Source organism: Lachnospira sp. CLA-JM-H23 (assembly GCF_040096425.1).
Classification (GTDB): Bacteria; Bacillota; Clostridia; order Lachnospirales; family Lachnospiraceae; genus Lachnospira; species Lachnospira rogosae.
Window position 1 is genome coordinate 115,343 of record NZ_JBBMET010000004.1, and the last position, 57,671, is coordinate 173,013.

At 36.3% G+C, this 57,671-nt stretch carries 50 protein-coding genes and 1 pseudogene (2 of these 51 running past the window's edge); 3 read left to right on the forward strand and 48 right to left on the reverse strand.

The window, feature by feature from the left end; genetic code table 11:
• The 25 genes from WMO42_RS06610 to WMO42_RS06730 form a co-directional block, all read right to left on the reverse strand.
• Nucleotides 1-1,305, reverse strand: partial view of an FtsX-like permease family protein gene (locus tag WMO42_RS06610; RefSeq protein WP_090140061.1) — the 5' portion only. It extends 978 nt beyond the left edge of the window; the window shows 1,305 of its 2,283 coding nt (coding positions 1-1,305); the start codon lies at nucleotides 1,303-1,305; its stop codon lies beyond the left edge, outside the window.
• A 28-nt stretch (nucleotides 1,306-1,333) separates the two neighbouring features.
• Nucleotides 1,334-2,032 carry an ABC transporter ATP-binding protein gene (locus tag WMO42_RS06615; RefSeq protein ID WP_055176214.1) on the reverse strand — a complete coding sequence of 233 codons (699 nt, stop codon included), beginning with the start codon at nucleotides 2,030-2,032 and terminating at the stop codon, nucleotides 1,334-1,336.
• A 157-nt stretch (nucleotides 2,033-2,189) separates the two neighbouring features.
• The gene (locus WMO42_RS06620) at nucleotides 2,190-4,280 is read right to left on the reverse strand and encodes a heavy metal translocating P-type ATPase (RefSeq protein ID WP_349191828.1); all 2,091 of its coding nucleotides are present in this window, start codon (nucleotides 4,278-4,280) and stop codon (nucleotides 2,190-2,192) included.
• Nucleotides 4,281-4,313: 33 nt separating this feature from the next.
• Complete coding sequence (locus WMO42_RS06625) at nucleotides 4,314-4,625, reverse strand: DUF6110 family protein (RefSeq protein WP_055176219.1); 312 nt, start codon at nucleotides 4,623-4,625, stop codon at nucleotides 4,314-4,316.
• A 142-nt stretch (nucleotides 4,626-4,767) separates the two neighbouring features.
• Complete coding sequence (locus WMO42_RS06630) at nucleotides 4,768-5,229, reverse strand: transcriptional repressor (RefSeq protein WP_055176222.1); 462 nt, start codon at nucleotides 5,227-5,229, stop codon at nucleotides 4,768-4,770.
• A gap of 14 nt (nucleotides 5,230-5,243) precedes the next feature.
• Entirely contained in the window at nucleotides 5,244-5,375 is a 132-nt protein-coding gene (locus WMO42_RS06635; protein WP_349191830.1) for a FeoB-associated Cys-rich membrane protein, read from the reverse strand.
• 123 nt (nucleotides 5,376-5,498) lie between these two features.
• Nucleotides 5,499-7,985 (reverse strand): ferrous iron transporter B, encoded by a 2,487-nt coding sequence (locus tag WMO42_RS06640; RefSeq protein WP_349191832.1) that lies wholly within the window; start codon nucleotides 7,983-7,985, stop codon nucleotides 5,499-5,501.
• Between the two features lie 104 nt (nucleotides 7,986-8,089).
• Nucleotides 8,090-8,308, reverse strand: coding sequence for a ferrous iron transport protein A (locus WMO42_RS06645; protein WP_022502307.1), 219 nt, complete (start codon nucleotides 8,306-8,308; stop codon nucleotides 8,090-8,092).
• Between the two features lie 63 nt (nucleotides 8,309-8,371).
• Nucleotides 8,372-8,581 carry a FeoA family protein gene (locus tag WMO42_RS06650; RefSeq protein WP_022502308.1) on the reverse strand — a complete coding sequence of 70 codons (210 nt, stop codon included), beginning with the start codon at nucleotides 8,579-8,581 and terminating at the stop codon, nucleotides 8,372-8,374.
• Nucleotides 8,582-8,899: 318 nt separating this feature from the next.
• Nucleotides 8,900-9,322, reverse strand: a complete 423-nt coding sequence (locus WMO42_RS06655; protein ID WP_055176228.1) for a flavodoxin — start codon at nucleotides 9,320-9,322, stop codon at nucleotides 8,900-8,902.
• A 57-nt stretch (nucleotides 9,323-9,379) separates the two neighbouring features.
• A complete protein-coding gene (locus WMO42_RS06660) occupies nucleotides 9,380-9,967 on the reverse strand; it encodes a DUF3793 family protein (RefSeq protein WP_242858643.1) in 588 nt (195 codons plus the stop codon).
• A gap of 30 nt (nucleotides 9,968-9,997) precedes the next feature.
• Entirely contained in the window at nucleotides 9,998-10,294 is a 297-nt protein-coding gene (locus WMO42_RS06665) for a DUF2325 domain-containing protein (RefSeq protein WP_022502311.1), read from the reverse strand.
• A 347-nt stretch (nucleotides 10,295-10,641) separates the two neighbouring features.
• Nucleotides 10,642-14,394 carry a phosphoribosylformylglycinamidine synthase gene (locus tag WMO42_RS06670; protein WP_116443893.1) on the reverse strand — a complete coding sequence of 1,251 codons (3,753 nt, stop codon included), beginning with the start codon at nucleotides 14,392-14,394 and terminating at the stop codon, nucleotides 10,642-10,644.
• A 135-nt stretch (nucleotides 14,395-14,529) separates the two neighbouring features.
• Nucleotides 14,530-15,465, reverse strand: coding sequence for a M14 family metallopeptidase (locus WMO42_RS06675; RefSeq protein WP_349191834.1), 936 nt, complete (start codon nucleotides 15,463-15,465; stop codon nucleotides 14,530-14,532).
• Nucleotides 15,465-16,415, reverse strand: a complete 951-nt coding sequence (locus WMO42_RS06680; RefSeq protein ID WP_349191835.1) for a M14 family metallopeptidase — start codon at nucleotides 16,413-16,415, stop codon at nucleotides 15,465-15,467. Before WMO42_RS06680 ends, WMO42_RS06675 begins: the two co-directional genes overlap by 1 nt.
• Before the next feature lie 27 nt (nucleotides 16,416-16,442).
• Nucleotides 16,443-17,858, reverse strand: a complete 1,416-nt coding sequence (locus tag WMO42_RS06685; RefSeq protein WP_349191836.1) for a FapA family protein — start codon at nucleotides 17,856-17,858, stop codon at nucleotides 16,443-16,445.
• Between the two features lie 80 nt (nucleotides 17,859-17,938).
• Entirely contained in the window at nucleotides 17,939-18,868 is a 930-nt protein-coding gene (locus tag WMO42_RS06690) for a hypothetical protein (RefSeq protein ID WP_055306739.1), read from the reverse strand.
• Between the two features lie 147 nt (nucleotides 18,869-19,015).
• Entirely contained in the window at nucleotides 19,016-21,481 is a 2,466-nt protein-coding gene (locus WMO42_RS06695; protein ID WP_055306740.1) for an ATP-dependent DNA helicase, read from the reverse strand.
• 353 nt (nucleotides 21,482-21,834) lie between these two features.
• A complete protein-coding gene (locus tag WMO42_RS06700) occupies nucleotides 21,835-22,611 on the reverse strand; it encodes a hypothetical protein (protein WP_318255836.1) in 777 nt (258 codons plus the stop codon).
• Between the two features lie 178 nt (nucleotides 22,612-22,789).
• Nucleotides 22,790-24,493 carry a methyl-accepting chemotaxis protein gene (locus WMO42_RS06705; protein ID WP_022502319.1) on the reverse strand — a complete coding sequence of 568 codons (1,704 nt, stop codon included), beginning with the start codon at nucleotides 24,491-24,493 and terminating at the stop codon, nucleotides 22,790-22,792.
• Between the two features lie 534 nt (nucleotides 24,494-25,027).
• Entirely contained in the window at nucleotides 25,028-26,704 is a 1,677-nt protein-coding gene (locus WMO42_RS06710; protein WP_349191837.1) for a cadherin-like beta sandwich domain-containing protein, read from the reverse strand.
• Between the two features lie 15 nt (nucleotides 26,705-26,719).
• A complete protein-coding gene (locus WMO42_RS06715; protein ID WP_349191838.1) occupies nucleotides 26,720-28,762 on the reverse strand; it encodes a dockerin type I domain-containing protein in 2,043 nt (680 codons plus the stop codon).
• A 32-nt stretch (nucleotides 28,763-28,794) separates the two neighbouring features.
• Nucleotides 28,795-30,390 carry a peptide chain release factor 3 gene (locus WMO42_RS06720; RefSeq protein ID WP_022502322.1) on the reverse strand — a complete coding sequence of 532 codons (1,596 nt, stop codon included), beginning with the start codon at nucleotides 30,388-30,390 and terminating at the stop codon, nucleotides 28,795-28,797.
• 132 nt (nucleotides 30,391-30,522) lie between these two features.
• A complete protein-coding gene (locus WMO42_RS06725; RefSeq protein ID WP_349191840.1) occupies nucleotides 30,523-34,287 on the reverse strand; it encodes a UvrD-helicase domain-containing protein in 3,765 nt (1,254 codons plus the stop codon).
• A complete protein-coding gene (locus WMO42_RS06730; RefSeq protein ID WP_349191841.1) occupies nucleotides 34,287-37,622 on the reverse strand; it encodes a PD-(D/E)XK nuclease family protein in 3,336 nt (1,111 codons plus the stop codon). Before WMO42_RS06730 ends, WMO42_RS06725 begins: the two co-directional genes overlap by 1 nt.
• Nucleotides 37,623-37,751: 129 nt before the next feature.
• Here WMO42_RS06730 and WMO42_RS06735 point away from each other — a divergent pair, with 129 nt between their 5' ends.
• Nucleotides 37,752-38,225 (forward strand): hypothetical protein, encoded by a 474-nt coding sequence (locus WMO42_RS06735; RefSeq protein ID WP_349172425.1) that lies wholly within the window; start codon nucleotides 37,752-37,754, stop codon nucleotides 38,223-38,225.
• Between the two features lie 147 nt (nucleotides 38,226-38,372).
• On the opposite strand, the gene hisS is transcribed toward WMO42_RS06735, so the two are convergent.
• The 15 genes from hisS to WMO42_RS06810 form a co-directional block, all read right to left on the reverse strand.
• Nucleotides 38,373-39,638 (reverse strand): histidine--tRNA ligase, encoded by a 1,266-nt coding sequence (hisS, locus tag WMO42_RS06740; protein ID WP_349191843.1) that lies wholly within the window; start codon nucleotides 39,636-39,638, stop codon nucleotides 38,373-38,375.
• Nucleotides 39,639-39,725: 87 nt separating this feature from the next.
• Nucleotides 39,726-41,000 carry a phosphoribosylamine--glycine ligase gene (purD, locus tag WMO42_RS06745; protein ID WP_055176277.1) on the reverse strand — a complete coding sequence of 425 codons (1,275 nt, stop codon included), beginning with the start codon at nucleotides 40,998-41,000 and terminating at the stop codon, nucleotides 39,726-39,728.
• A 30-nt stretch (nucleotides 41,001-41,030) separates the two neighbouring features.
• Nucleotides 41,031-41,627 carry a phosphoribosylglycinamide formyltransferase gene (gene purN, locus WMO42_RS06750; protein WP_022502328.1) on the reverse strand — a complete coding sequence of 199 codons (597 nt, stop codon included), beginning with the start codon at nucleotides 41,625-41,627 and terminating at the stop codon, nucleotides 41,031-41,033.
• Nucleotides 41,621-42,646: a phosphoribosylformylglycinamidine cyclo-ligase gene (gene purM, locus WMO42_RS06755; RefSeq protein WP_349191845.1), complete on the reverse strand. Its 1,026-nt coding sequence runs from the start codon at nucleotides 42,644-42,646 to the stop codon at nucleotides 41,621-41,623. The genes purN and purM overlap by 7 nt, the downstream gene beginning before the upstream one ends.
• A 93-nt stretch (nucleotides 42,647-42,739) precedes the next feature.
• A complete protein-coding gene (gene purE, locus WMO42_RS06760; protein WP_022502330.1) occupies nucleotides 42,740-43,246 on the reverse strand; it encodes a 5-(carboxyamino)imidazole ribonucleotide mutase in 507 nt (168 codons plus the stop codon).
• A 202-nt stretch (nucleotides 43,247-43,448) separates the two neighbouring features.
• Nucleotides 43,449-45,524 carry an aminopeptidase gene (locus tag WMO42_RS06765; protein ID WP_022502331.1) on the reverse strand — a complete coding sequence of 692 codons (2,076 nt, stop codon included), beginning with the start codon at nucleotides 45,522-45,524 and terminating at the stop codon, nucleotides 43,449-43,451.
• A 158-nt stretch (nucleotides 45,525-45,682) separates the two neighbouring features.
• Nucleotides 45,683-46,000, reverse strand: coding sequence for a DUF6142 family protein (locus WMO42_RS06770; protein ID WP_022502332.1), 318 nt, complete (start codon nucleotides 45,998-46,000; stop codon nucleotides 45,683-45,685).
• Between the two features lie 2 nt (nucleotides 46,001-46,002).
• Nucleotides 46,003-46,458 (reverse strand): VanZ family protein, encoded by a 456-nt coding sequence (locus tag WMO42_RS06775; RefSeq protein WP_070101494.1) that lies wholly within the window; start codon nucleotides 46,456-46,458, stop codon nucleotides 46,003-46,005.
• An 89-nt stretch (nucleotides 46,459-46,547) separates the two neighbouring features.
• Nucleotides 46,548-46,700, reverse strand: a complete 153-nt coding sequence (locus tag WMO42_RS06780) for a hypothetical protein (RefSeq protein ID WP_022502334.1) — start codon at nucleotides 46,698-46,700, stop codon at nucleotides 46,548-46,550.
• Between the two features lie 44 nt (nucleotides 46,701-46,744).
• On the reverse strand, nucleotides 46,745-47,428 hold the full coding sequence (pyrE, locus tag WMO42_RS06785) for an orotate phosphoribosyltransferase (RefSeq protein WP_022502335.1): 684 nt from the start codon (nucleotides 47,426-47,428) through the stop codon (nucleotides 46,745-46,747).
• A 175-nt stretch (nucleotides 47,429-47,603) separates the two neighbouring features.
• The gene (locus WMO42_RS06790) at nucleotides 47,604-48,413 is read right to left on the reverse strand and encodes a cysteine peptidase family C39 domain-containing protein (protein ID WP_349191847.1); all 810 of its coding nucleotides are present in this window, start codon (nucleotides 48,411-48,413) and stop codon (nucleotides 47,604-47,606) included.
• 265 nt (nucleotides 48,414-48,678) lie between these two features.
• On the reverse strand, nucleotides 48,679-48,873 hold the full coding sequence (locus WMO42_RS06795; RefSeq protein ID WP_022501534.1) for a hypothetical protein: 195 nt from the start codon (nucleotides 48,871-48,873) through the stop codon (nucleotides 48,679-48,681).
• Nucleotides 48,874-49,021: 148 nt separating this feature from the next.
• On the reverse strand, nucleotides 49,022-49,288 hold the full coding sequence (locus tag WMO42_RS06800) for a hypothetical protein (protein WP_022501535.1): 267 nt from the start codon (nucleotides 49,286-49,288) through the stop codon (nucleotides 49,022-49,024).
• 245 nt (nucleotides 49,289-49,533) lie between these two features.
• Nucleotides 49,534-49,668, reverse strand: a complete 135-nt coding sequence (locus tag WMO42_RS06805) for a hypothetical protein (RefSeq protein WP_022501536.1) — start codon at nucleotides 49,666-49,668, stop codon at nucleotides 49,534-49,536.
• Between the two features lie 602 nt (nucleotides 49,669-50,270).
• Complete coding sequence (locus WMO42_RS06810; protein ID WP_349191850.1) at nucleotides 50,271-50,408, reverse strand: hypothetical protein; 138 nt, start codon at nucleotides 50,406-50,408, stop codon at nucleotides 50,271-50,273.
• Between the two features lie 52 nt (nucleotides 50,409-50,460).
• Between WMO42_RS06810 and WMO42_RS06815 the strand changes: the two genes are divergently transcribed.
• Nucleotides 50,461-51,108, forward strand: coding sequence for an ATP-binding protein (locus tag WMO42_RS06815; protein WP_349191852.1), 648 nt, complete (start codon nucleotides 50,461-50,463; stop codon nucleotides 51,106-51,108).
• Between the two features lie 41 nt (nucleotides 51,109-51,149).
• Here WMO42_RS06815 and WMO42_RS06820 read toward each other — a convergent pair whose 3' ends face one another.
• Complete coding sequence (locus tag WMO42_RS06820) at nucleotides 51,150-51,908, reverse strand: LytTR family DNA-binding domain-containing protein (protein WP_349191854.1); 759 nt, start codon at nucleotides 51,906-51,908, stop codon at nucleotides 51,150-51,152.
• A 128-nt stretch (nucleotides 51,909-52,036) separates the two neighbouring features.
• Here WMO42_RS06820 and eno point away from each other — a divergent pair.
• Nucleotides 52,037-53,239, forward strand: a pseudogene (gene eno / locus WMO42_RS06825) (phosphopyruvate hydratase); the annotation flags it as partial.
• Between the two features lie 125 nt (nucleotides 53,240-53,364).
• Here eno and WMO42_RS06830 read toward each other — a convergent pair.
• The 7 genes from WMO42_RS06830 to WMO42_RS06860 all read right to left on the reverse strand — a co-directional run.
• Nucleotides 53,365-53,574: a helix-turn-helix domain-containing protein gene (locus WMO42_RS06830; RefSeq protein WP_055176287.1), complete on the reverse strand. Its 210-nt coding sequence runs from the start codon at nucleotides 53,572-53,574 to the stop codon at nucleotides 53,365-53,367.
• Entirely contained in the window at nucleotides 53,559-53,873 is a 315-nt protein-coding gene (locus tag WMO42_RS06835; protein ID WP_055176291.1) for an ATP-binding protein, read from the reverse strand. The genes WMO42_RS06830 and WMO42_RS06835 overlap by 16 nt, the downstream gene beginning before the upstream one ends.
• Before the next feature lie 94 nt (nucleotides 53,874-53,967).
• The gene (locus WMO42_RS06840) at nucleotides 53,968-54,600 is read right to left on the reverse strand and encodes a flavodoxin family protein (RefSeq protein ID WP_055306748.1); all 633 of its coding nucleotides are present in this window, start codon (nucleotides 54,598-54,600) and stop codon (nucleotides 53,968-53,970) included.
• A gap of 23 nt (nucleotides 54,601-54,623) precedes the next feature.
• Complete coding sequence (locus WMO42_RS06845; RefSeq protein ID WP_055306749.1) at nucleotides 54,624-55,322, reverse strand: flavodoxin; 699 nt, start codon at nucleotides 55,320-55,322, stop codon at nucleotides 54,624-54,626.
• 67 nt (nucleotides 55,323-55,389) lie between these two features.
• Nucleotides 55,390-56,277: an aldo/keto reductase gene (locus WMO42_RS06850; protein ID WP_349191856.1), complete on the reverse strand. Its 888-nt coding sequence runs from the start codon at nucleotides 56,275-56,277 to the stop codon at nucleotides 55,390-55,392.
• A gap of 311 nt (nucleotides 56,278-56,588) precedes the next feature.
• On the reverse strand, nucleotides 56,589-57,536 hold the full coding sequence (locus WMO42_RS06855) for a prolyl oligopeptidase family serine peptidase (RefSeq protein ID WP_055176304.1): 948 nt from the start codon (nucleotides 57,534-57,536) through the stop codon (nucleotides 56,589-56,591).
• Between the two features lie 71 nt (nucleotides 57,537-57,607).
• A protein-coding gene (locus WMO42_RS06860; RefSeq protein ID WP_055176307.1) for an NAD(P)H-dependent oxidoreductase crosses the window boundary here: on the reverse strand, nucleotides 57,608-57,671 show its 3' portion. 386 nt of this gene lie beyond the right edge of the window; 64 of the gene's 450 nt are visible here — the last part of the coding sequence; its start codon lies beyond the right edge, outside the window; the stop codon is at nucleotides 57,608-57,610.

Below are 57,671 nucleotides of genomic sequence, written 5' to 3' on the forward strand. Positions count from 1 at the left end.
CACAAATAATGTAATGTAATTTGGCATATTCTGTATAATTATTCTTAAACGAAATCTGTTAAAGAACTTGAATCCTGGCAAATGCACAGCTTTCTTCTTCTGTCTTACAGCCAAGTCCTTTCTTAAGAACTTAAGTGGTGAAAGACGAAGCCTGTAACCTATGAGCAATACATTTATCACTACCATTATTATAAATGGAACAACTGTTGTTAATACAAATGCTTCACCATTCCAAAGTGTTGTATAAGTTGTAAGCGAATAACTCTGATAATATGTATCTACAAATATATCCTTAAACCATGTATATCCTAATATGTTACCGACAAGTGCACCTGCTAATGTAACAATAATCGGTAGAAGAATATAATGTAACAACAGCTCTCCCCTTGTATATCCCGAAGCTCTTAAAGTACCAATAACATTAGCTTCTTTGAATATTGTATTATTAGTTGTAACTGCAAATACAAATGCCATAATAGCTATAACAACATATAAAAGAACTATCATCATAGCCTTGTCGCTTCCCATATCATCACCGGTAAAATGTATCGCCTGATTAAGATATCCTGGAATATAATTAGTAAGTATAGCATTATTAGATATTACTTTCATAAAATCATCTGCCATCTCTTTTTCTTCTATATCGTCTGCAGGCTTATTATCATATTTCCACGAATATACATAATGAATATGTGTATCATCATACATATCAAAACAGCTCTCTGACACTACACCAACACCGAATTTTAAAGAGTCAAACATTGTATCTGAGTTGTTCGAGAAAAGACAGCTGTAATCAGATAATGCAACATAACCTGTTACTTTAAGTGCCCTTGTGCCAACATTAATTATGTCGCCGATTTTAATATTATTATTGACAGAATACATTCTATCCAATGCAATCTCGTTAATATCCTCTGCGAGTCTGCCTTCCATAACATCAACTTTATCAATATCATCTCTATTAATATAGAAACGTATTGTGCTCTGGTCGTCTTCTCTTAACTTCTCATTATTGTGTACTTTTAAAGTTTCTTCTTTATAGAAGTTCTCATATATAGTAACATTTTCTTCTTCCAGCCTGTCAATCAGCTTATCATCGGCCTTGGAATACAATTCAAAATTACCATCTTCTACATTATATTTATCAAAACTCTTATTATATGTATCAAGCACGCTTCCATCAGCTATAAGAAAACCACTTATAAGCCCTATAACAGCTGTCATAAATATAAATATGACTATATATTTTGCAATTTCACCAGTAAATTCTCTTGGCAATCGTTTAATTAAAGGATTTTTCATATCTAACTCCCATTATATAATATTTAATCTACCATTCAAGGTCAGCGGCAGATACCTTACTGTTATTAACTATATTATCTCTTATCTGTCCATCTCTTAACTTGATAACCCTGTCAGCCATATTCTGGATAGCATCATTATGTGTAACCATTATGACTGTGTTGCCGTATTTCTTGTTGACATCTTCAATAAGCTTTAAGATTTCCTTAGATGTGTGGTAATCAAGTGCTCCTGTTGGCTCATCACATAATAATATGTCGGGATTTTTAACAATAGCCCTGCCTATTGCAGTTCTTTGCTGTTGTCCGCCAGATAACTGGTTAGGAAGCTTATGCCTGTGCTCATACAGCCCTAATGTATTAAGCAGTTCGTTAATATCAAGCGGTGAATCGCTAAGATAAGCACCAACCTCGATATTCTCCTTAACATTAAGGTTAGGTATAAGATTATACATCTGGAATACATAACCAAGGTGCTTTCTTCTGTATCTTGTAAGCTCTTTTTCTTTCATATCTTTAGTCTTTTCACTATCAATGCTTACATATCCCAAATCAGCATCATCAATTCCACCTATTATATTAAGAAGTGTTGATTTTCCCGAACCAGATGGTCCAAGCAGTACGCATATTTCCCCTTTTTCCACTTCAAAATTAATTCCCTTAAGAACTTCTACTTTATTAGAAGTACTGCCATATGATTTTTTTAAATCTTTTACAGTAAGAAACATATAATTTTCTCTCCTTCATATTTAATATAATTAGGTTAGTCTAACCTAACCTTTATTGGTATTATAATATCAATAACGCAAAAAAGGAACACGCCAAATGATAAAATATATCAATTAGTGTGTTCCTTTTTTATATTTTTAGTAATTTATAAGATTATTACTTATGCTCCTCAGCTAAAGTTATATTCTTCATACTATTCATACTGATAAAGAGTGTTGATGTATTATGTAATAATGCTGATGTAGTCGGCTGTATTACACCTAATACACCAAGTGCTATAAATCCTGAATTAAAGGAAACTATAGTTCTGTAATTGCGGTTAATCTTCCTTATAAGATTGTTACTTAAATCTTTAAGATATACAATCTGTCCTAAATCGTCCGCACTTACTGTAATATCCGCAATCTCTCTTGCTATCTGAGCACCATCACTTATTGCAATACCAACATCTGCCGCTGACAATGCTGGTGAATCGTTAATACCATCACCAATCATTATAACCTTACGTCCGGCAGCTTTTTCCTTCTCAACAAATGAAGCCTTATCTTCTGGGAGTACTTCTGAATAATATTCATCTACGCCAACCTTGCCTGCGATTGCCTTAGCTGTACGTTCACTATCTCCTGTCATCATTACAACCTTAGATATTCCAAGCTCTTTAAGTGAACTAATTACCTCCTTAGCCTCTGGTCTTACAGGGTCTTCTATACATATAACCGCCGCAAGCTTATCCTCAATTGCAAGATAAAGGTGTGAATATTCTTCTGGAAGATTATCAAACATTTCCTGTCTGCCTTCAGGCACAGTACAGCCTTCATCTTCAAATACAAAATGATAGCTTCCTATTATAGTCTTCTTATTATTTATAGTAGTTGATATACCATGTGCAACTATATACTCAACCTTTGTATGCATTTCTTCGTGGCGTAAGTTCTTCTTAGCTGCTGCATCAACAACTGCCTTTGCCATAGAATGTGGAAAATGTTCTTCCATACAGGCAGCCATTCTTAAAAGCTCATCTTCACTGTCACCATTAAATGAATACACATACTTTACTGTAGGTGCAGCCTTAGTAAGTGTTCCTGTCTTATCAAATACGATAGTATCTGCATCAGCTACTGCCTCTAAGAACTTACCGCCCTTTACTGTAATATCATTCTGTCCAGCCTGTCTTATAGCTGACAATACTGTTATTGGCATTGCAAGCTTAAGCGCACATGAGAAGTCAACCATAAGTATTGATAATGCCTTTGTTACATTTCTTGTAAGAAGATATGTAAGTGCTGTTCCACCTAATGTGTATGGAACTAACGAATCAGCAAGATGCTCTGCCTTACTCTCAAGACCAGACTTAAGCTTCTCTGATTCCTCAATCATCTTGACAATCTTGTCATACTTACTGTTACCGCCGCTCTGCTTAACCTTTATTGTAAGTTCACCTTCCTCAATAACTGTTCCTGCAAATACAGCGCTTCCTGTATTCTTGCTTACCGGCACTGCTTCACCGGTCAGTGAAGCCTGATTAACCATAGCTTCACCGGTAACTACAACTCCATCAAATGGAATGACATTACTTACATGAACTATAATCTCATCACCATTTTTAATCTCATTAACAGGGACTAATACCTCTGTATCGGCTGTCTTAAGCCATACCTTGCTTACATTAAGTGACATAGTCCTTGCCAGATCTCCTACAGACTTCTTATGTGTCCATTCTTCAATAATCTCACCTATTCCAAGAAGGAACATAACAGAACCTGCGGTATTGAAATCATTTCTTAATATAGAAACACCAATTGCTGTCGCATCAAGCACAGGTACTTCCATCTTTCCTTTAAGCAATGTCTTAACACCGCTACCAATATATTTAACCGACTTTACAGTTGTTACAACATTTCTTACAGATATAGGGAGGAACAGCTTACTTGCTGCTCTTAAGAATACCTTATTAACCAGCTTGTCCTGATAATAAGAATTCATCTCTCTTCCTGAACTATTAAGCACATCTTCAGGAACTGCCACCTGTGAATATGTAAAATGCTTAAGTTCATTAATAATCTTTGTTTTATCACCTTTAAATTCTATAACAGCATCACAAGTCTTTTCATATACTTTGGCAGAAGTCACTGTTTCTATATTTTTAATATAATACTCTAATATATCTGCCTGTTTAAAACTCATATGCTTCATATCCATATGAACTCTTAAACGTCCTGTCATACTGTGTTTAATATAAAATTTCATATTCTGCCTCTTAGCACTTATCCCAGCATATTATTACTGCTCTGTGCTTTCTGTTTCTTCTGATACTTCGTTTAATTCTACTGTATCATCTACAACTTCTTCTGCTGCTTCTCTCTCATCGTTGATAGCCTTAGCCTCCGCATAGATATCACCAGCATTCTCCTGAATTGTTGTTGCTGTCTTCATTACACACTTCTTAGCACGAAGAACTGCTGCTGTACAGTTCGTGTATACCTTCTTAGCATCCTGGCTTGATAATATCTTAATTCCTGCTGTACCAAAAAGTACACCTGCTGCAAATATTCCTGTCTTAACTCCATCGATTTTCTTAAATACGTTTTTCATCTTATCCTCCATTCCCAATTAACATCTGCCTGACGTAATTGACTTTGATTTTTGTTTAGGTATTATCTTATACCATACTTTTTAGTTTTACCACATATTTTTTATTAATTGAGAAACTTTATCAAAAACAGGAGGGGCATTATTATAATGGCCCTCCTGTTATACTCTTAACTGTCTTACTGTCTATGTAACCACAAGCTGTTAAACCCTTCTGCACTATCTGGTTCCATTTGCTGGCTGACAGATTGATTACTGAATTATCGTCAAACTCAACTGTGTATGTGTTGTTCATATTACATTCGCTTCCACATGATACACGATACATATTTCTTCTGTTAATAGCACCAATCTCCTCAAGTGTATTAATCATACGGTATACTGTAGCTGTTCCAATATTAGGATCAAGCTTTGATGCCTTATAATATATTTCTTTGCAGCACGAACATTCTTCATTAAGAATAATGTCTAAAAGCATCATTCTCTGTTTAGTTATTCTGCATCCCCTGTTTCTTAATCTTTGCAGAATTATGTCCTTCTGCATTTCGCTTCTTTCATAGCCAACTACTTCAGAAGCATTTTTATCACATGAATAGTATTTCTGCATTAATGCCTCCTATCCTAGTGGCAGCCTCCACAATGACCACAATCTCCACCGCAGGAGTGTTTGCCATTCTTCTTGCCTTTAACCATTGTATACATAATAGCGGCTACAATTACCACCAATACCACCAATACGATTACTGTACCCATATTAGTCCTCCATTCTTACACCAACTCTAACATCTGCTGCTATATCTGATGAATAAAATATATATCCAATCCGCCACTTAGTGACGGATTGAACACTTATATAATTATGATTAGGAAGTAATCTTAGTTAGCTGCTGCTTTCTTGTATTCTTCCGCTTCCTTTGTTGGTCTGAATAAAAGATAAAGGAAACCAGCTACTAATACAAATGCTACAACTGTCCAGATACTGAATACACCATCAGCGATAAGGCTTCCAATATTGTAGATGCAAAGTGATACTACATATGCAAATCCACACTGGTAACCAATTGCTATCCAAGTCCATTTAGCACTGTTCATCTCTCTCTTAATAGCACCGATTGCTGCGAAACAAGGAGCACAGAGAAGGTTGAATGTAAGGAATGAGAAACCTGCTAACTTAGTAAATGCAAGTGCAAGTGCTGCATATGGAGATACATCTCCACCACCATAAAGGATACCCATAGTACCAACGATATTTTCCTTAGCTACAAGTCCTGTGATTGAAGCAACGGCTGCCTGCCAGTTACCCCATCCAAGTGGAGTGAATATCCAGCCGATTGCATTACCAATCTTAGCTAAAATACTCATATCAATTTCATCTTCTGCTAACATTCTGAATCCGTCATCAGCAAATCCAAAATATGTTGTGAACCATACAACGATTGTAGAAAGAAGGATAATTGTACCAGCCTTCTTGATGAATGACCAGCCACGCTCCCACATACTTCTAAGTACGTTGCCAACTGTTGGAATATGATATGCAGGAAGTTCCATAACGAATGGTGCTGGATCTCCGCTGAATAACTTTGTCTTCTTTAAAATAATACCTGATACGATAATTGCTGCCATACCGATGAAGTAAGCTGATGTTGCAACCCAAGGTGAACCACCGAAGATAGCACCTGCAATCATAGCGATGAATGGTGTCTTAGCACCACAAGGTATAAATGTTGTTGTCATAATTGTCATACGACGGTCTCTTTCGTTCTCGATTGTACGGGAAGCCATAATACCTGGAACACCACAACCTGTACCAATAAGGATAGGTATGAATGACTTACCTGAAAGACCGAATCTTCTAAAGATTCTATCCATAATGAATGCGATACGTGCCATATATCCGCAAGCCTCTAAGATAGCAAGTAATAAGAATAATACTAACATCTGAGGAACGAAACCAAGTACAGCACCAACACCGGCTACAATACCATCAAGGATAAGACCATTTAACCAATCTGCACAACCGATTGCATCGAGTCCGTCACCAATAAGAACTGGGATACCAGGAACCCATATGCCATAATTTGCCGGATCTGGAGCTGTACCATCATATTCGATAGCGAGGTTAATAGCTTCTTTAATATCATCAGCATCTGCTGTGAAATCTTCTGTTGCAAGTGTTTCATCATCTTCTACAGTATAATCAACTGAATCTGATGACTTAACCATAGACTTAAGAGTTGTAAGAGCCTTAACAGCAGCTTCTGAGTCATAGTCTTCTGCTTCTGTATCAATAGCATCTGCTATTGCTTCGCCCTTAGAACCAAGGCTTTCTACATATGCTGCAATGATTTCATCTGAGTCGCCATATTCGTCAGCTACTTCTTCATAAGCTGAAGTACCGATACCGAAAAGGTGGAAACCATCACCAAATAAACCATCGTTAGCCCAGTCTGTAGCTGCTGTACCAACTGTTACCATTGCAATGTAATATACTAAGAACATAACTACTGCGAATATAGGAAGTGCTAATATTCTGTTAGTTACAATTTTATCAATCTTATCAGATGTTGTAAGCTTATCCTTAGAATGAGCCTTCTTTACACACTCTCCAATAATTGATGAAATGTATGTATATCTTTCATTAGTAATAATACTTTCTGTATCATCATCAAAATCTTTCTCAAGTTTATCAATCTCTGCTGTAACATCAGGTACACTAGACATAAGCTGTCCGATTTTGTCATCTTTCTCTAATAACTTGATAGCGAAAAATCTCTTCTGTTCTTCTACTACATCAAGACCAATCTTATCTTCAACTGCTTCGATAACAGATTCAACTTCATCACTGAATTTATGTGCAAGCTTATTAACCTTCTTAGACTCAGCAAGCTTTACAGCCTTTTCTGCCGCTTCCTTAATACCAGTTCCCTTAAGAGCTGATATTTCAACTACTTCACAGCCAAGCTTCTCTGAAAGCTTTGCAATGTTAAGTTCAATACCATTCTTAGCTAAAAGGTCGATCATATTAACAGCCATAATTACCGGAATACCAAGTTCCATAATCTGTGTTGAAAGATATAAGTTTCTTTCAATGTTAGTACCATCAACAATATTGATGATAGCATCTGGTCTTTCATTAATAAGATAATTTCTTGCTACAACTTCCTCTAATGTATATGGAGAAAGTGAGTAAATACCTGGTAAATCCATAATGGCAACATCTTTATGTCCCTTTAATCTACCTTCCTTCTTCTCTACAGTAACACCTGGCCAGTTACCTACGAACTGGTTAGAACCTGTAAGAGCATTAAACAATGTTGTTTTACCGCAGTTAGGGTTACCTGCTAATGCAATCTTAATTGACATTCTTTTACCTCTTTTCTTAATGAGTTAATAATTAGTTGTAACTTTCTTCATTTAGATTATGCTTGCTATAATTAGTTAATGCTAACCTTTTGGTAAAAAAAATATTAATTTACCTCTATCATAGCTGCATCTGCCTTACGAAGTGATAACTCATATCCTCGTACTGTTACTTCTATTGGATCTCCCAATGGTGCAACTTTTCTGACATAGACTTCTACGCCTTTAGTGATTCCCATGTCCATAATCCTTCTCTTAACCGGACCTTCACCATTAAGCTTAGCAACTTTAACAGTCTGACCAACAGCAACTTCCTTTAAAGTCATCTTAATCTCTCCTTCTCATTAAAATATTGTAAATATCTATATAGAGGCTTGAAACTCAAGTCTTTATACCATAATCTTTGAAGCCATATCGCTTCCTATAGCTACTCGTGATTCTTTAATATTAACTATAACATTACCGCCAGTCTTAGAAATGACCGTCACTATAGCTCCAACTACAAAGCCTAGATTCTCAAGAAATCTTCTCGTCTCTTCTTTTCCACCAATCCTTGTGATTGTTGCTGTCTCTCCCTCACCTATCATTGATAATGGCATAACTTATCACTCCTATCTGTATCTATGTTGATAATGTTTTTCATTTGCTACTGTGTTAGTATATACTAACACTTATTAGATGTCAATTACCATTTTAAGAAAATTTTCATATTATTAATTTTCACATAATAACCGCATACATATACAGTAAAATTAATATGTATGCGGTCATTACTCACTTATTAATATTATATTGGGAAGTGTCCAGAATAAATATGTCACTTATTAATATATTCATTATATTACTTTATATTATGCACATATCTGATTATACACATACATTAACTATGCATATTCTTAATTGTACATACACTCTGATTATGCAAGAGAAGCACCAAGATCCTTGCAATTACTTACAGCTTCATCATCAGGAGCTTCATTACAGATTACCGGGTCACAGCTAAGGTCAGCACCAGCATTCCTGCTTCTTTCTGCCCAGTCATCCATCCATTCTCCGCTTCCCCAGCCGTAAGAACCAAAGAGTGCTATCTTCTTTCCTGAAAGTGCCGCTTCACAGTCTGTAAACATCGGCTCAAATTCTGACTCTTCAAGATTTTCTGCTCCCATAGCAGGGCATCCGAAAGCTATTCCGTCGAATTCTGCAACCTTTGCTGATGAGAATTCTGAAGCAGTGAATAATGTTACTTCTGCTCCTTTTTCCTTTGCTCCCTCAGCAACAGCATTGGCCATAGCCTCTGTATTACCTGTTCCGCTCCAATATACAACTGCAACTTTACTCATTATCATTCCTCCATTATTGCTTTAATTTAATGCTTGTGCACATATATGTTGAGTGAATCATATATTCACGGTCAACTGATTTAATGTTCGTCCTCCTATAAAGACCTTCTGATATACCTCAGAACATTTCTTAAATCTTGCAAATGTTCTGACACTTTCCTGTTCATTGTAATATACCTTCCACACACCACAACATTTGCAGTTCTGTCCTTTATTAAAAATGAACTCCTTTACATCTTCTACAGGATATCCAAGAAATAAACCTATCTCGTGTGGAAAACAGGGCTGTGTCATAAGACGTTCCTTAAGTGTATTAATACATGCCTGTATACTTCGTTCTATGTATCCATAGCTGGATAATATATTCCATACATCATCATTATTGACTGCCTTAAATAACATACTTGGTCTGTATACATATATCAATGAACTCATATCTGTCTTTCTTAAGACTTCTATATATACGCCCTTCTCATTAAGGTTCATATTGGCAGTCTTAATCTCAGAATCGAATTCATCTTCTGATACAAATCTATAATTAAAAAGATTAGCCATCTTAATTCCAGCCAATGTGGGTGCACATTCTTTTACAATCTCATTCTCCAGCTTTCTAAGCATATAATCTCCATTCCTTATATTACGCATTACTCTGCCTGCTGTCTGTGTCAGTTACAATTAACAAGCCTTTCCGTCTGCTACATATTCCTGAAGAACTGCATTAAGTGATGAAGCACTGCTTGAATGTGAACGCACAATCCGAATGTCCTTGCTCTTTGCTTCTGTAACAGCACTATGTACCATTTTGTGTGATACTGTGTTAGTAAAAAGTATCATAAGGTCAGGGTTGCCAATCTTCTTGCCAAAGCCACTCTTCTCCTTAACAAATACCTTAGCCTTACAGCCGTGCTGTTTACATATCTTCTCATATTGACATACCATACATTCGTTACCACCAATTATAACTACACTCATATTATTCCTCCTTATCCTGCGAAATAGATATATAGTATACATCTCACTGTTAGTTTTATTCTAACTTATGTTAGTTGTTACTAACCTATGATTTTTAAATAAACGGGTCTGGGACCCGTTAAATAAATATAAAGGCATATATGTTAGCTGTTACTAACTATCATTATAATAATCTAACTTAATTATTTTGTCAACAGCTTTTTATTACTTTTTATTATCCTGATTCTACATAAAAAACTCCTGATGTATACTATACAAACCTTTGTCAGTCAAGGCTTACCCGTATAATATACATCAGGATTTTATAATTTAGATATTCTGTTCTTACGCACAGATAGTTATTCTATTTACTTAAAGTACTTAACACCTGACTCGAATATCTTAATATCCTGTTCTCCATAGATATTAATAGCTACAGAATCACCACGTCTTTCAGAATGTGCCATCTTACCTAAGCATCTTCCGTCCGGGCTTGTAATACCCTCAATAGCCATATATGAGCCATTGACATTCCATTCTTCGTCCATAGATACATTGCCTTCTGGGTCACAGTACTGTGTTGCTACCTGACCATTTTCAAAGAGCTTATCAAGCCATTCCTTAGGTGCAACAAATCTTCCTTCACCATGTGAAGCTGGATTGCAGTATACTCCGCCAAGCTTTGCTTCTGCAAGCCAAGGACTCTTATTAGTAACAACCTTTGTATATACCATCTTAGAGATGTGACGGTTAATTGTGTTAAATGTAAGTGTAGGTGAATTAGAATCCTGTCCTGTTATCTTGCCATTAGGTACTAAACCGAGCTTGATAAGAGCCTGGAAACCATTACATATACCAAGTGCAAGACCATCTCTTTCATTAAGGAGCTTCTCAACTGCTTCCTTCATCTTAGCATTACGGAAGGCTGTTGCAAAGAACTTAGCAGAACCATCTGGTTCATCACCTGCTGAAAATCCACCTGGGAACATAATAATCTGTGACTGGTTAATTGCTTTTTCAAATTCATCAACAGATTCTCTTATGCTTGCAGCATCAAGGTTCTTGAATACTTTGACAATAGTATCTGCACCAGCTCTCTCAAACGCCCTGGCACTGTCATATTCACAGTTAGTACCTGGGAATACTGGTATAAATACTGTTGGCTTCGCAACCTTATTCTTGCATACATATACATTGCCCTTTGAATATACAGGTGACTCAACCCTATCAGTTTCCTTAGAAACCTTTGTTGGGAATACACCCTCTAATGTATCTTTCCATACACTTAATGCTTCTTCAATATTGATTGAAACATCTTCATATGTAAACTTAGCTTCCTCTGTTACTGTACCAACCTTAGTATAAGCTGCCTTAATCTCTAAAAGCTTAGAGCTGTCTACTTCTGCTACTATACAGCCATATGCTGGTGCGAATAATTCTTCCTTTGATACAGATGGCTCAACAGCAACACCAAGCATATTACCAAATGCCATCTTGCTTATTGCTGGAACTAAGCCGTTAGCATCAAGAACATATGCAGACACAATTGCCTTGCTCTTAATAGCTTCGTGGATAGATGAATATAATTCCTTAATCTGTGAGAATACAGGAAGGTCATATTTATCTCTTTCAATGTCAAATCTTACAAGTATATTGCCAGCTTTCTTTAATTCAGGTGTGATAATATCCTGCTCTTTAGCTACATCAATAGCAAATGAGCATAATGTAGGTGGTACATCTATATGTTCAAATGTTCCTGACATAGAATCCTTACCACCGATTGATGGAAGTCCTAAGCCAATCTGTGCCTCATATGCACCAAGAAGTGCTGCAAATGGCTGGCTCCATCTTGAAGGATCTTCTGTCATTCTTCTGAAATATTCCTGATATGTAAATCTAATCTTGCTGTAATCGCCACCAGCCGCAACAATCTTAGCAACCGAGTCTGTTACTGCATACATAGCTCCGTGATATGGACTCCACTTAGAAAGATATGGATCAAATCCATAAGCCATCATAGTTACTGTATCGCACTTGCCCTTAAGCACTGGAAGCTTGGCAACCATAGCCTGTGTCTCTGTAAGCTGGTACTTTCCACCAAATGGCATAAGTACTGAACCAGCACCGATTGAACCATCAAATCTTTCAACAAGTCCCTTCTGTGAACACTCGTTAAGGTCTGCAAGTGTCTTAAGCCATCTGCCCTTAACATCATCTACTGGCTTAGCTTCAAGGTAATTAGCCTTGTCATCTGGGATATCTACAAGTACTGATGTCTCCTGATGTGCACCGTTAGTATCAAGGAAAGCTCTTGAAATATTAACGATATCCTTGCCTCTCCAGTTAAGTACAAGTCTTGGTTCTTCTGTTACAACAGCAACTTCAACCGCTTCAAGGTTCTCCTCTGTGGCATACTCTAAAAATGCTTTAACATCTGCTGGGTCAACAACAACTGCCATTCTTTCCTGTGACTCTGATATAGCAAGTTCTGTTCCGTCAAGACCTTCATACTTCTTAGGGACTTTATCTAAATCTACTGTAAGACCTGCTGCAAGTTCACCGATTGCAACTGATACACCGCCTGCACCAAAGTCATTACATTTCTTAATAAGCTTAGTTACTTCCGGACGTCTGAAAAGTCTCTGCATCTTACGCTCTGTAGGTGCATTACCTTTCTGAACCTCTGCTCCACAAGTCTCTATAGACTCCTCTGTGTGAACCTTAGATGAACCTGTAGCACCACCACAGCCATCACGTCCTGTACGTCCACCAAGTAGGATAATAATATCTCCTGGATCAGAATTCTCTCTCTTAACTGCGCTTCTTGGAGCTGCCGCTATAACCGCACCAATCTCCATACGCTTAGCAACATAATCTGGGTGGTATATTTCTTTAACATAACCTGTAGCAAGACCAATCTGGTTACCATATGAGCTATAGCCGTGAGCTGCTTCTGTAACAATCTTTCTCTGTGGAAGCTTGCCGTGAAGTGTATCTGCTACCGGAACTGTAGGGTCTGCCGCACCTGTGATACGCATAGCCTGATATACATATGTACGTCCTGAAAGTGGATCTCTTATAGCTCCACCAAGGCAGGTAGCAGCACCACCAAATGGCTCTATCTCTGTTGGGTGGTTATGAGTTTCGTTCTTGAAGTTTACAAGCCACTCCTCTGTCTTTCCGTCAATCTCAACAGGAACAACTATAGAGCAGGCATTAATCTCATCAGACTCTTCCTGATCTTCAAGCTTGCCTTCTGCCTTTAACTTCTTCATACCCATAAGGGCTAAATCCATAAGACATACGAACTTATCTTTTCTGTCTTTATATATAACAGCTCTGTCAGCAAGATACTTATTGTAAGTTTCTTCCATAGGAGCTCTGTAATATCCGTCCTTAAATTCTACATTCTTTAATTCTGTAGCAAATGTTGTATGGCGGCAGTGATCAGACCAGTATGTATCAAGAACCCTGATTTCTGTCATAGATGGATCTCTGTTCTCTTCATTCTTGAAGTAATCCTGAATAAACTTGAAATCCTTAAATGTCATAGCAAGACCAAGTGAATCATATAATTCCTTAAGCTTGTCCCCGCTCATATCCTTGAAGCCATCAAATACAACAACATCTGCTGGTGTATCAAACTTAGTAACAAGTGTATCTGGAAGCTTCTCATCAGCTACTCTTGAATCTACCGGATTGATACAATGGTTTTTAATCTTAGCCTTATCATCATCTGTAAGCTTGCCTGATATAATATAAGTAGTTGCAGTCTTAATTACAGGAGTTTCATTCTCATTAAGGAACTTAACACATTGCTCTGCCGAATCAGCTCTCTGGTCGAACTGTCCCGGAAGATATTCTACAGAAAATACAAAATCATCATCTGAAGCCTTAAATTCATTCTCATACACATCATCAACAGGTGGTTCTGCAAATACTGTTGTAAGTGCCTTCTTATATGTCTCATCAGAAAGATTCTCAATATCATATCTGATAAGCACCCTTACATCTGTAATTGTCTTAATACCGAGATAACCTGTGATTTCATCGTGTAACTCCTTTGCATTAACAGCAAAAGGTTTCTTTTTCTCAACAAAAACTCTTTTAACGCCACTCATTTTAATTATTTCCTTTCTTAATCAGCTGTACTCCTGTCACTACTATTTCAACAAGAATGTAAAATATTTTATCATATCATTACTAAAGAAACAAGACACAAGAACAATGTTGTGTATATTTCTATATTGTATACACTATTCATGCATACGTCTTATAATCTTGTATACAACTTCATTACCCATAACAAGAGGGGCTGTATGTGCAAAGAATACTATGCCGTCTGTCGGTGATAATATCTCACTCTTGACATATCCCTCACACGGATCAATAACCTGACCTATTACCTCATTATGGACAACCGGATCCCCCGGTTCTTTAAACCTTTTGTAAAAACCTGCATCATATGTCTTAACGGCTGATAAATCATACTCGTTAATGACACTTGCTATGTAACCGCTGTGATTGTTATATTTTAATATTCCCATTCTCGTAAGAAATCTTAACACTGACGATACTGCCTGTCTTGCAGACTTTTCATCAACAATATCTGTGCTGTTCGTATATATCGAAAAAGCATTTGTTCCATTCATCTGCCAGCTATAATTAAGCGTTGCCGTATCCATAGGCTTTGGCTTTCTTATAACAACATACTGCAGTCCAAAAAGATTGGCAAGGCTCGCACTCTGATAACCCGTTTCCATCATACGTACATGAGGTATGAAATCTCCAGGCATATAAAAGCTTGCAAACTGTATTCCATAGCTGTAGCCCTTACTGCTTTCAAATATTGCAGCAGCTATCTGCTTGGTAGTATCTCCCTCTTCATCACCAGGGAACATTCTGTTAATATCTGTATTATCTACAGGCCAGAACCTTTTTTCAACATTCATAGAAAATCTGTTAGCTGACGGAATTACTAAAATCTCGTGGTTATGCGATATTGCACCTCTCATTTCAAGGTCTTTTAACACCTTTATAAGCTGTGAGCATATATATAACTGCTGTATCTCATTACCCCTCATAGCCCCGACTATGCAGGCTGATTTCTCGCCATGTCCAAATCTGTAGCCTTCTATCTCAAAATTCTCTCTGTATATTCCCTTAAGACTATATAAAACTTCTTTTTTCATTACACTCTTCCTCCGTGTACTCTCGCAAGAAGTGCCCCCTTGTATACAACTGGATTTTCCCTCAATGTGAATACAATACCATCTACCGGAGATTCAATATGCTGGATTATCCTTCCATCTATTGGCTCTATTATGTCGCCTATGGCATCTCCCATATGGATATTGCCACATGAATTAATAGATGGAACAAATATTCCGCTTTCCTTCGCTGTCAGGAAATTAACTTCCCCCTCTGTTGAGATAATAGGCTCTCTGACAGCTATTTTATTATCAGCCTCTGGTATTTCCCATATTCCAAGATTACTCATAAGGTTAAATATTCCATCAATAAGCTGCTGGCTGTATTCCCTGTTAATTCTGTTACCAACGCCCATCTCTGCTACAAGCGTAGGTACACCAAGATGATTAAGGCTGTATGCCAGTGTCGCATCAAGCACTGTTATTGATGAAAATATCCATACAAAATCCGCATTTAACATCTTTGCAAATGGAAGCAGTCTTTCCGCATTTTCTTCATTTAGTCTTACCTGCGGCATCTCTCTTACAAATATATTGCTTGAATGAATATCAAGACAGAAATCACTTCCAATTATATCGTTGACAATTCCTGCCGCAACACTCTCTGCCACAGCTCCATTATTATCACCTGGAAATACTCTGTTCATATCAAGCTCAAACATAGGAATTCCCCTTGAACCTGTATCTATTCCAAGGGGATTTACATCTGGATATATATCTATAATTCCTTTTAATCTTTCCAGATTATTATTAACACGTCTTATGACTTCGTAGCACACATACTGCCCATCAAGCTCATCACCATGTATTCCTGTAACAATAGATATTCTTGGAACAGGCTCGCCAGCATAATCTTTCGGTGTGAGCCTGTTCTTCTTAATAACCATTCTCTCATGCACGGGAAGCTCTATTGAAACAACCTCTTCTATCATAAACTAACCTCTGTAAATATATTCTCACTACATAGAATCATAATTTCTTATCAATACACCCTGTGAAGTCTTCTTTAAAGCAATATGCGTAAATACGGTACTAGGAACATATGTCTTATCGCCCATAAATACACGGCTTCCTGGATATATATTCTTATCAATCCTTACAACTGCCCTGTCTGACTCCCTTACAAGTGTATAAAGATTACGGCTTTTTTCTTCATATTTGGCTTTCTCTGCTGTCTTAACAATCTTTGACTGCAACAGCTTTCTGTTAAGTGTTTCATCAAACTTATCAGAACCTGCCTTCTTTAATATATCAAGCTTCTGTAAAGCCTGATTAAATCTGTCTATCTGCGTATCTATATCCTTAAGCACCATAAGCACCTTGGCATATTCACTGCTTATCTCCTTAGTTACACCAACTCTTAATACAGTCTTAGAATAAGACTCACTTCCACAAGCTTTAATACATATGCCCCTTACGCCTGTGACATCTCCGCCTATTACAGAACCTCTCTTGCCCTCAAGATATATTCCGCCATATGCCAAAGCTGTTGTATTAAGCATATAATCACACTTTATATCACTATGGCTTATAATATGTGCATTCTCGAAAAACCTTGCTGATATATTGCCCATAGCTTCAATTCTTCCGTTCTCACCTGCATTAACACCATCCTGTATAATGATATCCTGTCCTGACCATATATCTGCATCTTCAACATATCCACCTATGTATATATTACCCATAGCGTGTATCTTGACACTGCCTCTGACACTTCCGTTAATCTCTACGTCACCATTAAAATCTATGCTTCCTGTTCCAACATCAACATCACCGCTGACATTATATACATTACTTACATTAAGGTCGTAGTTACGATATTCTACTTTACCGCTTAACTGGGCATAATAAGACTTGCCGTCCTCTGACACTGTAAAGCCCTTGCCTCTTAACTTAGGTCCTGGTCTTCCTGGCTTTGGAACTAAAAGCTTTCCAAATACGTCATATCCAAATTCACCCTTGGTAGGTTCTATATACTCTGCAAGCTTATCATCTTTATTAACCTTCTCAAAAAGCTTTACATTAAAATAATCAACAGAACCATCTTCTCTTAATGTAGGCTTATTATCTCTTTCATACTCTGAATCAAAGAAGAAGTTGTAATAACCATCAGTACCGTTAACTGCACTTTTGCCTTCTGCTACCACGATTTCAATATCGTACAGCTTATTAAGAATAACTTCGCGTATTCTCGCTTCATTAATTCCTGTACGCACACCTGCCTGTGAAAGCTTGTCTGCAATCTCCTCATATGTATAAGCTTCATCACTGCCTATGCCATTAAGGACTATACTTGCTTTCATATGATCATTATCAACATTGACAACTACTTCTTTGGTATTTAACTGTATCTGTTCTCTAAGTACATCATTCAATTCTGACTCCTCCAATCAACCATAGCACATTGTCTTATGTCATCTTTATAATCGAATTCCCCTTATATGTATGTCCTTAATTACTGGTCTTTATATACTAATAATTCCGAAGGATCAAGACCCCTCTCAAGCATTATTCTTATCTGCTCCATCTGTCTGCAAGTATATCTTGCATCGGCGTATACGCTTACATCTACACCACTCTGAAGTCCAAGCAATATCTCCTGACTTTGAAGTTCATTAAGCTGTGGTTCTTCCTGAACCTTGCCATCATTCTCAATCTGTTCTCTCATCTCTTTCATCTGGACAGCATTGATAAATGGATCTGCATATGGACTTACATCTATCCCTTCTTCTTCTCCTAACCTTATCTGTTCCATCTGTCCTGAGGAGAAACCTATCATATTATACTTGGTAATATCTATTCCAGCCTCAAGTCCTAACCTTAACTGTTTCATCTGGTCTGCTGTATATTCATGAAGCATATACTTCGATACATCTACACATTTTAACAAGCCTATTCTAATCTCGTTAAGCTGGTGTGCATCGAAATTCTCATCAACGAAAAATGTTAAATCAACATCATCTCTCTTAGCCAGTCTTATCTGTCTTAACACCTCACCAGAATATCCAAGCTTTGCATATCTTGTAAGATCAAATCTGTACTTTAATGCAAGACGAATCTCTCTCATAACAGAATAATCGTACTTCGGATTGCATATAAGCGATAAATCAATACCCTCTTTTATACCTTCTTTAATCTGCTCCATCTGCATATAATTATACTCCGGATCTGCCATAGCACTTACATCAATTCCTTCCTCAAGTGCCATTCTTATAACCTTCATCTGCCTTGAATTATATTCGGGACTGGCATATATAGAAATATCAACGCCATTATCATTACCTTTAGTAATCTCAAGCACCTGAAGTTCGTTAAATCCAGCTTTCTTCCATTCATCTATTCCCGCATGGGAATCCGCTAAATTCCTGATTTCATTCTCTCCCATAGTTCTCTCCAATATAAATAATCATATAATTAATTGTCACAGTCCGTATTTATACTAGAATAATAGCATATGTCTGACAATTTCTCAACATATTACTTGCCAAATCTCACCACAATTGACAAATTCCCTCATAATTCCCCATATGCCTTATAATCTCCAGAAATCCTCAATACATTTTCCTGTATTATTAATATCTACAGGATACACTTTATCCCATTCCCTTGGATACTGCATCTGGTATTCCTGTGTCATAAAACGGTCATCTAACAGAAGTATTATACCCTTGTCATCTGCAGTTCTTATAACTCTTCCAGCCGCCTGCAGCACCTTGTTCATTCCCGGAAATACATACGCATACTGATAGCCATTCTTACCTATACTGTCAAAATAATTTCTTAATATATTACGCTGTCTGCATATCATAGGTATGCCTGTTCCTACAATACACGCCCCTATAAGTGACTTATCCCTTAGGTCAATTCCCTCAGAAAATATACCGCCAAGCACACAAAAGCCCGTGACATTTCCACTTGTATTATCCATAAATACTGACAAGAAATTCTCTTTATCGGCTTCCGTCATATTATTATCCTGTATCAATACATTTTCTCCCTCAGAGAGATGATAAATGTAGCTTCCATCCTCAACATCGTGCAGATCTATAACATTGCAGGCATATTTTTGTATATATATATCATACACCTCTCTCATATAGCTGTAAGAAGGAAAGAATATCATATATTTGCCTTGCTTCGACTGCGTAAGTGTGTGGATATAACCTGCAATCTTGGTGTACTCATTATAATTACGCCTCGTATACCTGCTTGTAACATCACGTCCAATAAGCACTCTCTTATTATCAGTATCAAACGGCGAATGTGCATACACAGCATAGTCATCTGCATTTCCTGAAAGCATTTCCTTAAAATAATTCACTGGAAGAAGTGTCGCCGAGAACATTATTGTCGATATTCCCTGACTTAATCTCTGCGATAACTGTCCTGACGGGTCAACACAGTACAGATGAAGTGCAAAGTCACCGTCATCGATATGCTCAGCATATATAACATACTTCTCATCTATGCAGTCATACATATTAATAAAATGTCTTATCTTAAAGAAGAATTCTATTATCTCATCGCACACCGGCTTTCCTTTATTCTTATCCAAGAACTTCTGCATATACGAATAACACGATTGCAGATTAGCTAAAAATGTGCCACAGTAATCATCTATTATTATATATTCTTTATCACAGGCTCTCTTTAATTCAAGAAGATATTTGTTGCATTTTTCAAGGTATGAAGCCAGCCTTTTGTCCATATCCTTAACTACTCTTTTGCAGGCAAGAAAATCTTCCTTGACAAGCGTTGCACTATACATCTCCCTTGCCCTGTCAACAAGATTATGTGCCTCATCTACAAGAAATACATAATTGCCTTTGCCGCCATCACCAAAATATCTTTTTAATGAAGAATCTGGATCAAAAGCATAATTGTAATCGCATATTATTCCATCACACCAGTATGAAACATCAAGCGACATTTCATACGGACACACCTTATGCTTCACTGAATACTGCAATATCGTATCCCTGTTAATTACCGCTTCATTAGTGATTATATCGTAAACAGCTTCATTTACCCTGTCAAAATGCCCCCTTGCATACTCGCACACCTCTGGATTACAGTTGTGCTCATCAAGATGACATATTTTATCCTTCGCCGTCAGTGTCACTGTGCGAAAATGCAGTCCTGCATCTCTTAGTATCGCATATGTTTCCTCGGCTACCGTTCTCGTTATTGTCTTGGAGGTAAGATAGAATATCTTGTCAGTTAAGCCATTACTGCACGACTGCACGGCTGGATATACTGTTGATATAGTCTTTCCTACTCCTGTCGGTGCCTGTATATATAACACCTTCTGTTCTTTTACCGTGTGGTATACACTCGCAACCAGCTTCTTCTGCCCCTCACGGTACTCAAATGGAAAATGCAGTTTCTGAATTGAAGCATTCCTTTCTGCCCTTTCATCAAATACATAATCCATCCACTTTTTAAAGCCAGCTACAAGTTCTCTGTACCATTTTATAATTGACTCACTGTCATATTGCTCTTTAAATCTTACTATTTTCTCAGTTTCTGTATTACAGTAAGTAAGCTGTACATTAATGCTCTCCAGATTATACCTTGTTAAATATATATAAGCGTACACCATAGCCTGTGCCTTATGCACATACACCGGCTCTTTAAGCTTTCCTACATCTGACTGCATAGTCTTAATCTCATCAATTGTAACCTCACCTATCGGCAGCTTATTGCCATCCTCATCTTCCTCAATGTCAGCTATTATTCCGTCTGCCCTGCCCTCTATTCTAAGCTCGTATTCAATTCCACCCTCTGATGTCAGCTCCTCTTTATTCCTAAGAAGCACCTCTGCCCTGTAATTAGAACCCATAGAGTGCTGGATTTTCCTGTGAAGCCTCGCACCCTCCTGCATAACCTTAACATCAGCAACACCTGTATCCCTGTTATCAATATCCCCACCAAGGCACATAAATTCAACCAGATTTCTTACTGATATATTAAATGTATTATCTTTAATTACATACATATCTGTGCCTCCTTATATATCATATTTCTGCGTATTTTTTTGTGCTAATTATATCATAATTTTCTTTTTATCTACCCTATACTCACGAACCCGTGCTTATCGCACTCTTTCGTCCTGCTTCGCACGACTGTTCGTTCGTTAATGGCGCAAGAAAAGTAAATGTCTGCTTCGCAGCCGCTTCCTTTTCTTTTGCGCTCATTATATCATAATTTTCTTTTTATCTACCCTATACTCACGAACCCGTGCTTATCGCACTCTTTCGTCCTGCTTCGCACGACTGTTCGTTCGTTAATGGCGCAAGAAAAGTAAATGTCTGCTTCGCAGCCGCTTCCTTTTCTTTTGCGCTCATTATATTAAAATTCTTCTGTGACGTTATAGACATACCCATTCTTTACTCTGCCAGTACGCTTTACTATCTCAAGATAATTAAGAATATTAAGCGTATATCTTGACGCTTCAACACTGACCCCAGCCGCCATGGCAAAGTCTTTCACCGTAAAATCTTCCTTCAAATCCGCTGGAACTAACTGCATATAATCCTCTATCCTGTCAAACTTTACTATTCTTCTTATCCCAACCGGTACTCTGTCATATCTTGTTGAACCTCTTTTCTTATCATAACTCCAGCCGTTAAGAAGCTTATATTCTTCCATATCCATAAGCACAAGATTGATTGAAAGATTAGGATTTTTCAGATAGCTTTTTATCTTATATAACTCGTAAAATGCATCATATTCCGTAAAATGTCTTGGCGACTTTCTCCTACCCTGAACCTCTCCATTATCAGGATTAACCCAGCTTAACCACTTGTTAAATGGAAGCGGATACACCACAGTAACGTGGTAATCTTGTAGAAATACCGAAAGCTTATCCCTCAGTTTATTAAGCTGGCGTGTCTGTATCTCTATTATTCCTTTGTCATTATATATATCAGCATAATAACCGCTCATAGCGACCTCGTGCTTGTCCTCATCAGGCTCATAATACAGCTTAAGGACAGCGTGAAGTGTCTTTTCTGACAATGTCCCTATCCCTTTGTTATTATGTGCCTTGCCAATTATCTTATCTTTAGCATTAACAAATGCCTCGTAATCTTCATATTCCGATGTTTCATATAATATATTGTTCAATGTTCTGTCCATAACCTGTCTAGTAATGTTATACTTTTTTTAATTCATTATAAATCAGAACATATATTCTTACAACAAAAAGCAGTAAAAGCTTTTAATATATATTCTCATTACATATCTACTATGTATAGAGAATATATTTTACTCTGTTACTTATGCTTTTACTGCCTTTTATTTATTATTTATTATTATTTTTCTTAAAATGTGCTATTTTAAGTGTTGCAATAAGTCCCCTTAATGTGTCTGCCTGTGTACTCATATCCTGACTTGCAGCGGCACACTCTTGTGATGTGGCAGAATTAGTCTGTACAACATCATTGATAGCTTCTACACCATCATCAACCTGCTTAATTGCCTCTGTCTGTGTATTAAGAACATCTGCAATATTATTAACTTCATCAACTATATGTCTTGAATTGTCCACTACTGCACCAAGCTGGGAAGCTGTATCATTGGCAATAACCATGCCCTTCTCGACTGCTGCAACAGATGTATCTATTAATGAAGCTGACTCCTTGGCAGCTTCTGCACTCTGTGCCGCAAGTGCTGATACCTGATCTGCAACTACCGCAAAACCTTTTCCTGCATCGCCAGCTCTTGCCGCCTCTATAGACGCATTCAGTGCCAGAAGATTAGTCTGTGAAGCTATCTGGTTGATAGTTTCTATTATCTTGCTGATTTCCTTGGAAGCCTTTTCAATTTCACTCATTGATGTAACCATCTCGCTCATCTTACCATTGCTCTCATAAAGCTGTGTTCCAAGTTCATCTACCCTGCCACTTATTGCTCTGGCGTTCTGTGAATTCTGTGCAACTCTTTCTGATACACTTGCAAGGGAAGCTGTAAGCTCCTCAACAGAAGCTGCCTGATTAGTTGCTCCTTCTGCAAGCTCTGTTGAGCTTGCGGCTATCTGTTCTGAACCTTCTGCCACCTGGTCAGCTACTCTTTGAAGGTTCTTTACAAGATCTGCCATACTTGCTTCAAAGCTCATAAATGCATGTAATATTTCCTCAAAATCACCCTTCCACTCAACTTCTGGCTTAACATCAAAGTTACCATGTGAGAATTCCTGCATTGACCTTTTAATATCATCAACATATGAACTTAATGTTCTTATTGACTTACGCAGACTGTGGGCTAATGTTCCTAATTCATCATCTGAATGGTATGTAAGCTCACTGTGCAGGTTACCATTAGCAAGGTCTTTAGCTACATTGTCTATATCCCTTAATGGTTCTATTATCATCTCTGTAATCTTAGCACCTATTTTCTTTGATATAAGGCTCGCTATTACAATAAATAACACAATAGCCACACCGCCTATGACTGCCACAACATTACTTAACAATATTGCCTGATCCGCCTCTTTGTTGGTTTCATCCTCCATTTTATCCGCAATACTCATAAGATTGTTAAGTGCAGGTGTACATACTGTGTGGATTTTATTCTTGGCACTTGCAAGGTCGCCCTTTTCAATCTGGTTAATTATATCGTAACCGATATTGCCCCATTCATTAAGTGCTTTAACATACTGGTTATACAAATCATCATCTATTATATTGGTATTCTTTATAATATCAAGCTGTGTCTGGGAGTCTGTAAGAACTGTCTTAACATTATTCTTATAATTCTCATAAGTTGAACTGTCGTCATTTAATGCCATCTCTCTTATATTGCGGGCAGCAGAACTAATATCTATAATACTTTCTTTAGCAGCATTATTTGCTTTCTGAGCCCCTTTTACATAAGAATTAAATCTTATATCCAGAAGAGATAAACCAATTATGCTTACGATTCCTGATAAAATCATAAATTTAATTACAGTAGCGTAAATGTATTTTATTTTGTCGTGTAAATTTAGTTGGTGTAATTTAGATATCATTCTTGTACATCTCCTTCTTTAAATTGATGGGGGTGGAAGATAGACGGACCCCGGACGCGTTGTTAAAGCGAATAGAAGCAACAAAGACACGTTTGCACTGCGTGTCGCTCGCAGCGGTACTAAGCTGCCAGTTGGAACTGCCAGCTAAGGACCGGCGGCTCCCCAGCGTCTTCTTATGCTTCTATCAGCTTTAGCATCGCTGGCTGTCTTTCAACCATTGGTATATTTTGTTTTATTTATTAAGTAGATTTTATAGCATAGTAAAATATATTTGTCAATATATTATATTTGAATAGCTTTAAAATATATTTCAGTGGATTAGGAATGAAATAGAGATGGGGGATTTTTGCGTAAAAAAACAGCCGGACAATAGATTTACGAAAAGGGGATGTCCCCTGTTACTGGACAAGCCAGTAAAGCGGGGACTGGGGATTGAGGCTCTATTGTCAGACTGTTGTGGTTATTGTCACCTATTTATTATCTGATTATGATTTAACTATTTGCTGTCTGTTTATGGTGGACGATAGATATTTATTATTTATCGTCTATTTCTTCTAGTTCCAGTTCTTCAGACTCATTGTATTCTTCGGGGAGATCTTTTGTGGTTGATGACTGATATGGGACGGCATCATCAGATACTTCTTCATCTATATCTTCTTCTAAGTCATCATATAAGATATCTTCTTCATCATCTTCAAGTTCCATATCGTCTAAGTCTTCCTCGTCTATATCTTCGTCTTCGTAGCCGTCCATTGCTCCTACGAAGGCTTTTTTGCTCTTTGAAAGCTTAATGCTTAAGGCTATAACTATAACTATTAATGCTATTATTACAACAGCAAGGACTGCTAATATAACGAATATATAACTGCTGACTGTATTAAATGCCTTATCACTGTCAGCTGTCTTTGTGTTGGTGTTGATTACCTGTTCATCTGCCATATTGTAACCGGCGTAGCCTTGTATTGTGCCATCATTGACATTGTATCTGAACCAGCCTGTTTCTCCTGTAGAGCTTACGCCGTAGAATAATGCGTAGTTGCCTGTTCTGTCAAGAAGGGCATCGACTTCTTCTCCACTAATAGTTAATTTAACCATATCATATCCATCCGGCAGTTCCATTGATGAAACATCAATAGGAAGTATGCAATATGATAAATCCGGCTGATATATTTGTATATACTTTGAAAATGTCCTATTCACAGTATCATATACATAAAATCCACTCTCGCCTTGACCATTATCACTTTCAAGATACACTAAAGTTATATTAGTATCTATGCCCATTCCAACTGCAATTTTAATACCATTATAATCCGTTTCTGATTGTACATAGCCATCTGGAAGTGGATGTTCATCAAATGAGGATATAATACTATACTCGTATCCATTTACACTTACTGTTGGTTGTTGAACTGCGTTAGCACCATTATCATTATTATCAACAGTGTTGTCTATTTGTGAATTATCATCATTTTTGTTATCATTATCAGATGTTTTTATATCATCTGCTTTCGTTGTTTTTATTGTATATACTTTTTTACTTCCATTTTCTGCTGTTACAGTAATTGTTGTTGTATTAAGACCTATGTCCATCCTTGTTCCTGTAACACTAACAGTGGCTTTAGAGTCATTTGCTACTGCACTTACTGTAAGTTTTTGACAATCGCTTCCCACAGATGTCGTATAAGTTGTAACATTTGGTGAAAATGCCGGAGAAAGCACTCCAGGGCTAATTTCAAGTGAACTTAATGTATTATCTGTAGAATAACTTTGCGGAGCTGTTATAGTGATACTTCCTGAGGATGTAACAACATTCATATAGTCTTCCGTCATTGAACCTATCTGTGCCGTTGATTTAGCAACTGATATACTTGCCGTACCTGGTTTTATGGCTTTAAATGTGACTTTAAAACTAGTTGCATCTGTAGATATAAACCTTAATACACCATTTCCTCCAGCATCATAACTACCACTTACTGGTGTAATCATACTTGCATCATAATTAACAATAAAATCACACAGCATAATATTTGAACCACTTACAGATATAGTAATATCTACAGTATCTCCAACTTCACAATTACCTGAACTTACCGATATCCTTGCTGTTTCTGCCGCTGATACATCTTTTTTTTCTACTAAATTCATTATTATTCCACATACAAAAATAAGTGATAAAAAAAATATTGTAATCTTCTTAGTTAGCTTCATTATATTTCTCCATTTTTATTGTTGTATATATTTAATATCCAAAATATGTCTTTTTATATATAACATATCTACACTTGTAACTTTATTATCTCTGTTAGCATCTGCCGCAAGCAAATATGATCCTGATAATATTTTAATATCTAAAATATGTCTTTTTATATATAACATATCAAGACTTGTAATTCTACCATCACCATTAACGTCGCCATATATAACAACATCATATTGTGCATATATACTTCCATCACTTTTGTATGTAATAAGCTTATCTCCTGTTGCAATAACAGACTCTTTTGATTTTTCGCTTCCATTACTATCCAAAACTTTTCCATAGCATCCGTTCATATAAGTATTTCCGTTAATTATGTTTTCAACGCTACTTCCAACACCTATTCCAGTAACTATATTTTGCTCATTATCAATATTAAGGTTTGTTTTAAAACCATCACTATCACCTGTATTACCTGAGTCTTTCTCTTTTCTAACAATATTTATTGTATATGTCTTTGTTCCACCATCTTCTGCTGTAACTACTATATTAATAACATTATCTCCTACTGATAACTGATGACTCCCCCTTCCGCTTATACTTGCACTTGTATCTGCTGCTAAAGCAGCTACATTTATACTTGTAACATCATTTTCTACAATAAGACTATATGATGTTGTATCCGCTGAAAATGTTGGAGTAAGTGAATATCCATCAATTGATAATGACTTTAACCAATTATTCGCACTCTGGTTGCCATCTGGTATTATACATCTTGACGATGGCATATTATCATATACCGGAATGTTAAACTTAAATGTTGTATTATTAAGCGTGTATGAACTATATGCCTTCTTAGCCCTTGTCGCTTCTGACCTTGGTGCAAGCACATTAGTCATATACTGGTGTGAGAAGTTCTTAACATCAAACTTCTCATAATATATAGTATCCTGACCCTTGTTAATGTACCATTTTCCAAGATTGACAGCACCACCTACAACAGCCCTGTAACGCGAATTCCAAGGCCTCATATTAGAGCTGTCGGTCTGTCTGGCATATTTCAAACCATTCTGGACTGCTGACAGACCGCCGCTTGCATATGCGTTCTGGCTGTAATAATTATAATAGCCCTCGTATCCGCTTACATTTCCAGATATCTGGTTGCCTCGTCCGTCTGCACCCTGTTCCTGAATAATTCTTGTTGCAAGGTGATATGGGCTTACCTTGGATACTTCACCTGCATACATAAGCAGTGAAGCATAGTCATAGCCGTCAAGATTGTGGCTTGAATTCTCCATAAATGTTCCGCTTATAATATTGCGCACACCGTCTATATTATGTACTGATGAGTCATAAGAAAGACTTTCAAACATAAATATGTATGTATCATCAAGAAAGTTTCTTGGGTCAAGTGCATATTTCACAAGTCCCTCAGATGCCTGAACCCAGCCACCACTGTCAAGCTCTGTATACTCACCTGTATTCCAGTCATAACAGCCATCAGCCGTAGACTTCCACGAAGCATCTGCCGAACTGTATATAAGGCTTCGTCCTAATACATTCTGGGCATTAACCATAGTATCCCAGTCCCTTCCATTATGGTCTGCTACAAATACCCATAATGGATATGCACTGTGAAGCTGCCTTAAGCTTTCCCTGTAGGAAGCCGGGAAATTCTGTGCCTCAAGATAATCTTCAAAATTATTATCTGGTGTATAATCTGACTTTGCTTCCCTGGTAGTATACTCTGATGTTATATATCCTCTTGTGTATTCACCATTGAGATAAAAACCTATGCTGTACCACTTATATGTCGCACTCGTATTCACTTCTTCGTATATATCGAACTTAAATCCACCATCTACTTTAGTAATTACACTTCCATTAACAGGTGCTGTCCTTATTCTAAGGCTTGTTACATCATAATTAACATAACCTGTAGCAATAATTGTATCATCTGCTTTAGCGGTAAATGTATACGAAAATCCTGTCACCATACATACAAGAATGACTGCCATAAGTACTATGGCTACTGCTTTTTTTATAATCTCTCTGTAGCTTACGTTCATCTAATCACCTTGTTCCTTATTAAATCTGCAATTTAGTTGTTCTTTCCAAACTCAGATAACTTAAGTCCCTCATTACGTTCAAGCACCATATTAACTGACCAGCTGTTAGCAAATACCAATAACGGATTGCCCTTAAGGTCTTTAATCTTCTTCATATCAGAAGTACCGACAATTCTGTTCACATCAACTTCTTCTGGATTTTCAATCCATCTGATATGTTCATATGGAAGCGGCTCTAACTTTATATCTACATTGTACTCATTCTTAAGTCTGTATTCAAGAACTTCAAACTGAAGTACACCGACAACACCGACAATAATTTCTTCCATTCCAGTGTTATATTCCTGAAATATCTGAATAGCACCTTCCTGTGCAATCTGGCTTATTCCCTTAATGAACTGCTTACGCTTCATTGTATCAATCTGCCTTACTCTTGCAAAATGTTCCGGTGCGAATGTAGGAATTCCATCAAACTGGAACTTCTTATTAGAAGTACATATAGTATCACCTATTGAGAATATACCCGGATCGAATACACCTATTATATCTCCTGCATAAGCTTCTTCTACAATGTGTCTTTCCTGTGCCATCATCTGCTGTGGCTGTGAAAGCCTTATCTTCTTGCCACCCTGAACGTGGTTAGCTTCCATACCGGCAGTGAACTTTCCTGAACATATACGCATAAATGCAATTCTATCTCTATGTGCCTTATTCATATTAGCCTGTATCTTAAATACAAAAGCAGAGAAATCTTCCTTAAATGGGTCTATAAGACCTACTGACGAATTACGTGGAAGTGGTGATGTAGTCATATCAAGGAAATGCTGTAAAAATGTCTCTACACCAAAGTTAGTAAGTGCTGAACCAAAGAATACAGGTGTTAAATCTCCTGCCTGAACCTTGGCAAGATCAAATTCTGCACTTGCACCATCTAAGAGTTCCACATCTTCTTCAAGCTTAGCCCAGTAATCATCACCAATCTCTGCCTTAAGCTCATCATCATCTATTGATATATTCTTAGTATCTACTTCCTTCTGTCCATTCATTGCCGCCTTAAAGAGTGATACCTCTTTCTGCTTTCTGTCATATACACCCTTAAATGCCTTACCACAGCCTATAGGCCAGTTGATAGGACAAGTAGCAATTCCAAGTACATTTTCTATCTCATCAAGAAGCTCGAATGGGTCGTTGGCTTCTCTATCCATTTTATTAATAAATGTAAAGATCGGAATATGTCTCATAACACATACTTTAAAAAGCTTAATAGTCTGTTTCTCAACACCCTTTGAAGCATCTATAACCATTACGGCTGAGTCAGCAGCCATAAGAGTTCTATAAGTATCCTCTGAGAAATCTTCGTGTCCAGGTGTATCAAGAATATTAATGCAATATCCATCATAATTAAACTGAAGTACTGAAGATGTTACAGAGATACCTCTTTCCTTCTCAATCTCCATCCAGTCTGATACTGCGTGTTTCGCTGTCTTCTTACCCTTTACAGAACCAGCAAGATTAATAGCACCACCATATAACAAGAACTTCTCAGTAAGTGTTGTCTTACCAGCATCCGGGTGGGATATGATTGCAAATGTCCTTCTTTTCTTAATTTCACTTGTAATATCTGACATAATTTCTCCATTTCTTAAATCATTTTACACTTTAACTAATCTAGTATATAGTATCCATCAATTTAATTCAACTACTTAGTGCCGGACTATTTTATAAACTACTCAGTTTATTCTATTACCTATTCCAGATAATTACTCTACAGTTAAGCTTCTTCCCAGTGCAAAGGAATATATTACTTTTTCTTTAACCTTTAAGCCTGTTATCTGTGACAGTGCCATAGCATAGTAATCAATCTGGATAGAATATCTTCTTCTAAGCTCGTCCTCTCCTGCCCTGCCTCTTAACACCCGGTCAGTCTTATAATCAACTATGACAAGCTGTCCGTCCTCAATAAAATACAGGTCAATGACCCCCTGTACAAGCTGTCTGTCATATTCAAATACAAATGGCTGTTCCCTTTTCACCCCGCCGTAAGCATATGCACGCTTAATTCTTTCACCTATTGATGAACCTGCAAATGTATCTATATCCTTAAGCTTTATGCATTCAGCTTGTTTTAATGACAGCTTTTCTTCTCTTACCATTCTGTCAATTTCATTCTTTATATCCTCAGTGCTTCCAGCTTTTGAATAATTCAGACATTCCATAACCCTGTGGTATGCCGTTCCACGTTCATTACTTACAAGCTCTTTTTCTTCACTGCTTATAAACTTAGGAACTGTTGGAATATATTCGTCTGCAGCTTCAGGTTCTGTCCCGCCGTCTGCTTCTTTAACACCGCCAGCCGCTTCTTTAATTCTTTCTGCCTCCATAATGCCCACAGCCTTTTTGATACTGTCTTCCGCAAAAGCATTTTGCTCGTAATCTGCTTCATTCTGCATTTTCTTTAACTCACTGACAGTTACTTTTACTTTTCTGTCTGCATCAGGGTCTTTAATATATGGCGGAAGCTCCTTTAAAGGCGAAGTTCCATAGGCTGTTTTTTCGCCTACCTGACTTTCATCTGCCGCTTGGATTCCGGTCTGGTCAATGTCCGATTTGTTCAATAAAGAATTAATTTCTTCCACACCAATAAGCTTTATATTGAATTCTCCTTTATTGTATTCCTTTCCAGTAAGTACAACTGGAATTACCATATCTGCGAACTTGTCTATCTTCTCGCAGTCAGCATAAGAATATATTCCAGACATTCTAATCTCATCAGCAATTGAATTCCAGCCTGTCATTGCCTTGTCTGTGTCAGTGACATTTCCCATCATAATAAGCTTTTCCCTTGCTCGTGTCATTGCAACATACAGAACTCTTTCTTCCTCGGATATTCCATCTCTTACAATCTTTCTTGCAATCGCCCCTTTTATAATAGTAGATGTCTTGGTCTTGCGGTCAAGATTAACATAATCAGCACCTATGCCCAGCTCTTTATCAATAACAATCCTGCTTCTTGCATCCATTTTATTAATCTGCTTGTTAAGTCCGGCTACAATTACAACCGGAAACTCAAGACCTTTGCTCTTATGTATGCTCATTACCCTTACAGAGTCGCCGTTATCTCCCATACCCTGTGAGTCGGTTATATCTATGTCGTATTTCTGCAATCTTTCTATATATCTTAAGAAATTAAAAAGTCCGCTGTAGCTTGTTCCCTCAAATGAAGATGCCCTGTCCAGAAGCACATCTATATTAGATTGTCTTTTAGCTCCTGCCGGCATAGTTCCTGCGTAATCATAATAACCTGTGTTGTATACAATCTCCCACAGCAAATCATAGATAGTCATTATTCTGGATTTATCTCTTAAGGCATTAAGCTTATCAATAAATGCACTGCATTTCTTATAATCGCAATCCTCGTCCTCATTCTCTGCTATGCTCTTCATCTGCCTGATAAGAAACTTCTGTGAATATTTCTTTCCTGATATTCTTATCTTGCATAATTCATCTTCCGTAAAACCTCCAAAGTATGACAGAAGCACAGAAGCCATAGGTATATCCTGCAATGGATTGTCTATGCAGGTAAGCAGGCTTATAAGTACCTTTATCTCCCTTAATTTAAAATACTGCTGTGCAGTATCTGCCATAGCCGGCACTCCGCAGTCAAGCAGTTCATTGACAAGCACATCTGCCCAGCCTGTAAGCGTTCTTGTGAGAATAACAATATCACCATATTTTATTCTCCTGTAATCTTCAAGGTCAGCATCATACACGTAATAAGCATTATCTTCTGACATAAGTTCTCTTATTCTTAATGCGGCATATCTTGCCTCTGCCCTTATTCCATCGCCGTCCTCATCACCCGACATATCAACAAGCACAATATCTGTGCTTTTCTCACTGTCCTGCCCGAAGTTTCTTTTATCCTCACACGCTGGATAATCTAACCCACAGTTAAGCTGCTGCCTATCATCATACTGTATGCCGCAGAAATTCTTATTCATAACACGGAAGAACACATCATTGGTACTATCAAGAACATTACTTCTGCTTCGGAAATTCTTCTGTAATTCTATCTTACAAGAACTTATATTCTGCTCACCACCGCCAAATGATGTATCTTCGCAGTCATTATACTGTGCTGTATCTTTGCAGTTATCATTCTGCGATGAATAATTATCATACTTGCTCATAAATAACTCAGGACACGCAAGTCTGAACTTATATATACTCTGCTTAACATCTCCAACCATATATACATTATTGAAATAATCGGACATTCTCTGCCTTGATACAGCAGTAAGTATTTCTTCCTGTAACTGGTTGGAATCCTGATACTCGTCTATTAATATCTCATCAAAGCTCTCTGCAAGTTCATCTGCTGTCCTGGTATACTCAATAATACCAGCATTATTCTTTACAAGAATATCAAGTGCAAGATGTTCCATATCATTAAAATCTATTATTCCACGGTCTTTTTTCTGTTCTGACATTCTTTGTGCAAAATCATTAGCAAGCTTTACCATCATAGCAATCATTGGTGCATTAGCTTTCACATCTTCCATTAATGTATCAATATCTGCTGTGAACACACCACTGATAAGGGAATTAATATATTTCTTGAAATTATTTCTTTCATTCTTGACATATTCTTTTAAATCTTCCCTCGCATCAGGCATTTTCTTATTGCTTAATCTGTCAAATACCGTCTTTCTTATTCTTACCGAAAGGTCATCAAAGTCTGGTGCTTCAAGTATTCTTTTAATATTCATATAATCTGAATTGATTGCATCAAGATATGACACCGGACCGTCTACGTGCTGGCAAAGTTCAATCATATATTCATATTTGCGGCAGTAATCACTCAGCGAATTGATAATGCTTTCATACAGGTCAGCTATCGCCCTGTTGTTAGAATTATCTGGTGCTTCATACATATCAAGCGTTTCCTTATACCATTCAGAAGGCCATGGATTGCTTCGTGCAAGATTATATATTTTCTTAATAAGTTCTTCTATATTCTGGTCATTACGTCCTGTTCCATAAGCCTCTACAAGATTAATAAAATCCTCATCTGCGTCTGTATAATAGTCCTCAAGAAGCTCCTGCATTACATCATTCTCAAGAAGTGTAATCTCTCCATTATCTGCCGCCCTGAAACCGGGGTCTAATTCAATCTCTGAAAAATGATTTTTTATTATCCACAGACAGAAACTATCTATTGTTGTTATATGTGCATTGTTAATAAGTGCAATCTGCTTTAAAAGATTGGTATCTGCCTCATTATTGTCAAGCATATCATCAAGCCTGTTTCTTATTCTTGCTTTCATCTCTGCCGCGGCGGCCTTGGTAAATGTAACAACAACAAGTCTGTCTATATCTGTGCTGTTCTCACCTGTAATCATATTGATAATTCGTTCAACAAGAACCGCTGTCTTTCCTGAACCTGCGGCGGCTGACACAAGTATATTCCTGTTCTTAGTATCTATTGCCTTAAGCTGTTCATCAGTCCATTTCTTTGCCATCATTACACCTCTGAATTACTGTCAGTTTCTTTGTTATATTCTTCACTATCGTTATACTTTTCTGTACTGTTATGCTCTTTACTACTGCTGTACGCTTCACCGCTGTTATTCTCATCTATTAATTTCCATATATCTTCTTTGCTTAAATTGGAAAGTCTTCGATAACTTGTACCCGGCATATCTGTGCTAAATCCACACACACTGTTATACTGACAATAAGTACAACTGTTCTCATTACCCTTAATATACGGATTGATATTAATGCTTCCATTAAGTATCTTTCCTGCGTTATTGACATTTTCTTTATCAACATATTCACCAAGCTTATCGAACTCATCAGTTGTCATAACCCTGCTGTATCGCATATCAAGTTCACCAGATTTATTATAACTGACAGGAATATTAACAGATGAACCCTCTGTTGAATCCATCATACTTATAATATTCTTATTAGAATTAACAACGCCTTTCATTCTTAATTCTTTTCTTATAAGTGCCTCGACCTCGTCATCATCTTTCTTCGCCTCAACTATCGGGTCCTGAATATTATAATATAAAAGCCCTGCTGGAATTATATTCTTGTCACCATATTTCTTCTTTTCATATATCATTGCTTCCCTCATATATGTAAGGAGCTGGATTTTCAAGCCATAATATGTCTTTAAAAGATTAAAATCTGACTGTCCTGTCTTGTAATCCACGACTTTGACATATAAATTTTCGTCATCCTCGCACACATCTATACGGTCTATCTTGCCCTTCATATAAAATAGTACATCGTGCGGAAGTTCTTCTATCTGTGTAAGAAATCCCTTCTCAAATGCATCTGGCCTGAATATTCCGTCAGCAAGCTGCTTTCCAATTGCCCACAGTGTCCTGTCAGCGTAATTCTTCATTCTCTGTATAAGATACTCATTACGGCTTGAGTCCTTAAGTATCGTATTGCCATAATTCTCAGCTATTGCATTGATACTCTCTGATACCATCTGGCTTCTTTCCTCATCACTTAAAAGCACGAAGGATTTATTGTTCTGCTTTATATTTTTTGACACATCTTCAATTACAGCGTGAAGAATTGTACCAAAGTCATTAACCGCAAACTGATATTCTTCCCTCTCTTTAAGCCCAAGTCCATACTGGCAGAAATATGCGAACTGGCACGAAGCGAACTGTTCAAATGATGTTACGCTTCCTGTAAGCTCCCTTCCATATAATTCAAGTGCAATTCCCTCTGCAAGCACTTTATTAAGATTGACCTCGCTCCATACAATGTCTGCTTTTGGAATTCGTATATATGCGTGTTCTGCAAATGTATCCTCTCTTGCGTACTCTTTAACAAGCGGAAACATTTTCTTAATCATTCTTATTATGTAAGAAGGAAGAACCGCTTTCATATCCATGCCATTGCGTGCATAAGTTATATAAAGCTTTTCTGATGTCTTTGTCATAATAAGGTATAAATAAAATCTCTGAATAAACGCTTTTTCCCTGACTGACATTGATAATGATACGTCCATACCCTTAAGCCTGTCCCTGTCTGTTTCTGAAAGAACGCTTCTGTTGTCGCTTTTTTTGGGAACATACCCATCATTAACGCCCGCAAAGAACATTACCTTTATATTATCAAGTCTTGTTCTCTCAATATCACCTATTACAACGCAGTCGTTAGCCGGAGGTATAAGTCCTATCTTAATCTCCTCCAATCCAGATGCTATAATGCTGTTGTATTCTTTTAATGTAACCTTCTCACTGCCTAATAATTCAACTATCTTATCTAATAGTTCTATTATCTTCTTATATATCTGTCCATATTCTTCACTATCCACATCTATAGATGACAGCTTCCTTTCACAATCAAGTCCGGCTATGAATTCATATAAAGCCCTGGTAATGGCATCTACATTTCCATCTGCCTCCTTAATATCTTTGTGAAGAACATCTATTGGAGTAATGACTTCGCGTCTTAATCTGTTAAGAAGTCCAAGGTCTGTATCTTCCCTTCCTGTCCTGAACTTTCTTATCCATTCATTGTTCCACTGCTTCCTGCCCTTTATGCCAACCGCAAGACAATAATTATCAAGAATATCTATCTCATCTCTTGTAAGTTGTGTAAATCCTGTTCTTAGATATCTGAACATACTGTCATAGGCATAATTCTTCTCGATAATATCAAGTACTGCGGTAATCATTTCCACTAAGCAGTTATCTGTTATATGACGTTTCTGGTCTAAGAAAAATGGTATTTCATTCTGGGAAAATATATTAGCGGCAAGCTTTCCATACACACCAATATCACCTGTAACAACCGCTATATCACTGTATCTGTAGCCTGACAGACGTGTAAGCTCAAGTATCTTTCCTGTTATATACTGCAATTCGTCCTTCGGCGTTGTCCCTGCATACAAAGCTATATCATTTACTTGACCATTATAATGCCTGCTTCCAGCCCTGAATATATTCTTTTCAAGAAATGCAAGCTCCTTTGACGACTTAAAACGTGATATATTATCATCATCAATCATCACAGCATTTTCTATATTAATATGCTGTTCATCACATATCTTATACAAATGTGCCACTGTATCCTTAGTCATATAGAAAAGGTTCTCAATGCCCTCATTGACATTAACCTTCTCACTTGTATCTATAGTCAGTGCCACCTTAATATCCGTGCATATATCAAGAAGCAGACCAATAAGCCTGTACTGTACAGGCGTAAAGCCAGTAAAACCATCAAGTGCTATCACACTGTCTTTAAGCTTTTCTGACTCCTGCACTTTCCTGCACAGAAGATCAAGTATCTCCTCTGATGTAATGTAATTATCTTTTATAAAATTCCTAAATCCACTATAAACAACATTAATGTCACTTAATTTCATTCCAAGCAGACTGTTATTATCAACAGTTTTATTAATTTCATCTATCTTATCAACAGTTATATCATACTGTAACATCTCTGATATGACTGATTTCATCTCAGCCACAAATCCGGTATTGGATATATTACCACTAAAGAATCGAAGTTCTTTCTTGTGCTGTTCTAATATTCTTCTTACTATAAGATTCTTTCCTGTATCATCAAGAACCGGATAGTCAGAAGCCCCGACCTCCTCAAATACTCTATAAGCAAGCCTTTCAAAGCTTATGACATCTATATTAAGAATTCCCTTTCGTGGGTGAAGCTCAACTACACGCTTCTGTGTTGCCATAGTGTACTGCTCTGGCACGATAATTATATAATCTGTGTCTGGATTGTTAATCGACTCCTCTATTATTGAACTATATAAATATGTTGACTTGCCAGCACCCGATCCTCCAAGTATAAGTTGTAATGACATAATAATCCTCATTTCCGTGCACATTTTTATTCAATGAAACTCATTTAAGTATACCATATATAAGTTCTATTTATATATGAATGCTCATATATTTTATCAAAATAAATGTGTGTTATATGAGGGGGATATATGAGCGGTTCAACCAGGATTGTGGTAATTCCACTTAAGAAACTGATAATTATGGTATGCGTAATTGCTGCTCTTATTATATTAGCGGCAATATTTATATTTGGCGGAAGCAGTTCAGATGCTGCCAAAAGTACAGGTGTTAATATAAGCACCAGCACTGACACAGTAAAAAAGAATACATCTTGTCCTACATATTCACCAGGTGTATACACTTCCTCAATACTTCTTAATGGTACTCCTATAGATATTCAGGTTACAGTTGACTCCGACAATATCAACAATATCGAAATGGTTAATCTTTCAGAGTCCGTGCAGACTATGTATCCTATGCTTAATTCTTCATTTGATGAGATAAAGACCGCCGTTATCAACAACGGCTCAACAGATAATATCACCTACAATGCAGGTAGTAAATATACAGCAACTATGCTGTTATCAGCTATAGACAGTGCACTTGCCAAGGCAAGGAACTAACTGTGTAAAGCATTTAAGTCTTGCAGATAAAACTTTCTACATCAGACACAGCTGTCTGTAACACACTTTCTATACAGACGTATGCAAAAACTTCGGGTAATCTATATCCAGTTTGTTCATAGATTACCCGAAGTTCTATTTTAATTATTAGTTCTCAAAATAACTTATCCCGTCATCATTACTCACATTAATAAAGCCTGCATAGCCTCTTTCTTCAAGCTTTCCTAAGAACTTGCCCATCTTCTTTGGCTTAACATAAAGTGAACATATCTTACCTTCTGCCCTGTACTTTTCTGCAAGCTTATACGCTGCTGTAAGCTCACCATCATCGTACATTACCGCTATCTTATTACCCTTATTAGGAAGGTCAATTCCGTGTTCCATAAGTATAGAGAATATTCTCTCAAATCCGATAGAAAATCCTACTGCACTTACCTGCTGTCCTAAGAACTTGCCAATAAGGTTATCATATCTTCCCCCACCAGCAATTGCGCCCTTAAAATCAATGCTTTCAACCTCAAATACAGTTCCTGTGTAGTATCCCTGTCCTCTTACTAATGAAAGGTCGAATACAACATTGAACTCACCATTACAAAGCTCATTAACTGACTTCATAATATATTCGAGGCTTTCTGCTGGTGCTTTATCTACAAGAATATCTTTAACTGACTCTAAAGAAATCTCCTGTGGATTGCTTACATTTGCAAGAAATCCTGTAAACTTGGCTATAGCTGCTTCTGCGAATTCCTTCTCCTCAAGTTCCTTCTTAACGCCCTCAAGACCAACTTTATCCATCTTATCAAATGTTATACATACACTGTCAAGCTGGCTTTCTTCAAATCCGCAGTCCATAAGAAATGCTCTTAAAAGTCGTCTGTCATTAACTTTAACCTTAAAGTTCTTCATTCCTATAGCCTTAAGTGCTTTAGTTGTTATAAGTATAAGCTCAACCTCTGAATCTCTTGAATCAGAACCTATAATATCTATATCACACTGTACGAATTCTCTTAATCTGCCCTTCTGTGGACGTTCTGCCCTGTACACTCTGTCCATCTGTATACACTTCATTGGAAGTGTAAGCTTGTCCTTATTATTAGCAAAATATCTGCTTAAAGGAAGTGTAAGGTCATATCTTAAGCCCATATCCGCAAGAACATTTTCATTCTGTGAAGTAACTCCGCTTGCAAGTGCCTTGTCAAGCTTGTCGCCTCTCTTCATAATCTTAAATATAAGATTAAGGTTTTCTCCACCATCACTCTTATCAAGATTTTCAATATCTTCAATAACCGGAGTTGTTATATGTTCAAAACCATTCTCTACATATACTTTTAATATTTCATTCTGGAGATAATCTCTTATCTCTACTTCATTAGGAAGATAATCATTAGTACCTTTTACAGATGTAATCTTCATTCCATTGTCCTCCATTATTACAATTATTACACAATAACTCCCACCATTATATGTGGCGGGAGTTACTTAAACACATTCAATTAACAATTATGCTTCGTCTATAGCTTTACCTATATCGTGACGCATATATTTATTATCAAAATTAACCCATTCTGTCGCTTCATAAGCATTAGCACGGGCTTTCTTTAAATCCTCACCTAATGCTGTTACGCCAAGAACTCGTCCACCATTAGTAACAACCTTGCCTTCTTCGTTGAACTTAGTACCAGCGTGGAATAAAAAGTATGAATCTTTACCCTTGAAATTCTCCATACCTGTTATCTCAAAGCCCTTCTTGTACTCAAGTGGGTAACCGTCTGATGCAAGAACTACGCATACACACGCATTATCAGTAAACTTAAGATCTATCTTATCTAATGTTCCGTCTATGCACGCTTCAAATACATCAATTATATCATTCTCCATTCTTGGAAGAACAACCTGTGCTTCAGGATCACCAAATCTTGCATTATATTCAAGTACCTTAGGACCTTCTGGTGTAAGCATAAGTCCAAAGAATATAACACCCTTAAATGGTCTTCCCTCTGCCTTCATCGCATCAACTGTTGCCTGATATATGTGTGCCTTGCAGAAATCATCAACTTCCTTAGTATAAAATGGTGATGGTGAGAAGTTACCCATACCACCTGTATTAAGCCCCTGATCTCCGTCCTTGGCTCTCTTATGATCCTGTGCAGAAGACATTATCTTTATCGTATTACCGTCAACAAATGAAAGAACTGAAACTTCACGTCCTGTCATAAATTCTTCTACTACAATTGTATTACCTGCTGAACCGAACTTCTTGTCAAGCATAAGCTCGTCTACACCGTCAAGTGCCATCTGCTTGTCTTCACATATAAGAACGCCCTTTCCAAGTGCAAGACCATCAGCCTTAAGAACGATAGGATACTTAGCTGTTTCAAGATACTTCTTAGCTTCATCAGCAGATGTAAATGTCTCATATGCTGCTGTTGGTATATTGTATTTCTTCATAAGGTCCTTAGAAAATGCCTTTGAACCCTCAAGTATAGCTGCATTCTTTCTAGGTCCGAATACCCTTAAACCTTCTGCCTCAAATGCATCAACAATACCGCCAACAAGTGGATCATCCATACCAATTACAGTAAGGTCGATTGCATTTTCCTTAGCAAATGCAACAAGCTTATCAAATTCCATAGCTTTAATATCAACACATTCCGCAACCTCAGCAATACCTGCATTACCAGGTGCACAATATATCTTATCAACCTTAGGGCTCTGGCTTATCTTCCAGCATATGGCGTGCTCACGTCCACCGCTGCCTACAACTAAAACCTTCATCTGTTCTTCCTCCAATATAATCTAGTCTTTCTAGTTATCATGTTCATTAGCTATCTTGTTAATAGCGGCAGGCAGTAACTTCCATTCTGCCTGTTCCATAACTCTCTTTTGAAGAATTTCTGGCGTGTCACCATCTTTAACTTCAACAGCTTTCTGGAATATAATCTCTCCTGTATCCATTCCTTCATCTACATAATGCACTGTTGCACCTGTAACCTTAACACCTTTGGCAAGTGCAGCTTCGTGAACGTGAAGTCCGTAAAAGCCTACACCGCAAAAAGATGGGATGAGTGATGGGTGGATATTAATAATTCTATGGCTGTATTCGTGTACCATTTCTTCTGGAATTTTAACAAGGAAGCCCGCAAGCACAACAAGGTCTACATTAAGCGAATTAACCTTTTCAAGAAGTGCTTTATTAAATTCATCTCTTGTAGCATAATCCTTAGGTGATACACAATAAGCTGGTATTCCATTCTCTTTAGCTCTTGTAAGAGCATAAGCATTAGCATTATTACTTATAACAGCAGCAATCTGTGTATTAGTAATTGTCTTGTCCTTTACACCATCAATTATAGCCTGAAGATTAGTTCCACCTCCAGATACCATAACAGCTATTCTTAGCATAAAGTTACTCCCTTCTCACCTGCTTCAATATTACCGATAACATAAGGTGTCTCACCAGCAGCTTTAATAGCTCCCATAGTTGTATCTACGTCCTCAGGGGCTACTGCAAGTACAAGACCAATACCCATATTAAATGTGTTATACATCATATCTTCTTCAACCTCGCCATCTGTCTGTAACATCTTAAAGATTGGAGGAACTTCATAGCTGTCTTTCTTTACAACAGCTCTTACACCATCTGGTAACATTCTTGGAATGTTCTCATAGAAACCGCCACCTGTGATATGGCTGCATCCCTTAACACGAACTCCTGCGTTCTTAATAGACTTCATAGTCTTAACATATATCTTAGTTGGAGCAAGTAAAGCCTCTCCAAGTGTCTTGCCAAGTGAATCGTAATATGTATTAAGTGACTCTTCTGTTATTGTGAATACACTTCTTACAAGTGAAAATCCATTAGAATGAACACCACTTGAAGCAATACCGATAAGTGTATCGCCCGGCTTAATATTCTCACCTGTTATAAGGTCTTTTCTATCTACAACACCTACAGCAAATCCAGCAACATCATATTCATCTACTGGCATAAGTCCTGGGTGTTCTGCTGTTTCACCTCCGATAAGTGCACATTCTGACTGACGGCAGCCCTCTGCTACACCACCTACGATTGTTGCAATCTTTTCTGGATAGTTCTTTCCACATGCAATATAGTCAAGGAAGAAAAGAGGTTCTCCACCTGCACATACAACATCATTAACACACATTGCAACTGCATCAATACCGATTGTATCGTGCTTATCCATAATAAAAGCAAGCTTAACCTTTGTTCCACAGCCATCTGTTCCTGAAAGAAGAACCGGGTCTTCCATCTGCTTAATCTTCTCAAGTGAAAATGCACCTGAAAATCCACCGATACCACCTAACACTTCTGGTCTGAATGTAGACTTGACCGCATCTTTCATTAATTCAACTGACTTGTAACCTGCTTCGATATCAACACCAGCATTCTTGTAATCCATTGTAATCCTCCATTCTTACGCAGCTTATCTGCGAATAACTATGTATGCTTTATAAGCACCATTTTATAATTTAACGACAATCTGATATTTTAATTACTTTGCGTAATTCTTGTATCCAACTTCCTGAAGTCTTGCATCTTTAGCCTGAACACTTTCCTTTAATTCCTTAGTATAATTCTTAAGCCTTTCAAGAAGCTGTTCATCTGATGTCGCAAGAATCTTAGCTGCAAGAATACCTGCATTAGCACCACCATTAATAGCAACTGTTGCAACAGGAATTCCTGTTGGCATCTGTACTATTGAATATAACGAATCTCTACCACCTAAAGAAGTTGTGTGCATTGGAATACCAATAACTGGCATAGGGAATATTGCCGCACACATTCCTGGCAGATGTGCTGCCATTCCTGCTCCTGCAATGATAACCTTGAATCCTTTCTGTTCTGCTGTCTTCGCATATTCAAAGAATACATCTGGTTCTCTGTGAGCAGAGATAATTGTCATCTCATATGAGATACCTAACTTGTCTAATATGTCTGCTGCCTTTGCCATAACAGGCATATCAGAATCACTACCCATAACTATTCCTACTAAAGCCATGTTTAACTTCCTCCATTCTGATAGAAATACAACTATCATCTTAAAATAATATTAAATCACTTATCATTTCATATTATCTGATAAATCATCCATCTGGATAATTAAACAGATAATATAATACAATACCTATAATATTTTACTTTGTTTTAGATATATCGTCAAGGAATTTAACATAAACCGTGTTATTGAACAAATGTCTGTTTTAATCTTCAAACGGTTCGTTAAGCATATCAGTTCCTGAAAGCACAAATCTTCCATTTTCTATTATGCTTGTTTCTTTTCCTGAATAGTCTACAACTGATATTCTTCCAATTTCATCATATGGAATTGTAATATCTGTATGACAATTGTAATATGCCTTGTCAGGCTCACTCTTTCTTAATAAAGACACCTCATTATCCCTTGAGATTATCTCCTTGCCATCAGGATTGAACACTGCAACATCCTCTGACCTTGAATAGCACGTATCACCAAGTGCAAAATGTGGTCCCATTTTCTCAACAATAAGAATTGGAAGTAGATACACAATATCATATCTGTTCGCTGACACATATGCTGTAGTATTAGTTCCTATTGCAAATTCACCGATTGGAAGTGTATTGTGGTTAAACAGGACATTTTCTTTAAATAAATCCTTGCAACGCTTCTCATCCTCATAATTATCACACATATAATCCGTGACAAAACCATCTTTAAAATGCACCTTAAGATTCTTGAAATTAATGTCGTTAAGATATACCTTGCTTACATTAAGCACGCCCTCTGTTCCCTTAAGGACTGGCGATGTAAATACTTCACCAAGCGGTATATTAACATCTGCAAGACAATTCTCAAATACTGTCTGCTTACTGCCATCATTAACCTTCATTATAGATACTTTCATATCCGTTTCATTGCCGTTACAGCCTTTGACCCTGACATACTCTGCTGTATCAAGCACATCTATAATTCTCTGCTGGACAACCTTGTACTTGTCATAATCAAGAGTATTTATCTTGACAATCTCATCAAAAATCTCAGTGAACTTATCGCCTGCCTCTGGTGATGGATAAGCTATTATAGTAAAGCTTCTCTCCTCGCCTTTAATATATGAATTAACTATAGCTCCTGATTCATTATTATATTTGACTATAAGCTTCTGCTGTTTATCATCAAGATGATAACATTCTTTAGCATCATCTGGCTCAAATGGCTTCTCACCAAATACTTCCATAACAGCAGGACCGCCGTGTACATCGGCAAGCTCTTTATGCTTTTCATACGCATTTTTTAATGCACCAAGCTTTCTCTCAACAAAATCTCCGTCAAGATATAGTGCATTATCAAATCTATGGTCAAATTCCATCTGTTTATTAGGACTTGCGCCATAATAGCCTATCTTAATATGCATACGCTTGTTAATTGAATTAACTGCCGCCCTGTATATAGTAGGCTTAAGCCCCATTGCCTCAAACTGCTTTATCTCTTCTCTTACAAGTCTTTCAAAGCCTACGCAGTATCTGATATTGACAGTCTGCTTCTTCTCTAACGGCTTATTGCCAAGAATAAATCCCTTTCGGTATCCTTCTGTAAATGTTGCCGCCATATCTTTTATCTGCTGTTCAGATAATGAGTTCAAATGCTGTGCCATTTTAATTTCATTATCAGTAATATATTCCCCATATCTGTACAGATATCTTAAATCATTCAAATCGCTGTCCATAATAATTCTTACAGCAAAATCCAGTGATGGGTCTATAAGTTCCCTTATCCTGTATTCAATATGGTCATCACTGTAATCACTTACATACCAGTAGACTGCTTCCTTAAGATGCTTATAATCAGCCTCTGTATTATCAGCCGCACAGTCCTTAACTATGCAGTAAAGCTCAATAAACAGCTCAATAAGTGCTGTTGCATCTGCTAATCTTCGCTCATACATATATACAATCAGACCCCTGATTTCCATATATACCATTGAGAATAATCTTCCGCACTGCTCTCCAAAGCACCTAACACTAACTCTTGGATTAGCATAACTTGTATTATAGGCTTCTCCTGTCACATCTTTATATAAAGCCCTGTTATATTCGCCAAGCTCCTCTAATGAAGCGTTATCAAATGCTTTGCCAGCTATATCATTCTTGAGCTTATCCATAAGCAGTATAAACGCCGATACATTTTTAAAATAATCAGCATAACTGCCAGCACCATAATCTGACAGCTCATCATCTTTATTAATCTCTGATATTCTTTCTATTGCAAGCGAATATCTTTCTTCTATATTATCATCAAACATATTAATCTCCATTTCTATAATAAATATATATATTAATATCCATTACTATATATATAACAATCCTATTATTTTACATTGTCACACAACAAATGTACTAATCTCTAATACTGCACAACTATTATATTATTCTTTATTGTTACACAAAAATATATTAGCAATTACACTATACCCATAAGGAATACCGCTGCCATAAATACTGCGAGTATTCCACATAACAGTGAGCCCACCTTTGATAAAGTATAGAATTTATCATCTTCCTTAAAGCTAAGAAGCCCGATTACTGAACCTATTATTGAAAATAACAGACTTAACAGTCCAAGACTTCCTACCTTTAAACCTGCATATCCTTCAGCTTTGTAGGATAAATACACGCCATATATTAAGGAAGCCAATGCAAGCAGACCCATTATGGTAGATATTATTCCACCAAGCGACTGCCTTTTATCCGAAAACTTGTATTTATTAAATAATTTCACGCTTAATCCTCTCTTCTAATAATTTTGTACCAGACTGCATATATGATGTATCCTGTCAGTCCTCCCAGACAATTTAATATCAAATCATCTACATCGCAGCTTCCAACCATAGTTATAAGCTGTGTAAGCTCTATTGCCAAAGAAAGACTAAATGAATATAAAGTTGTTGCTATTAATTTAATTCTTCTGTGAGATAGCACTGGAAGAAATATTCCAAAAGGAATAAACGCAACAACATTTCCTATAATATTAAGTCTTGCTATTCTTCCAAGTGAATCATTATCTAATATATATTTCCAGAACCTTTTTATTTCTTTAAAAGGTTCCAGATTGTATATATGTCTTGTCTGCGATGTCCTTCCCATTGACTCAGCAAAGAATACAACGTATATAAGCAGACACATATATATAACAAAAATTATCCATTTCATAACATTATGAAACTTCTGCTTATTCATAATCTCTCTCCACACAATATAATATGCCTGACATACCATTGCAACACTCCGTTAAAGCATTGCAATAATATATCAGGCAGTATATACATTTAAAATAATATATCTGATTTATGTGCAAGAAGTCTTGCTCCATTAACTATCATCATAACACCAGCGCCGATACCAAAAGCGATTGTTACAATTCCAAACACAAGATTTGATACGCCAACTGACTTCATTTTTTTATATAATTTTTCTTCCACAACAATCCTCCATTCCTGCTGGCTTGATAAACCAAACTGACTAATTAATTACGCACCCCATACTGTTCATAATAAGTATCTATGGCTGCCTTTAACTTATCGTCAATGACAACTCTGCCTTCACATTCTTTATTATAAAGATGTTCTACAACGTCTGCCATTGAAACAATTGCACTTGTCTCAAAGCCATATCTTTCCTTAATCTCATCTAACGCGCTCACCTTGCCGCCAAGACCTACTTCCATACGGTTAAGTGATACCATAAGACCGATAATTGTAACATCAGCTGCTCCTCTTACCTTAGGAACTGTCTCTTCCATTGACTTACCTGATGTTGTAACATCTTCTATCATAATAACTCTGTCGCCATCTTTTAACTTGCTTCCAAGGAAACTTCCCTTATCTGCACCATGGTCCTTCTCTTCCTTACGGTCTGAACAATAACGCACTTCCTTACCATAAAGCTTAGCATAAGCAACGGCTGTAACTACGCTGATTGGAATTCCCTTATATGCTGGTCCAAAAAGCACATCAAAATCATCACCATATGTCTCGTGAATTGCCTTAGCATAATACTCGCCAAGACGCATAAGCTGTGTACCTGTTACATATGCACCTGCATTCATAAAAAATGGGGACTTTCTTCCACTCTTTAATGTGAAATCTCCAAACTTTAACACATCACTCTCAACCATAAAATCTATAAATTCCTGCTTGTATGCTTCCATTGTATCTAAAACCTCCTGTATATGCGGCTTCGCACTGTTATTGTTATATTGGGTCTATTCTAACATAAAACTTTATTGGTTTCAATGTGTATTTGCATTATCAACAGGCTCTGCGTTGCTTAGTGAAAATTATTTTAAATCTGTAAAATATTACAGACCATTTGTTTGTTTTGTGTTATTCTCCTACTTTTCTTGTTCCAAAAAAATTCATCGGAAGTTCCAAAACGTGTCTGTAATATCCTAATAATAATGCTATATCAAGTTTCTGACTTAAATATAATAAAAGATGTGTTCTAAAAGCATTTAAAATAACTTTAAAAATATTCAATACAATTATTCCAATTGACAATGTTGTGAGTGTCTTCATCAAACTGTCTGGTAAAATATCATCTACTAAAACTTTAAAATAAAATGCTGCTAATATGCCTAATATTGTATATATAAGTGAAGCTATAAATATATGAATTATCAATTTTTTCTGTGGTAATAATAAATGTATAAATCTCTGAAATAAACCTTTAGTTTCATCTCCTGTTTGAAAACTTTCTGATTTCACAAGAAGTATTAGTACTCCACTCCACTGATATTTTGGTGGTTTTCCCTCCTTATGAACATCTCCAAAGAACTTCTCTGGTGTAAGTTTTACAATGCCTGCTCCTGGATCAGCAATAACAACTTGTTTTTTTGTTATTTTATGTATAACTACATAGTGCAATAAATTGCCATCAATTATTACATGTGCAATGCAAGGTAATGGAAACTCTGAAAAAAATGCTTCTTTATCTCCTTTTACACCTTTAGCACTAAAACCTAATGTTTCTGCGGCTTTTATTATTCCATAGACATTCGTTCCTTGCTTATCTGTTCCGGCAACTTCACGAATTCTGGTAATACCAATTTTATAATCATTTTGCTTGCAAATTGTTGCAAGACAGGCTGCCCCACAGTCTGTTATGTCGTGTTGTTTTACACAATAATATCTCATTTGTCTAGCACTCCAATCGCTGATACAATTTTAACCTTAATTGGTAATATTCATCAGTAAACATTTTATCAAAACCTATTTTTCTATAAATATATATGCAACTATTTAATCAAATTCAAGTTTTTATTTTTTTAATAAATAAACATTAACCACAAATAATACTAATATAATTAATATTATAAGAATTCTATTATAATCTACTAACAACATAATACTAAGCACGCCACAAAATGCATTTATACTACTCAAGCAATATTTGTATCTTTTATTCATTTTTATTATCCTCTAACCATAAATCTATATGTCCACATTCTTCACATAAATATGCATTTATTCCTTTTTCAGATTTTTTATCATACTTATTTTTCTTAATCTCATTAACAACTTTTATCTTCCAAATCTGATTTGCTATAAGAGCCATTTTAACCATTTGTTGACTTTGACAGTTTGTACATCTCATTTAAAGTATCCTCCATATAATTACTTTATATATATGCAATAAATTTAAAATACAATACTGTGGGTTGTTTTGATAATTAATCAAATAACAATTTTTACAATCCACAGTATTGCAAAAAATTTAATAACTAATTAGATATAACTTAATATTATCCAAATAATCCTTTCCAAAGCTGTCCTACTGAATAGCTTCCTGCTCCCCATACAGCTCCTCCAAGAGCTCCAACTCCTACAGCAGGCCAAAATGTTCCTCCTGTGCATACCGCTGTGACTCCTCCTGCCGCTGCACCTCCTACACAATTACCTGCTGTTGAAGCTCCAAAATCACTCCAACTCCAACTCCATTCTCCTCCATCAAGTAACAGAATTTCATTTACACTCATTTCACATAACCCATTGCTCATTGTTAATTCCATTTTAATAAATCTCCTTTGTTATATATTTTTTACACTTATATAAAAAGTGATAATCTCTACCTAGGTACTTTTTATAAGCATTAACCATTAAAAAATTTGATATTTTGCGCAATTTATCAAAATTTCCCTTTATATATAAAACAGTTTGCTTTTTGCAAATCTGATTTATAACTATCTTACAAATTCTTTAGACTTATACCCCTATATGTATCTATAAATGGGATTATAATTTTTAAGAACTATTTTTACTTCATTCCAAACAAATCTAACAATACATCATAAACATTTTTCCAATATGTTACTTTTCCTTTTGAACTTCCACCAACTATGTTTATTTGTTCCAATTCTGACATTTCTTTTAATTGTTTTTTATAATTCATATATATCATCTCCTTTCTCAGCAAACATATCACTTCTATATTTCTAATGCAATAAACATGTGCTATTTGGTATTTAAACTGTGCTATTTGGTAAAAATTGACTTAATTTTTATATTCTGTATAATAATATTGTTACTACAGGGGGGATTTATGAATTTTTACAATATATTTTTTGACACAATTGAGAATTTCTTTGATTTTCTAATTATTGATTTGTTTATTAAAAATCACGGTTATAAATCATATTATAAACACATACTCAGACCTATTTTTTTAACATTTAGAATATTCTATGCAATAATAACTTTTCCTAACTGGTTCGTATATATATTAAATATTATTATACTTGCCTATATTTTAGTAAGCTGCAACGGAGCACTTATCAAACGCCTCATTACTGCCATTAAATATTTTATGTATGATTATATTTCCACATTTATAATTATATTACTGCATGCATTATTTTTTAGAGATTTATTGCAAATTGCTTCAAATCAACTTTACACACATTATAATTCGACTTCTGGTATTATCATTTCTTATATCATAGCCTGTATATATTTTAATACTAAAAAAATCAAATTATTAAACACAGCAAAACCCTACATATTTCTATATGATTTTATATCAATTGCAACTATCATCACTTTATCAATAGCACCTATTCTCACTGAACCAACAATACTTAATTCACAGATGCTTATTCCTATGTTTTTTATATTAATCGCACTAATAATCATATTTTGTCTTACCACTTATAGTAGAATTGCAATTACTCTTGAAGAAAATGCTATGAATAAAATTCAAATTGAAAAAGCTGCTATTGAATCTGAATATAATTCTCAGATTGACGATAAATTACAACAGCTCCACACATTAAGACACGATATGAAAAATCACCTTCTTATTATTGACAGTTTGTCTGCTGATGGTAAAAATAAACAAATTCACGATTACATACATAAGATAACTGATGAACTTAACCAGACTCAGACTATATCTTCCACATCATCTACCATATCAGCACTTCTTAACTCTAAAAAGCTCATATGTGATGATAATAAAATAGCATTTGATACACAGTTAGATTTTAACAACATCTATATAAATGACTTTACTCTCATAACAGTGCTTGGAAATATATTAGATAATGCTATAACTGCCGCTTCAAAACTCGATAACGGATATATTAATCTTGCTATTAAACAGGCAGATACATATCTGGCAATACATTGTGAAAATAATCACCACGAAAAAATCAAAAAAAGAGAAGGCCGCTTTATCTCCAGCAAACCTTCTTCTGGCTCTAAGGCTAATCCTTTGCACGGATTAGGTCTTATTAGTGTTACGAATAATGTTAATAAATACGGTGGCACAATTGATATTAACTACAATGATACTACCTTCATTGTTGATATACTTATTCCTAATTACAGATAATAGTATTTAATTATTATCTGTAATTAACAATATTGTTATCTCTACATTTTTCTTTCTTCAAGCAGCTTTCTTATTTTACTCATATGCCTATTCTTCACTTCTTTATAATGACTTCTGCTTAGTGGCACTTCAACGCCATCCCCAAGACATACCACATTTTCTTTAACTTCTTTTATTGCATCAAAATTGACTATATACCCTTGATGCACATATATAAATATATTTTGATCTAACTTACAACAAATCTTCTTTAATGTTTCATAACACGTTATCTCTGCATCTGTACAATGTAAAACGCATTTATTTCTTCGTTTTTCAATATACTGTATAGTCCTTACGTCTACTATTCGGGTATTTCTCGAAACAGGAACCTCTATGTATCGTTCCTCTGCTTCCTTATAATCAAATGTATATTGCACCAATACAACAGCTCTTGACAGCACTCTTTTCAATTCAGCATATGCAACTGGTTTTACAACATATGCTAATGCTTCAACACCATAAGCTTGTATTGCGTATTTATCAAAACTCGTCACAAAACATATTATTACATCTTGTGTAATTTTATGTATCTGCCTTGCCATATCTACTCCATTAATTTCTGGCATTTCAACATCAAGAAATATAATATCATACTTTAAATCATCATTTTCTATATCCTTCAACAATGCCATTCCTGAATTATATGATGTTATATTAATATTTATTTCAGATTCTTCCGAATATACATCTATATATTTAACAATTCTGTCTATATGCACTTGTTCATCATCACATACTGCTATCTCTACTGTTTTCATACTAATCCTCATTTCTTTATTCATAAATAAAATGTATCACAATGACTATACACTTTCAATTGAGATGTGTTATTTGGTATTTAATCAGTGCTATTCAGAATAAATTCTGTATCTAAACACCCATATGAACTGTTGGTCGTGGTACTGCTCCATCTGGTGCTTCAACTGGTGAATTTGAGGCTCTTGAGTTAAGGGATGGTGATAAGTCAAGATATTTAGGCAAAGGAGTTACAAAGGCTGTTGATAATATTAATACAATTATCAATGATACACTTGTAGGTCTTGATGCGTCTGATATATATGCTGTTGATGCTGCTATGATAAAGGCTGACGGAACTAAGGATAAATCTAAGCTTGGTGCTAATGCAATACTTGCTGTATCAATCGCCTGCTGTAGAGCTGCAAGCATTGCTCTTGATATTCCTCTTTATAAATTCTTAGGTGGAATTTCAGGCAACAGACTTCCAGTTCCTATGATGAACATTATTAATGGTGGCTGTCACGCTTTATCATCTGGACTTGATGTTCAGGAATTTATGATTATGCCTGTTGGCGCACCTTCATTTAAAGAATGTTTAAGATGGTGCTCAGAAGTATTCCACGCACTTGCTTCTATATTAAAGGAACGCGGACTTGCAACTTCTGTTGGTGATGAAGGTGGTTTTGCTCCTGCATTAAAGTCTGATGAAGAAGCTATCGAAACTATTCTTGAAGCCGTTAAGAAGGCTGGATATGAACCAGGCAAAGATTTCAGGATTGCTATGGATGCAGCTTCTTCTGAATGGAAATCTGAAAAAGGAAAAGGTTACTACAAGCTTCCTAAGGCTGGTACAGAATATACTGCTGAACAGCTTATCGAGCATTGGGCAGCTCTCTGCGAAAAATATCCTATCATTTCTATCGAAGATGGTCTTGATGAAGAGGACTGGGAAGGCTGGCAGAAACTTACAACAAGACTTGGCGACAAGGTTCAGCTCGTTGGTGATGACCTTTTCGTAACTAATACTGAAAGACTTTCTAAGGGTATAAGCCTTGGTGCTGGTAATGCTATTCTTATAAAGCTTAACCAGATTGGTTCTGTATCTGAAACACTTGAGGCTATTAAGATGGCTCATAAGGCTGGCTACACAGCTATCAGCTCACACCGTTCAGGTGAAACAGCCGATACAACAATCGCTGACCTTGCAGTAGCTCTTAATACCTGCCAGATAAAGACTGGTGCACCTTCTCGTTCAGAACGTGTTGCTAAGTATAACCAGTTACTTAGAATTGAAGAAGAACTCGGTGACTCAGCCGTATATCCTGGAATTAAAGCATTTAATGTTCATTAATTAAATGTATACATAACAATAAGCTGTAAGTGCTAAGATGATTGGCATTTACAGCTTATATTTTTATCTTCTAACCCGATTACATATATTTAACTATTACGTTATATACACAAAATACAAATAAATTATTTATTATTTATCACATATACTGGTGTCTTATAAGCTCCCTGTTTTTCTAACAATCCATTATTTACCATTTCTACAAGAACTATCCTTGCACGTCTTTGCTTTACCTCAAGTAATTCTTCCGCCTGACGTGAAGTTATTTTACCGTTTTCTTTTATATACTCAAGTATTTTTTTCTGCTGTTTTTTAATAATTACATCTTTTTCCAATACTTTTTTATCGGCACTTTTTTGCTATTTATTTCTTCATTCTTTATTACATAGTCATATGAATAATCATCGTCCAATGGAACAATTATTTTAAAAATATCTCCTTCTACAAACCTTGGTTCTTGTCTGGAATAATATTTGCTATATTTAAACAGATTGCGAACTCCTGAGCCAAGCTGGTCGGCGTAACCAATATTTCTAAAAAATGCTGCTATAATTGGATTTTTAGGATTAGGTTCAAGATTATCAACTGTAATAAATCCTCCTCCCATTGCTCGGCTTGCATTTTCTACATACATTCGTTCTTTTTCTATAACAAATTTAGCTGTATAACTGCTTAAAAAAGCAGAACAAAGAGCTCCGCTCTAAATTCCGCTTTTTAACCATTACATATTATCTTATAAAATTCGTAAACACAAATTCAGGTTCTTCTGGCATATTAATTCCCATCTTCATAGCCACATTCTTACAATTTATAAAGAACGCCATATTGTTGCCAAGTACCTGCATAACCTGCATACCTTCTTTATCCTGCTTTACTTCATCAGGAGTTGCTCCGTGTACCATATTCCAGTATCGCGAAGTCACAATAGGCATCTGCATAAGTCCAAAATATTTATTCATCTGATCCCAGGTAGCTGTTGTACCAGCTCTTCTTGCTGATATCACTGCTGCTGCCGGCTTTAGTCTGAAACGTCCGCCTTTACCATTGAGGTCTGCATAGAACACTCTATCCATAAATGATGTAATTGTGCCACAAGCTCCTCCCCAATGTACAGGAGAACCAAATATGAAACCATCATAATCACCAGCAATATCAAGGAATTCATTTACTGAGTCATTAAATACACATCTGTTATTGTCTTTACATTTTTTGCAGGCTATACATCCTGAAAGAGGTTTATTTTCTATCCAGAAAATGTCTGTATCAACTCCATTTTCATTTAATGCCTTTGACACTTCACATAATGCCGTATATGTACAGCCCTCTTTATGTGGGCTGCCATTAACCAATAACACTTTCATCTTAATCCTCTTTTCCAGATTATTTATTTGCTAAGATTAAGTGACTTAACCCATTTAGAAATCTCTGATTCTGATGCTCCGGAACTAAATCTCTGTCCAGCTTTCCAGTTACCTGTACCAGCCATTTTCTGTAACAAATTACCACTATCACCTATTCCTGATGATGCAGATGTACAGAATGGAATAACTGTCTTGCCTGTAAAGTCATTGCCCTTTACAAAGTTATTAACAGGCCATGCAGCAATATACCACCAGATTGGGTAACCTATTAATACTGTATCATAAGAAGCCCAGTTATCTGGTGTAATCTTAGTAAGTGCTACATCCCTGAGGCTCTCATTATTATGTTCCTTAGAAACTCTGCTGTTATTATTCTGCCAGTTAAGGTCGTCATTAGTGTATGCCTGAACTGGTGTTATTTCAAATGTATCCGCACCTATTTCCTTAGCTATTTCCTGCGCTACATTTCTTGTACTTCCTGTTGCTGAATAAAATACTACAAGAGTTTTGCTGCCTGATGCCTCTGTTGTGGTATCAGCTACTTTAGTATCTGCCGATATACTGCTCCCTGAAGTAGTAGAACTTTGTGTTGCCTTAACTGTACTATCTGTTTTGCTTGTTGTATTGCTGGTACTATTGGATGATGTACTTCCACAACCTGCAAGCATACCAAGTGATAACACACAAGCTGCCATAATACATATTATTTTTCTTAATTTCATATATACCTTTCCCTTCTTTATTTATTCTTTAATAACATTATTAATACTGCTCTGATTATTGTATAATTTACCAGTTCTTCTTTTCCTTTGAACTGTCGTTATTATTTTTTCTTTCTTCGACAATATTTACAAACCACTCAACCATCTTAGGATCCTGATGTGAGAAGAATGAACTTTCTACCTTATCAAGTCCTGCAATAGTATTCATATCTTCATCAGAAAGTGTGAAGTCAAATACATTGAAATTCTCTTCCATTCTTTCAATATGAGTTGATTTTGGAATAACCACAATACCTCTTTGAATATGCCAGCGAAGCATAACCTGTGCTGGAGTTTTTCCATATTTCTTAGCAATCTCATCAATGACTGGATTATCGAAAGTACCTCCTCTTCCTTCTCCAAATGGTGCCCAAGCCTCTAACTGAATTCCATATTTATCAGCCCATTCTTTCAATTCCTTCTGCTGGTTAAAAATATGTGTTTCTACCTGATTAATCATTGGCTTAATTCTGTTAAATGATGCAAAATCAACCATTCTGTCAACATAGAAGTTAGATATACCTATTGCTCTTATCTTGCCTTCATCATATAAATCTTCAAGGGCACGGTATGCACCATAGGCATCTGAAAATGGCTGGTGAAGAAGTACTAAATCAAGATAATTTGTCTTTAACTTTTTCATAGACTCAAGAACTGACTTCTTAGCTTCTTCATATCCATAATGCTCAATCCATACCTTTGTTGTGAGGAAAATTTCTTCTCTTGGTACTCCTGATTTTTCAATTGCATTACCAACCTCTTCCTCGTTGAAATAACTCTGTGCTGTATCAATTGCTCTGTATCCAACTTTAAGAGCATCAAGAACACATCTTTCACATTCATCCTTAGTTACCTGATATACGCCATAACCTAATATTGGCATTTTTACTCCATTGCTTAATGTTACATATTCCATTACCTTATCCTCCTATTTAACAAACTATATTTTAGAATTGTTATATATATTTACAACTCCCTGTAATGACTATTGTGCAGATGACTACATAACCATAAAACATATACATACTGACATCGTACTGACATAATCAGTACCTTTTTATTATGCAGTCATCTGCTCTCTTTACATCTTTATTATAATACATATCTCTTATATAAGAAGTCTCTATTAGTTTTGCAGTTATAACCATTAGGTTATAACTATTTTTAAGGCTATTTTTAAAACTATTTTCAAAATTGTATTTAAAACCTTTTAAACTTAACCATTATTTATCTAACCTTTGCAAATAACCAGTTCATAATACTCTCGTCCCTTACAAATAATGAACCGCCATATCCGTGCTGATTAGTAATTCCTTTACTTGTAAAATACGATGTCGGTTTAATATCCAGCACTAACAGTTTATCTATATCACTATCACTTAAACCCTGCTGCCTATATAAGCTGTGAAGTTCATTGTAAGCCTTACGTGATGGTTCTGAACCATAATATTCATCTTTCTCACCTATAACAAAATATACTGGTGTCCTGCTATTAACAACCTTATCATACGCTCCGTCCCACTGTGAACTGCATTGAAGATAGGCTGTATATAGCTCCGGCTGCATACCCATAACCCGTGACATAGTCTCTCCGCCTCCAGAGTACCCTTCAGCATATACTCTCGACTTATCAATATTATAAGCATCAAGAAAATATTCTGTAAGCGCTATTGTCTGTCTTGCCGAAGTGTCACCACAGTCATTAAGCTGCGGTGCAACTATAATCATCTTAGGAATATAATCTCTTGCAGCAAATCCAAATTCTTCTGTCCTTACATTTTCTCCAACACCTTGGAAATACAGACCTTGATAACCCGGAAGTGTCATAAACAGCGCATAACTTTCACTTCCATCATAATCATCTGGTATGTATACATTATAATGAATATCACCTTCTGTTGCTGAATGTAATACATTATCAAGAACAAAACCTCTATATTCTTTTGTTCCATTTTCTACATTATAATTATCAGCTTTATTAATAGAATTATCTTCATCTGATATTACATCAGAACCAGTATTAGTTGTATTATCCTCATTAGTGCCTGAATTCACCGAATTATTTATTCCAGTTGTCTGCCAAACTGACACTGGTTTATTATTAACACTGCCACAGGCTGACAGACTTATCATAAGTGTAATTGAAACAATCATATATAGCATTTTTCTATTCATACATTTTCTCCTGTATTACACATTAAGTCTCACTGGCACTCTTGCCTCAATGCCGTTATGTACAAGCACTGTTAGATATTTTTTCCAAACTTTATAGCTTCTGTCCTATCAGTTGCCATTCCTTTATAATTCATT

Bases quoted from the DNA above. Each gene is read 5' to 3' on its own strand.
- WMO42_RS06615 (WP_055176214.1), bottom strand. From the start codon at position 2,032: ATGTTTCTTACTGTAAAAGATTTAAAAAAATCATATGGCAGTACTTCT.
- WMO42_RS06620 (WP_349191828.1), bottom strand. From the start codon at position 4,280: ATGAAATTTTATATTAAACACAGTATGACAGGACGTTTAAGAGTTCAT.
- WMO42_RS06625 (WP_055176219.1), bottom strand. From the start codon at position 4,625: ATGAAAAACGTATTTAAGAAAATCGATGGAGTTAAGACAGGAATATTT.
- WMO42_RS06630 (WP_055176222.1), bottom strand. From the start codon at position 5,229: ATGCAGAAATACTATTCATGTGATAAAAATGCTTCTGAAGTAGTTGGC.
- WMO42_RS06635 (WP_349191830.1), bottom strand. From the start codon at position 5,375: ATGGGTACAGTAATCGTATTGGTGGTATTGGTGGTAATTGTAGCCGCT.
- WMO42_RS06640 (WP_349191832.1), bottom strand. From the start codon at position 7,985: ATGTCAATTAAGATTGCATTAGCAGGTAACCCTAACTGCGGTAAAACA.
- WMO42_RS06645 (WP_022502307.1), bottom strand. From the start codon at position 8,308: ATGACTTTAAAGGAAGTTGCTGTTGGTCAGACTGTTAAAGTTGCTAAG.
- WMO42_RS06650 (WP_022502308.1), bottom strand. From the start codon at position 8,581: ATGCCATTATCAATGATAGGTGAGGGAGAGACAGCAACAATCACAAGG.
- WMO42_RS06655 (WP_055176228.1), bottom strand. From the start codon at position 9,322: ATGAGTAAAGTTGCAGTTGTATATTGGAGCGGAACAGGTAATACAGAG.
- WMO42_RS06660 (WP_242858643.1), bottom strand. From the start codon at position 9,967: ATGCGTAATATAAGGAATGGAGATTATATGCTTAGAAAGCTGGAGAAT.
- WMO42_RS06665 (WP_022502311.1), bottom strand. From the start codon at position 10,294: ATGAGTGTAGTTATAATTGGTGGTAACGAATGTATGGTATGTCAATAT.
- WMO42_RS06670 (WP_116443893.1), bottom strand. From the start codon at position 14,394: ATGAGTGGCGTTAAAAGAGTTTTTGTTGAGAAAAAGAAACCTTTTGCT.
- WMO42_RS06675 (WP_349191834.1), bottom strand. From the start codon at position 15,465: ATGAAAAAAGAAGTTTTATATAGTCTTAAGGGAATATACAGAGAGAAT.
- WMO42_RS06680 (WP_349191835.1), bottom strand. From the start codon at position 16,415: ATGATAGAAGAGGTTGTTTCAATAGAGCTTCCCGTGCATGAGAGAATG.
- WMO42_RS06690 (WP_055306739.1), bottom strand. From the start codon at position 18,868: ATGGGAGAGAATGAAATCAGGAATTTAGCGGATTCCCATGCGGGAATA.
- WMO42_RS06695 (WP_055306740.1), bottom strand. From the start codon at position 21,481: ATGTATGTAATTAAAGATAATACATTTAATATATCAGTAAGAAATCTG.
- WMO42_RS06705 (WP_022502319.1), bottom strand. From the start codon at position 24,493: ATGATATCTAAATTACACCAACTAAATTTACACGACAAAATAAAATAC.
- WMO42_RS06710 (WP_349191837.1), bottom strand. From the start codon at position 26,704: ATGAAGCTAACTAAGAAGATTACAATATTTTTTTTATCACTTATTTTT.
- WMO42_RS06715 (WP_349191838.1), bottom strand. From the start codon at position 28,762: ATGAACGTAAGCTACAGAGAGATTATAAAAAAAGCAGTAGCCATAGTA.
- WMO42_RS06720 (WP_022502322.1), bottom strand. From the start codon at position 30,390: ATGTCAGATATTACAAGTGAAATTAAGAAAAGAAGGACATTTGCAATC.
- WMO42_RS06725 (WP_349191840.1), bottom strand. From the start codon at position 34,287: ATGATGGCAAAGAAATGGACTGATGAACAGCTTAAGGCAATAGATACT.
- WMO42_RS06730 (WP_349191841.1), bottom strand. From the start codon at position 37,622: ATGTCATTACAACTTATACTTGGAGGATCGGGTGCTGGCAAGTCAACA.
- WMO42_RS06735 (WP_349172425.1), top strand. From the start codon at position 37,752: ATGAGCGGTTCAACCAGGATTGTGGTAATTCCACTTAAGAAACTGATA.
- hisS (WP_349191843.1), bottom strand. From the start codon at position 39,638: ATGAAGATTACATCTGTAAAAGGTACTAATGATTATCTTCCTAATGAA.
- purD (WP_055176277.1), bottom strand. From the start codon at position 41,000: ATGAAGGTTTTAGTTGTAGGCAGCGGTGGACGTGAGCACGCCATATGC.
- purN (WP_022502328.1), bottom strand. From the start codon at position 41,627: ATGCTAAGAATAGCTGTTATGGTATCTGGAGGTGGAACTAATCTTCAG.
- purM (WP_349191845.1), bottom strand. From the start codon at position 42,646: ATGGATTACAAGAATGCTGGTGTTGATATCGAAGCAGGTTACAAGTCA.
- purE (WP_022502330.1), bottom strand. From the start codon at position 43,246: ATGGCTTTAGTAGGAATAGTTATGGGTAGTGATTCTGATATGCCTGTT.
- WMO42_RS06765 (WP_022502331.1), bottom strand. From the start codon at position 45,524: ATGTTTGATGATAATATAGAAGAAAGATATTCGCTTGCAATAGAAAGA.
- WMO42_RS06775 (WP_070101494.1), bottom strand. From the start codon at position 46,458: ATGAATAAGCAGAAGTTTCATAATGTTATGAAATGGATAATTTTTGTT.
- pyrE (WP_022502335.1), bottom strand. From the start codon at position 47,428: ATGGAAGCATACAAGCAGGAATTTATAGATTTTATGGTTGAGAGTGAT.
- WMO42_RS06790 (WP_349191847.1), bottom strand. From the start codon at position 48,413: ATGAGATATTATTGTGTAAAACAACACGACATAACAGACTGTGGGGCA.
- WMO42_RS06795 (WP_022501534.1), bottom strand. From the start codon at position 48,873: ATGAGATGTACAAACTGTCAAAGTCAACAAATGGTTAAAATGGCTCTT.
- WMO42_RS06800 (WP_022501535.1), bottom strand. From the start codon at position 49,288: ATGGAATTAACAATGAGCAATGGGTTATGTGAAATGAGTGTAAATGAA.
- WMO42_RS06805 (WP_022501536.1), bottom strand. From the start codon at position 49,668: ATGAATTATAAAAAACAATTAAAAGAAATGTCAGAATTGGAACAAATA.
- WMO42_RS06810 (WP_349191850.1), bottom strand. From the start codon at position 50,408: ATGATTATTAGTGCGATTAATATAAAAAACATAGGAATAAGCATCTGT.
- WMO42_RS06815 (WP_349191852.1), top strand. From the start codon at position 50,461: ATGAATAAAATTCAAATTGAAAAAGCTGCTATTGAATCTGAATATAAT.
- WMO42_RS06820 (WP_349191854.1), bottom strand. From the start codon at position 51,908: ATGAAAACAGTAGAGATAGCAGTATGTGATGATGAACAAGTGCATATA.
- WMO42_RS06835 (WP_055176291.1), bottom strand. From the start codon at position 53,873: ATGTATGTAGAAAATGCAAGCCGAGCAATGGGAGGAGGATTTATTACA.
- WMO42_RS06840 (WP_055306748.1), bottom strand. From the start codon at position 54,600: ATGAAAGTGTTATTGGTTAATGGCAGCCCACATAAAGAGGGCTGTACA.
- WMO42_RS06845 (WP_055306749.1), bottom strand. From the start codon at position 55,322: ATGAAATTAAGAAAAATAATATGTATTATGGCAGCTTGTGTGTTATCA.
- WMO42_RS06850 (WP_349191856.1), bottom strand. From the start codon at position 56,277: ATGGAATATGTAACATTAAGCAATGGAGTAAAAATGCCAATATTAGGT.
- WMO42_RS06855 (WP_055176304.1), bottom strand. From the start codon at position 57,536: ATGAATAGAAAAATGCTATATATGATTGTTTCAATTACACTTATGATA.